General features: G+C 39.2%; 58 protein-coding genes and 1 other RNA gene (2 of these 59 cut by a window edge). 39 read left to right on the top strand and 20 right to left on the bottom strand.

The window, feature by feature from the left end; translation table 11 throughout:
- On the top strand, positions 1-1,131 hold the 3' portion of the coding sequence (gene hemN, locus GR160_RS01810) for an oxygen-independent coproporphyrinogen III oxidase (RefSeq protein ID WP_160748122.1). 234 nt of this gene lie to the left of the window's left edge; only the last 1,131 of its 1,365 coding nucleotides appear in the window; its start codon lies beyond the left edge, outside the window; its stop codon occupies positions 1,129-1,131.
- A 100-nt stretch (positions 1,132-1,231) separates the two neighbouring features.
- On the opposite strand, the gene GR160_RS01805 is transcribed toward hemN, so the two are convergent.
- A complete protein-coding gene (locus GR160_RS01805) occupies positions 1,232-1,672 on the bottom strand; it encodes a nuclear transport factor 2 family protein (protein ID WP_202390688.1) in 441 nt (146 codons plus the stop codon).
- A 129-nt stretch (positions 1,673-1,801) separates the two neighbouring features.
- Between GR160_RS01805 and panB the strand changes: the two genes are divergently transcribed.
- The 4 genes from panB (at position 1,802) to GR160_RS01785 (ending at position 6,085) form a co-directional block, all read left to right on the top strand.
- Entirely contained in the window at positions 1,802-2,620 is an 819-nt protein-coding gene (gene panB, locus GR160_RS01800) for a 3-methyl-2-oxobutanoate hydroxymethyltransferase (protein WP_160748120.1), read from the top strand.
- A gap of 159 nt (positions 2,621-2,779) precedes the next feature.
- Positions 2,780-3,469, top strand: a complete 690-nt coding sequence (locus GR160_RS01795) for an RluA family pseudouridine synthase (protein WP_160748119.1) — start codon at positions 2,780-2,782, stop codon at positions 3,467-3,469.
- A gap of 266 nt (positions 3,470-3,735) precedes the next feature.
- Positions 3,736-5,082: a hypothetical protein gene (locus GR160_RS01790; protein WP_160748118.1), complete on the top strand. Its 1,347-nt coding sequence runs from the start codon at positions 3,736-3,738 to the stop codon at positions 5,080-5,082.
- Between the two features lie 142 nt (positions 5,083-5,224).
- Entirely contained in the window at positions 5,225-6,085 is an 861-nt protein-coding gene (locus GR160_RS01785; RefSeq protein WP_160748117.1) for a neutral zinc metallopeptidase, read from the top strand.
- A gap of 142 nt (positions 6,086-6,227) precedes the next feature.
- On the opposite strand, the gene GR160_RS01780 is transcribed toward GR160_RS01785, so the two are convergent.
- Both GR160_RS01780 and GR160_RS01775 read right to left on the bottom strand, forming a co-directional pair.
- Complete coding sequence (locus GR160_RS01780; RefSeq protein WP_160748116.1) at positions 6,228-7,268, bottom strand: PLP-dependent cysteine synthase family protein; 1,041 nt, start codon at positions 7,266-7,268, stop codon at positions 6,228-6,230.
- Positions 7,269-7,347: 79 nt separating this feature from the next.
- Positions 7,348-9,480 carry a S9 family peptidase gene (locus tag GR160_RS01775; protein ID WP_160748115.1) on the bottom strand — a complete coding sequence of 711 codons (2,133 nt, stop codon included), beginning with the start codon at positions 9,478-9,480 and terminating at the stop codon, positions 7,348-7,350.
- A gap of 73 nt (positions 9,481-9,553) precedes the next feature.
- On the opposite strand from GR160_RS01775, the gene GR160_RS01770 reads away from it, so the two are divergent.
- The 15 genes from GR160_RS01770 to GR160_RS01700 all read left to right on the top strand — a co-directional run bounded on the left by GR160_RS01770 (position 9,554) and on the right by GR160_RS01700 (position 25,004).
- Complete coding sequence (locus tag GR160_RS01770) at positions 9,554-9,877, top strand: YbaB/EbfC family nucleoid-associated protein (protein ID WP_160748114.1); 324 nt, start codon at positions 9,554-9,556, stop codon at positions 9,875-9,877.
- Positions 9,878-10,042: 165 nt separating this feature from the next.
- Complete coding sequence (locus GR160_RS01765; protein ID WP_237421154.1) at positions 10,043-10,561, top strand: AraC family transcriptional regulator; 519 nt, start codon at positions 10,043-10,045, stop codon at positions 10,559-10,561.
- 147 nt (positions 10,562-10,708) lie between these two features.
- The gene (locus tag GR160_RS01760) at positions 10,709-11,461 is read left to right on the top strand and encodes a heavy-metal-associated domain-containing protein (protein WP_160748112.1); all 753 of its coding nucleotides are present in this window, start codon (positions 10,709-10,711) and stop codon (positions 11,459-11,461) included.
- A gap of 135 nt (positions 11,462-11,596) precedes the next feature.
- Complete coding sequence (locus tag GR160_RS01755) at positions 11,597-12,193, top strand: TetR/AcrR family transcriptional regulator (RefSeq protein ID WP_160748111.1); 597 nt, start codon at positions 11,597-11,599, stop codon at positions 12,191-12,193.
- Positions 12,194-12,274: 81 nt separating this feature from the next.
- Positions 12,275-13,513, top strand: a complete 1,239-nt coding sequence (locus tag GR160_RS01750) for an MFS transporter (protein WP_160748110.1) — start codon at positions 12,275-12,277, stop codon at positions 13,511-13,513.
- A 145-nt stretch (positions 13,514-13,658) separates the two neighbouring features.
- A complete protein-coding gene (tpx, locus tag GR160_RS01745; RefSeq protein WP_160748109.1) occupies positions 13,659-14,156 on the top strand; it encodes a thiol peroxidase in 498 nt (165 codons plus the stop codon).
- A gap of 7 nt (positions 14,157-14,163) precedes the next feature.
- Positions 14,164-14,538, top strand: a complete 375-nt coding sequence (locus GR160_RS01740) for a diacylglycerol kinase family protein (protein ID WP_160748108.1) — start codon at positions 14,164-14,166, stop codon at positions 14,536-14,538.
- 37 nt (positions 14,539-14,575) lie between these two features.
- Positions 14,576-17,176, top strand: a complete 2,601-nt coding sequence (locus GR160_RS01735) for a DNA translocase FtsK (protein ID WP_160748107.1) — start codon at positions 14,576-14,578, stop codon at positions 17,174-17,176.
- A 3-nt stretch (positions 17,177-17,179) separates the two neighbouring features.
- On the top strand, positions 17,180-17,830 hold the full coding sequence (locus tag GR160_RS01730; protein ID WP_160748106.1) for an outer membrane lipoprotein carrier protein LolA: 651 nt from the start codon (positions 17,180-17,182) through the stop codon (positions 17,828-17,830).
- 7 nt (positions 17,831-17,837) lie between these two features.
- A complete protein-coding gene (locus GR160_RS01725) occupies positions 17,838-19,316 on the top strand; it encodes an LptF/LptG family permease (protein ID WP_160748105.1) in 1,479 nt (492 codons plus the stop codon).
- On the top strand, positions 19,313-20,455 hold the full coding sequence (ribB, locus tag GR160_RS01720; RefSeq protein ID WP_160748104.1) for a 3,4-dihydroxy-2-butanone-4-phosphate synthase: 1,143 nt from the start codon (positions 19,313-19,315) through the stop codon (positions 20,453-20,455). The genes GR160_RS01725 and ribB overlap by 4 nt, the downstream gene beginning before the upstream one ends.
- Before the next feature lie 375 nt (positions 20,456-20,830).
- Positions 20,831-21,355, top strand: coding sequence for a porin family protein (locus tag GR160_RS01715; RefSeq protein ID WP_160748103.1), 525 nt, complete (start codon positions 20,831-20,833; stop codon positions 21,353-21,355).
- A gap of 33 nt (positions 21,356-21,388) precedes the next feature.
- Positions 21,389-21,952, top strand: coding sequence for a porin family protein (locus tag GR160_RS01710; RefSeq protein WP_160748102.1), 564 nt, complete (start codon positions 21,389-21,391; stop codon positions 21,950-21,952).
- Positions 21,953-22,096: 144 nt separating this feature from the next.
- Positions 22,097-22,519 (top strand): type II 3-dehydroquinate dehydratase, encoded by a 423-nt coding sequence (aroQ, locus tag GR160_RS01705; RefSeq protein WP_160748101.1) that lies wholly within the window; start codon positions 22,097-22,099, stop codon positions 22,517-22,519.
- Positions 22,520-22,523: 4 nt separating this feature from the next.
- Positions 22,524-25,004 carry a DUF5686 and carboxypeptidase regulatory-like domain-containing protein gene (locus GR160_RS01700; protein ID WP_160748100.1) on the top strand — a complete coding sequence of 827 codons (2,481 nt, stop codon included), beginning with the start codon at positions 22,524-22,526 and terminating at the stop codon, positions 25,002-25,004.
- A gap of 36 nt (positions 25,005-25,040) precedes the next feature.
- Here GR160_RS01700 and GR160_RS01695 read toward each other — a convergent pair whose 3' ends face one another.
- Complete coding sequence (locus tag GR160_RS01695) at positions 25,041-25,442, bottom strand: excinuclease ABC subunit B (protein ID WP_160748099.1); 402 nt, start codon at positions 25,440-25,442, stop codon at positions 25,041-25,043.
- Positions 25,443-25,534: 92 nt separating this feature from the next.
- Positions 25,535-25,867 (bottom strand): hypothetical protein, encoded by a 333-nt coding sequence (locus GR160_RS01690; RefSeq protein WP_160748098.1) that lies wholly within the window; start codon positions 25,865-25,867, stop codon positions 25,535-25,537.
- 398 nt (positions 25,868-26,265) lie between these two features.
- Here GR160_RS01690 and GR160_RS01685 point away from each other — a divergent pair, with 398 nt between their 5' ends.
- Positions 26,266-28,491, top strand: a complete 2,226-nt coding sequence (locus GR160_RS01685) for an NADP-dependent isocitrate dehydrogenase (protein ID WP_160748097.1) — start codon at positions 26,266-26,268, stop codon at positions 28,489-28,491.
- Between the two features lie 48 nt (positions 28,492-28,539).
- Here the strand turns inward: GR160_RS01685 and GR160_RS01680 are convergent, their stop codons facing one another.
- Positions 28,540-28,944 (bottom strand): hypothetical protein, encoded by a 405-nt coding sequence (locus tag GR160_RS01680; RefSeq protein WP_160748096.1) that lies wholly within the window; start codon positions 28,942-28,944, stop codon positions 28,540-28,542.
- 12 nt (positions 28,945-28,956) lie between these two features.
- Positions 28,957-29,946 (bottom strand): nucleotidyltransferase domain-containing protein, encoded by a 990-nt coding sequence (locus GR160_RS01675; protein WP_160748095.1) that lies wholly within the window; start codon positions 29,944-29,946, stop codon positions 28,957-28,959.
- 241 nt (positions 29,947-30,187) lie between these two features.
- On the opposite strand from GR160_RS01675, the gene GR160_RS01670 reads away from it, so the two are divergent.
- Together GR160_RS01670 and GR160_RS01665 are read left to right on the top strand one after the other, a co-directional pair.
- Positions 30,188-30,460 (top strand): hypothetical protein, encoded by a 273-nt coding sequence (locus GR160_RS01670; RefSeq protein ID WP_160748094.1) that lies wholly within the window; start codon positions 30,188-30,190, stop codon positions 30,458-30,460.
- Positions 30,461-30,475: 15 nt separating this feature from the next.
- A complete protein-coding gene (locus tag GR160_RS01665) occupies positions 30,476-30,970 on the top strand; it encodes a hypothetical protein (RefSeq protein ID WP_160748093.1) in 495 nt (164 codons plus the stop codon).
- Positions 30,971-31,028: 58 nt separating this feature from the next.
- Here the strand turns inward: GR160_RS01665 and murA are convergent, their stop codons facing one another.
- From murA to GR160_RS01645, 4 genes are all read right to left on the bottom strand, one after another.
- Entirely contained in the window at positions 31,029-32,339 is a 1,311-nt protein-coding gene (gene murA, locus GR160_RS01660) for a UDP-N-acetylglucosamine 1-carboxyvinyltransferase (protein WP_160748092.1), read from the bottom strand.
- A gap of 13 nt (positions 32,340-32,352) precedes the next feature.
- Positions 32,353-33,054: a DUF4290 domain-containing protein gene (locus tag GR160_RS01655; RefSeq protein WP_160748091.1), complete on the bottom strand. Its 702-nt coding sequence runs from the start codon at positions 33,052-33,054 to the stop codon at positions 32,353-32,355.
- A 21-nt stretch (positions 33,055-33,075) separates the two neighbouring features.
- Positions 33,076-33,360, bottom strand: a complete 285-nt coding sequence (locus tag GR160_RS01650) for a DUF493 family protein (RefSeq protein WP_202390687.1) — start codon at positions 33,358-33,360, stop codon at positions 33,076-33,078.
- Positions 33,361-33,493: 133 nt separating this feature from the next.
- Positions 33,494-33,799, bottom strand: a complete 306-nt coding sequence (locus GR160_RS01645; protein WP_160748089.1) for a hypothetical protein — start codon at positions 33,797-33,799, stop codon at positions 33,494-33,496.
- Positions 33,800-34,133: 334 nt separating this feature from the next.
- On the opposite strand from GR160_RS01645, the gene GR160_RS01640 reads away from it, so the two are divergent.
- Both GR160_RS01640 and GR160_RS01635 read left to right on the top strand, forming a co-directional pair.
- On the top strand, positions 34,134-34,433 hold the full coding sequence (locus GR160_RS01640; protein WP_160748088.1) for a hypothetical protein: 300 nt from the start codon (positions 34,134-34,136) through the stop codon (positions 34,431-34,433).
- 99 nt (positions 34,434-34,532) lie between these two features.
- Positions 34,533-35,465 carry a 1-phosphofructokinase family hexose kinase gene (locus tag GR160_RS01635; RefSeq protein ID WP_160748087.1) on the top strand — a complete coding sequence of 311 codons (933 nt, stop codon included), beginning with the start codon at positions 34,533-34,535 and terminating at the stop codon, positions 35,463-35,465.
- A gap of 86 nt (positions 35,466-35,551) precedes the next feature.
- Here the strand turns inward: GR160_RS01635 and GR160_RS01630 are convergent, their stop codons facing one another.
- On the bottom strand, positions 35,552-36,499 hold the full coding sequence (locus GR160_RS01630) for a PhoH family protein (protein WP_160748086.1): 948 nt from the start codon (positions 36,497-36,499) through the stop codon (positions 35,552-35,554).
- Between the two features lie 108 nt (positions 36,500-36,607).
- Here GR160_RS01630 and GR160_RS01625 point away from each other — a divergent pair, with 108 nt between their 5' ends.
- The 6 genes from GR160_RS01625 to GR160_RS01600 all read left to right on the top strand — a co-directional run bounded on the left by GR160_RS01625 (position 36,608) and on the right by GR160_RS01600 (position 42,360).
- Positions 36,608-37,435, top strand: a complete 828-nt coding sequence (locus GR160_RS01625) for an S-adenosyl-l-methionine hydroxide adenosyltransferase family protein (protein WP_160748085.1) — start codon at positions 36,608-36,610, stop codon at positions 37,433-37,435.
- Between the two features lie 157 nt (positions 37,436-37,592).
- Entirely contained in the window at positions 37,593-38,318 is a 726-nt protein-coding gene (gene gldF, locus GR160_RS01620) for a gliding motility-associated ABC transporter permease subunit GldF (RefSeq protein WP_160748084.1), read from the top strand.
- Position 38,319: 1 nt separating this feature from the next.
- Complete coding sequence (gldG, locus tag GR160_RS01615; RefSeq protein WP_160748083.1) at positions 38,320-39,990, top strand: gliding motility-associated ABC transporter substrate-binding protein GldG; 1,671 nt, start codon at positions 38,320-38,322, stop codon at positions 39,988-39,990.
- Between the two features lie 148 nt (positions 39,991-40,138).
- Complete coding sequence (gene rimK / locus GR160_RS01610; protein ID WP_160748082.1) at positions 40,139-41,515, top strand: 30S ribosomal protein S6--L-glutamate ligase; 1,377 nt, start codon at positions 40,139-40,141, stop codon at positions 41,513-41,515.
- A 3-nt stretch (positions 41,516-41,518) separates the two neighbouring features.
- Positions 41,519-41,881, top strand: a complete 363-nt coding sequence (locus GR160_RS01605; protein ID WP_160748081.1) for a DUF1304 domain-containing protein — start codon at positions 41,519-41,521, stop codon at positions 41,879-41,881.
- An 80-nt stretch (positions 41,882-41,961) separates the two neighbouring features.
- Entirely contained in the window at positions 41,962-42,360 is a 399-nt protein-coding gene (locus tag GR160_RS01600) for a hypothetical protein (RefSeq protein WP_160748080.1), read from the top strand.
- Between the two features lie 75 nt (positions 42,361-42,435).
- On the opposite strand, the gene GR160_RS01595 is transcribed toward GR160_RS01600, so the two are convergent.
- From GR160_RS01595 to yaaA, 3 genes are all read right to left on the bottom strand, one after another.
- Positions 42,436-43,326, bottom strand: a complete 891-nt coding sequence (locus GR160_RS01595; RefSeq protein WP_160748079.1) for an alpha/beta fold hydrolase — start codon at positions 43,324-43,326, stop codon at positions 42,436-42,438.
- A 156-nt stretch (positions 43,327-43,482) separates the two neighbouring features.
- Entirely contained in the window at positions 43,483-43,833 is a 351-nt protein-coding gene (locus GR160_RS01590) for a hypothetical protein (protein ID WP_160748078.1), read from the bottom strand.
- A gap of 24 nt (positions 43,834-43,857) precedes the next feature.
- The gene (gene yaaA, locus GR160_RS01585) at positions 43,858-44,616 is read right to left on the bottom strand and encodes a peroxide stress protein YaaA (protein WP_160748077.1); all 759 of its coding nucleotides are present in this window, start codon (positions 44,614-44,616) and stop codon (positions 43,858-43,860) included.
- 129 nt (positions 44,617-44,745) lie between these two features.
- On the opposite strand from yaaA, the gene GR160_RS01580 reads away from it, so the two are divergent.
- The 5 genes from GR160_RS01580 to rsmD all read left to right on the top strand — a co-directional run bounded on the left by GR160_RS01580 (position 44,746) and on the right by rsmD (position 48,630).
- Entirely contained in the window at positions 44,746-45,333 is a 588-nt protein-coding gene (locus GR160_RS01580) for a Crp/Fnr family transcriptional regulator (protein ID WP_160748076.1), read from the top strand.
- A gap of 313 nt (positions 45,334-45,646) precedes the next feature.
- Positions 45,647-46,366: a pirin family protein gene (locus tag GR160_RS01575; RefSeq protein WP_160748966.1), complete on the top strand. Its 720-nt coding sequence runs from the start codon at positions 45,647-45,649 to the stop codon at positions 46,364-46,366.
- 119 nt (positions 46,367-46,485) lie between these two features.
- Positions 46,486-47,016, top strand: coding sequence for a YceI family protein (locus GR160_RS01570; protein ID WP_160748075.1), 531 nt, complete (start codon positions 46,486-46,488; stop codon positions 47,014-47,016).
- Between the two features lie 232 nt (positions 47,017-47,248).
- Complete coding sequence (locus GR160_RS01565) at positions 47,249-48,052, top strand: DUF3822 family protein (RefSeq protein ID WP_160748074.1); 804 nt, start codon at positions 47,249-47,251, stop codon at positions 48,050-48,052.
- Positions 48,049-48,630 (top strand): 16S rRNA (guanine(966)-N(2))-methyltransferase RsmD, encoded by a 582-nt coding sequence (rsmD, locus tag GR160_RS01560; RefSeq protein ID WP_160748073.1) that lies wholly within the window; start codon positions 48,049-48,051, stop codon positions 48,628-48,630. The genes GR160_RS01565 and rsmD overlap by 4 nt, the downstream gene beginning before the upstream one ends.
- Before the next feature lie 104 nt (positions 48,631-48,734).
- Here rsmD and rnpB read toward each other — a convergent pair.
- Positions 48,735-49,050: RNase P RNA component class A (gene rnpB, locus GR160_RS01555), an RNA gene on the bottom strand.
- A gap of 233 nt (positions 49,051-49,283) precedes the next feature.
- Between rnpB and GR160_RS01550 the strand changes: the two genes are divergently transcribed.
- Both GR160_RS01550 and GR160_RS01545 read left to right on the top strand, forming a co-directional pair.
- On the top strand, positions 49,284-49,589 hold the full coding sequence (locus tag GR160_RS01550; RefSeq protein ID WP_160748072.1) for a hypothetical protein: 306 nt from the start codon (positions 49,284-49,286) through the stop codon (positions 49,587-49,589).
- The gene (locus GR160_RS01545; protein WP_160748071.1) at positions 49,590-50,666 is read left to right on the top strand and encodes a DNA topoisomerase IB; all 1,077 of its coding nucleotides are present in this window, start codon (positions 49,590-49,592) and stop codon (positions 50,664-50,666) included.
- Between the two features lies 1 nt (position 50,667).
- Here GR160_RS01545 and GR160_RS01540 read toward each other — a convergent pair whose 3' ends face one another.
- Positions 50,668-51,849: a Pycsar system effector family protein gene (locus GR160_RS01540; RefSeq protein ID WP_160748070.1), complete on the bottom strand. Its 1,182-nt coding sequence runs from the start codon at positions 51,847-51,849 to the stop codon at positions 50,668-50,670.
- Between the two features lie 27 nt (positions 51,850-51,876).
- On the opposite strand from GR160_RS01540, the gene GR160_RS01535 reads away from it, so the two are divergent.
- Positions 51,877-55,608: a metallophosphoesterase gene (locus GR160_RS01535; protein WP_160748069.1), complete on the top strand. Its 3,732-nt coding sequence runs from the start codon at positions 51,877-51,879 to the stop codon at positions 55,606-55,608.
- Here GR160_RS01535 and GR160_RS01530 read toward each other — a convergent pair.
- From GR160_RS01530 to GR160_RS01520, 3 genes are all read right to left on the bottom strand, one after another.
- On the bottom strand, positions 55,594-56,439 hold the full coding sequence (locus GR160_RS01530; RefSeq protein WP_160748068.1) for a hypothetical protein: 846 nt from the start codon (positions 56,437-56,439) through the stop codon (positions 55,594-55,596). The two genes, GR160_RS01535 and GR160_RS01530, sit on opposite strands and share 15 nt — an antisense overlap.
- Positions 56,440-56,533: 94 nt before the next feature.
- On the bottom strand, positions 56,534-56,740 hold the full coding sequence (locus GR160_RS01525) for a helix-turn-helix transcriptional regulator (protein WP_160748067.1): 207 nt from the start codon (positions 56,738-56,740) through the stop codon (positions 56,534-56,536).
- Between the two features lie 3 nt (positions 56,741-56,743).
- Positions 56,744-57,068 carry the 3' portion of a DUF2975 domain-containing protein gene (locus GR160_RS01520; protein ID WP_160748066.1) on the bottom strand. Its footprint extends 224 nt past the window's final position, so 325 of the gene's 549 nt are visible here — the last part of the coding sequence; its start codon lies off the right edge, out of view; it ends in the stop codon at positions 56,744-56,746.

Genomic DNA, 57,068 nt, shown 5'->3' with positions numbered 1-57,068 from the left:
GAAGTAGAAACCGCCTATATTACAGCCGTTTTAAATGAATGGGCAATGTATTGCGATATGCTGCCACAAAAACCTTTAATTAAAGAACTGCATCTTGGCGGGGGTACTCCTACCTTTTTTAGCCCTGAAAATCTTGAGATACTTATAAACGGTATATTTGACCGTGCAGATAAAATGCCTGGCTATGAGTTTAGTTTTGAAGGTCATCCAAACAATACAACAAAATCGCATTTGCAAACCCTGTACAACTTAGGATTCAGGAGAGTAAGTTTTGGGGTTCAGGACTATAATGAAGCAGTACAAAAAGCCATAAACAGGCTTCAATCCTTTCATAACGTAGCGAAGGTTACTTTGTGGTCACGCGAAATTGGCTATACATCGGTTAGTCACGATCTGGTTTTTGGGCTGCCCTTTCAAACAACCGGAAGCATTATAGATACAATTGAAAAAACCAAGGCACTAAACCCCGACAGGATTGCGTTTTACAGTTATGCCCATGTGCCCTGGATTAAAGGCAACGGACAACGCGGTTTTAATGAAAACGATCTGCCACAGGATGCCCAAAAAAGGGAATTGTATGAGGTTGGCAAACAAATACTGTCTCAAAAAGGGTTTCATGAAATTGGCATGGATCATTTTGCGTTAGAGACCGACAGTCTTTATACATCCTATACACATGGCACACTGCATCGCAATTTTATGGGATACAGTTCGGGCAAAACACAACTTATGATAGGTTTGGGAGTATCATCTATAAGCGATAGCTGGTACAGTTTTGCACAAAACGAAAAATCGCTGGAAGATTATTATAAAAGAATTGAGATGAATGAACTGCCGGTTTTCAGAGGACATTTACTTACTGATGAAGACCTGTTGATAAGGCGACACATACTCAACCTTATGTGCCGTTTTAAAACACAATGGAATGCTATTGAGGGACATTTTGAAGAACTGCCACAGGTACTGGAAAGCCTCGGGGAAATGCAAAATGACGGCCTGCTTGAAATTAGGGAGAAAAGTATTATAATAACCCAAAAGGGCAAACCGTTTGTACGCAACATTTGTATGGCCTTCGATTTAAGGCTTAAACGAAAAACTCCGCAAACGCAATTGTTCTCTATGGTAGTTTAAGTTTTATTCAGTCCCAGTTTTCAGTCGCAGTCTCAGTAGACAGACAGCCAACCGTTAACTGAGACTGCGACTGAAAACTGGGACTGAAAACTGAAACTCACTACTTCCCTCCCGCCCTTCGGGTGTCTATAATGTAAATTATTTTCCAGATACCATCATCAAAAAACAGTACGAACGAATTTACCCCACTGTGGCTCAGTTTACCATTGGCGTAAAATTCATAGGGTGTCCAAACATGTGCCAACGTTCCGTCTACCTGAATTTTATAGCTTAGCAGGCGTTCTTCTATCTTAACATCAGACGGTATGCCTGCCACCTGTTTATAATACCTGTCGGCTGTTTCAAAATCAAGTTTTCCCTGCCCTCTGTGTTCTGTAATAGATTCTAATATAAGATTTTGATAACAAACAGATTGCATGACAACAGTATCGCGTGCATGCAGGCCGTCAAAAAACGTTTGTATAGACCTTTTTATACCATCCTCCTGTCCAAACATGCCTTGCACGCAGACTAACATAAATACAACAAAAAACTTTTTCATATTCTTTTTTAGCATTTTGTAAGGCATTTTAAAATAGCCTGTTAATTATTCAATCTTCAATAAAACCATATTTATTGAGGTTAATATTAATGCAATTTACTACATTTACCCCCTAAAATTTTTATAAAAATGTCTGTTGCCAAAAAAGATTATAAAAGAATAACCACTAAGTCGTTAATTGAAATGAAAGCCAATGGCGAAAAAATTTCGATGCTAACGGCTTATGACTTTACAATGGCTAAAATTGTAGATGCAGCCGGAGTAGATGTTATATTAGTGGGGGACTCTGCCTCTAACGTTATGGCAGGCCATGAAACCACATTGCCTATAACGCTGGATCAAATGATATATCACGCCTCATCGGTTGTTCGTGGTACTACCCGTGCTCTTGTTGTTGTAGACCTGCCTTTTGGCACTTATCAAAGTGACCCTAAAGAAGCCTTAAGATCGTCTATACGTATCATGAAAGAGAGCGGTGCGCATGCCCTTAAACTTGAAGGCGGCAGCGAGATCAAAGAGTCTATAAAAAAAATACTGCATGCAGGCATCCCCGTAATGGGACATTTGGGATTAACGCCACAGTCTATATATAAATTTGGAAGCTACACGGTTCGTGCCAAAGAAGATGCAGAAGCTGAAAAACTGATCGAAGATGCTAAAATGCTGGAGCGTATTGGTTGTTTTGCCGTTGTGCTCGAAAAAATTCCGGCTGCCCTGGCACAAAAAGTCGCCGAGAGTATTTCAATCCCTGTAATAGGCATTGGGGCCGGGGGTGGTGTAGACGGCCAGGTATTGGTAATACACGACATGCTGGGCATGAACAACGAGTTCAGTCCGCGTTTCCTGCGTCGATACATGAACCTTTATGAAGACATGACAAAAGCTATAGGCCATTATGCTGATGATGTAAAATCGAACGATTTCCCTAACGAAAAGGAACAATATTAATTGAGATTGTTGGATGTAAGATTTTAGATTTCTTAATTCCGAAGATTTAAATATGCTATGCTGTAAAGTACAAATTATCTTATAACCAAGATGATTGTCCGTTTTCGTGCAACACTATCCTAATCCTACATCCAAAAATCTTACATCTAATAATCCGGTTTGAAAATAACTTCTAACAAAAATAATCTTGAGGTATTGCACGAAGACAACCATATAATTGTGGTCAATAAGCGCGTAGGCGATATTGTGCAGGGCGACAAGACCGGTGATAAGCCCCTGAGCGAAGTTGTTAAGGAGTATATTAAGGAAAAATATAATAAACCGGGAGAGGTTTTTTTGGGCGTAGTACACCGCTTAGACCGCCCCACAACAGGCATAGTGGTTTTTGCCCGTACCAGTAAGGCTTTAACACGACTTAATGAACTGTTTAAAAACCGTGAGACCCAAAAGACATATTGGGCCATTGTAAAAAAACGTCCTGAAAAAGACCAAGCTAATTTAGTACATTACCTTAAGCGCGACGAAAAAAGAAACACCTCTAAAGCTTACAATAAAGAGGTACCGGACAGCAAAATGGCAAGCCTTGATTATTCTTTAATTAAGCAGCTTGACAATTACTGTGTGCTCGAAATTAACCTGCACACAGGCCGTCATCATCAAATAAGGGCGCAGCTTTCGGCAATTGGTTCTCCAATAAAAGGAGACTTAAAATATGGTGCCGACCGCAGCAACCCCGACGGCGGTATAAGTCTGCACGCACGCAAGCTGCATTTTATACACCCCGTTACAAAATTGCCTTTAACCATAACTGCCCCAGTGCCACAGGACGCAGTTTGGCAAAGCATATAAACTTTCACACATATATAACACATACTGATTTTCAGATAGTTATTTTATTACTTAAATTAGTAATCCAAATAAAGATAATATGAAAACCAGGCCGCTGTTATATAAATTCCTGTGTTAATTATACCTGAAAAATACCTAAATGTAGGTATTTTTATATTGGATGGGTTTACCGAAATTTGTATTATTCAATATTAAAACGATTTTTCTTAAATTTATATCGTTTTCGGCAATACAAAATTAGTAACCCAATAAAATATCACCACTATATGAGAATAACTTTACTATGTGTTTCAGTATTAATGTGCACAGGAGTCTTTGCCCAGGAACATTTCTCTGGCATTAACACTTCCCGAAGAGTTGGACTTTTAAATGCCAGTCTAAATCCGGCAGAGCTTGTAAACCTTAGCAAAACCTGCGAGGTAAATATCTTAAATTTCAGTGCTAATGTTTCTAATAATAAAATAACGTTTGGCGATCTCGTGAGCGGAAGTGACGATTTCGAGTCTAAACTTTTTTCAGGTAATGAGCCTGTAAATCTTAGAGCAGACATTGACATTATGGGGCCAGCCTTCGGAATTAAAATAAACAAGTGGGCTTTTGCTATAACATCTGCCGCAAAAGTTAAGGCTAACATTGTAGATGTAGATGTCAATTTGGGCAACGCAGTAACCTCAAGCAATGTTAATCCATTGATAGGTACAAGCATTATAAACACCAACTACAACCAAAGGGCTGCGGCTACCACATGGGGCGAAATTAGCCTTTCGGCAGCACGCGAACTTTATAACGATAATGTAAATAAACTGTCAGCCGGGGTAACGTTTAACCTCCTGTTTCCCGGATCATTTGCTAACATGAGTGCCGATAGGTTTCGTGGCAATATAGTTACTGTTAACGGAGATTCAAGCCTTACCGATACACAGGCTAATCTTAACTTTGCCTATTCAGGATCATTAGCCAACGATTTTACCGATACAGGAAACTACAGTGAGTTCTTTGCCGGAGGACTTAACGGATTTTCAACCGATATTGGGGTTAATTACCAGTGGTTAGACCCTACCGACAGTAAGCAGTATAAAATTAACGCAGGCCTATCGGTTAAAAACCTGGGCAGCATGACATTTAAAGACAATAACAATAGTTCGAACAACTACAGGCTAAACATTCCTGAAGGCGAATATCTTGATCTTGACCAGTTTCAAAATGTAACCAATATTGAGGAAATTGAAGACATCTTGGTAAACAGTGGCTTTTTAACCACACTGAGCAGCAATAGAGACTTTAAAGTACAAATGCCTGCGTTGCTTGCCGCCTATGCCGATGTAAGACTATACAGAAGATGGTATGTTACAGGATACCTACAGCAGGAACTTAAAAAAGACGATGCAAACGACCAAATAGCACAGCAAAACCTTTATACCATAACCCCTCGTTATTCAGCCAGCTTTTTTGAGGCTTATGTACCACTTTCTGTAAGCGATATTGCAGGATTTACGGCAGGTTTAGGCTTTAGGCTTGGCGGTTTCTTTATAGGTTCAGGCTCTATTCTTTCTGCCGGAGTAAGCGATACACAGCAGGCCGATTTTTATATGGGTTTCCGTTTTGGAATTTAAGTCTTAAATTATAACAATATACACTTTATCAGCCACAGCAACCCTGTGGCTGATACTGTTTTTGGCAATTGCTAAATTGATGATAAAACAGCATGCCAGGCAAATAATTATACCTAAATTCAGGTAACTAAAATCAAATACCATGAAATGGGGAGGCCGAAGACAAAGCGATAATATGGAAGACCGCCGTGGTGTATCTGGTGGGCAGGTAGCCGTTGGCGGCGGTATTATTGGGGTTATTATATTACTTATCAATCTGTTTACAGGTGGTGATATAGCCGTAATTAACGATATAAATAATCAATTGCAGCAAAATACTCACCAAACCAGCCAACCCAAAGAGTTAAGCTCGCGCGATAAAGAGATGGGTGAAATGGTTAACGCTATTTTGGTAGACACTGAGGATGTCTGGACAAAAATATTTGCTGAGAACGGCAAAACTTATGAATATCCAAAGCTGGTACTTTTTAGAGATGGTGTGCAAACAGCCTGTGGAAATGCATCTGCTGCAATGGGACCTTTCTATTGTCCCTCCGACCAAAAAGTCTATATGGATCTTTCATTTTTCGACGAACTTCAAACACGTTACGGAGCCAAGGGTGGCGACTTTGCCATTGCCTATGTTATTGCCCACGAAATAGGCCATCATGTACAAACCTTATTGGGTACATCAGCTAAAGTTAGGCAATTACAGCAACAGGGCAATGAGGTAGAGGCTAACAGACTATCGGTAGCCTTAGAGCTTCAGGCAGATTTTTATGCAGGTGTATGGACACATTATGATGAAAAAATGAACCGTATTCTTGAAGAAGGTGATATTGAAGAAGCCCTGAGTGCCGCCAATGCCGTGGGCGACGATGCCCTACAAAAACGCACACAGGGAACCGTTGTACCCGACTCTTTTACGCATGGTACTTCCGCACAAAGAATGTATTGGTTTAAAAAGGGATTTGAAACCGGAGATATAAAACAAGGCGATACATTTGCAGAACTAGGGCTGTAAATTTTAAATTACAGCATATAAAGCACACACCAACTACTGAAAATAGATAAAGATATTTTTGACTACATAGCCTAAAATAATCTAAAAAAAATCCGGCAGCTAAAAATTAGCTGCCGGATTTTTTATGATAGGAAAGTAAGAACTACTTTATAAATTCAATTTTTTGCGCTTCTTCAATGTTAACGCTGTCAAAAAAGCCCTGCTCGTTCATCCATTCGTCGCTGTAAACTTTGCTCATATAGCGCGAACCATGGTCAGGGAAAATGAGTACCACATTGCTGTTCTCGTCAAACTCGCCTGCCTCGTCATACTGCCTTGCAGCCTGTAGTGTGGCGCCGCTGGTATATCCTACAAAAAGACCTTCAGTCTTGGCAATGTATCGTGCTGCGTGGGCACTGTCTTCGTCAGAGACTTTCATGAACTTGTCAATAACATCAAAATCGGTAGCAGTAGGAATAAGGTTTTTACCAAGACCTTCTATACGGTAAGGGTAAATTTCCTCGCTGTCAAACTCTTTGGTTTCGTGATATTTTTTAAGTACAGATCCATAAGCATCTACACCTAAAACTTTAATGTTGGGGTTTTGTTCTTTCAAGTAACGTGCAGCTCCAGAAATTGTACCTCCGGTACCACTGCATGCAATAAGGTGAGTAATTTGCCCTTTAGTTTGCTCCCATATTTCAGGGCCGGTAGTTTTGTAGTGGGCGTCTATATTAAGGTCGTTAAAATATTGGTTTATGTAAACCGATCCTTTCATTTCTTCATGAAGCCTGCGGGCAACACTGTAGTAAGAACGTGGATCATCTGCCGATACATTTGCAGGACAAACATATACTTTGGCTCCCATGGCGCGAAGCATGTCTATTTTATCGCGGGATGATTTAGAACTTACTGCAAGCACACACTCATACCCTTTTATAATGCTAACCATAGCCACGCTAAACCCGGTGTTTCCTGAAGTAGTTTCAATAATCGTATCGCCCGGTTTTAGTATGCCTTTTCTTTCGGCTTCCTCTATAATATACAGTGCTATCCTGTCTTTAGTCGAATGACCCGGGTTAAAAGCTTCTACCTTGGCATAGAAATTCCCTTTTAATCCTTCAGTAACTTTATTGATCTTAACCAATGGTGTATTACCTATCAGTTCCAGCACATTATTATAGGCTTTTATTTCTTCTTTCATAAAAAAATAAGTTAGCAAGGTACTCTGTGGTTTAGTTTAGTAACCTCAAAACCCTGCAAATCTAACAAAAAAAAATCAATTACTTTTTAATTCCTTCTAAATCTAACAAAAAACTGTATTCCTTGGCAACTTCTTTTATAGCTTCAAAACGCCCGGAAGCTCCTCCGTGCCCCGCATCCATGTTGGTATCCAGGAACAAAAGGTTGTTATTTGTTTTAAACACCCTCAATTTTGCCACCCACTTGGCAGGTTCCCAGTATTGTACCTGAGAGTCGTGCAGCCCTGTTGTTACAAGCATATTAGGATAAGCCTGTGCTGTAACATTGTCGTAGGGTGAATATTCTTTCATGTACTTGTAATACTTTTTGTTATTTGGATTACCCCACTCGTCATACTCGCCTGTTGTAAGCGGAATGCTGTCGTCGAGCATGGTGGTAACCACGTCTACAAAAGGTACCTGGGCAATAATGCCGTGGTAAAGCTGTGGTGCCATGTTTACAATTGCCCCCATTAATAAACCTCCGGCCGATCCACCCTCGGCATACAAATGCTCAGGCGAGGTATACTTTTGGTCTATTACAAACTTAGAGCAATCAATAAAATCAGTAAATGTATTTTTCTTTTTTAGCAATTTTCCGTTGTCATACCATTCGCGACCAAGATCTTCGCCCCCCCTAATGTGGGCAATGGCAAAAATAAAGCCACGGTCGAGCAGGCTAAGCCTTATAGACGAAAAGTAAGCATCCATAGAAGCCCCATAAGAACCATAAGCATACAACAGGAACGGATTACTCCCATCCTGCTTAGTGCCCTTGCGATACACCATAGATATTGGCACCAGGGTACCATCCTGTGCTGTAGCCCATATTCTTTGCTCTGTATAATTGTTTTTATCAAACGAGCCCCCCAGTACTTCCTGTTCTTTAAGAACTGTTTTTTGGCGGGTTTTCATATCAAAATCTATAACCGATGACGGCGTTGCAAGGCTTTGATAGCTGTAACGCAATATTTGTGTATCAAAATCGGGGTTTATAGAAGTTTCAGCCGTGTAGGTTTCACTGTCAAAAGGCAGGTAGTACTCTTCAGCCCCATCCCATGGACGAATGCGTATTTTGTTAAGCCCGTTGCTGCGCTCAGAAATTACAAGATAGTCTTTAAAAATATCAATATCTTCAAGCAAAACATCTGCGCGGTGGGCAATAAGGTCAGTCCAGTTTTCTTTAGCCGTGGCACTTTCGGGAGTGGTCATCAGCTTAAAGTTGGTAGCCTTGTCTTTGTTGGTAACTATATAGAATTTATCACCATAGTGCGATATACTGTATTCGAGCCCGCGTGTTCTTTTCTGGAAAATTTTAAACCTGCCATCGGGCTTTTTAGCATCAAGTATTCTATACTCTGATGTCAGTGTGCTCGACGAACCAATAATAAGGAACTTCTTAGATTTGCTTTTGTAAATATAGGTATCAAAAGTGTCGTCTTTTTCATGATATACCAGCGCATCAGTACTTACATCTTCTCCTAATTTATGTTTATAAATTTTGTCAGATCTGAGTGTTACCTCATCCTTACGGGTATAAAATAATGTTTTATTGTCGCCTGCCCATGTAGATCCGCCTGTGGTATTTTCAATTTTAAACGGAAGTATCTCTCCTGTTTCAAGGTTTTTAACCTGAATAACATATTGCCTGCGTGACACCAGGTCTACCCCAAAGGCAGCCCATTTATTGTCTTCGCTAATATTCAAACCATTAAGGCTAAAATAAGAATGCCCTTTTGCCATTTCGTTACAGTCAAACAAGATCTCTTCCTGGGCATCAAGGCTTCCTTTTTTACGGGCATATATTGGGTAGTCTTTCCCTTTTTCAAAACGGGTAATGTAATAATAGCCGTTGTATAAATAAGGAACCGAAGAATCATCTTCTTTAATACGGGCTTTCATCTCTAAAAACAGTTCGTCCTGAAACTGCTTTGTATGAGCCGTCATTTCTTTATAATATGCATTCTCTTTGTTAAGGTAGTCTATAACTTCGGGGTTTTCCCTTTCGTTAAGCCAGTAGTAGTTGTCTGTACGTGTGTCGCCGTGCATTATAAGCTCTTTAGGCTTTACAGGTGCAACCGGCGCAGTAATGGTTTTGGTCATTATAGTTTTGCTTGTTTGAGCATTTGCTGCAAAAGTAACACAAACACAACACATAAGTAAGTGTTTTTTCATTCTTTTAAGAATTGGTAAATACCACTGCAATTTATACATTTGCAGGAATATTTAATCTATAAATTCAGAAAAAATGTTTGGAGATTTAATGGGAATGATGGGAAAACTTAAAGAAACCCAGCAAAAGATTGAAGAAACTAAAAAAAGGCTCGACAACGTTTTAGTAGACGAGCAAAGCAGCGACGGCCTGCTTAAAGTTACTCTTACGGCCAACCGCACTGTAAAGAGCATTGCAATAGACGACTCATTATTAGAAGATAAAGAACAGCTTGAAGATTATTTGGTACTGGTACTTAACAAAGCTATTGCAAAAGCAACCGCAGTTAACGAAGCAGAACTTGGTGCTGTAGCACAACAGGGCATGCCCAATATTCCGGGTATGGATATGTTTAAATAATTTTGTTTAAAGTTTCAGGTTTAAAGTTTTTTGAAAGTTCATTGTGGCTTTGGCTTCAAATTCCGGACTTTTTGGGCTGGGTGAGCAACTTGAAACCTTAAACTTGAAATCTGAAACAAAAAATTGATTCTCTACATCAAAAATATGGTTTGTAACCGCTGCATCATGGCTGTGCGCAACGAGCTTGCGGCATTAGGCCATGTTGTGGGAAGGGTATCGTTAGGCGAAGCTGAAATTGACGGTGAGCTATCTGCAAACCAGACCGAAGTTATTGCCTCTAACCTTAACAAACTGGGGTTTGAACTTATTGAAGACCGAAAAGGCCGTATTATTGAGCAGGTAAAGAACGAGATCATTACACTGGTACATCATACCGAAGAAGTTTTAAACATAAATTTATCGGCACACCTGGCAGATAAATTACAGTATGACTACACCTATCTTAGCAACCTTTTCTCGGATGTAGAAGATACTACAATAGAAAAATACTACATTGCCCAGCGCATAGAAAAGGTTAAGGAATTGCTGGTTTATGATGAACTTTCGCTCGCGCAGATAGCCGACAGACTGGGTTACAGCAGTGCAGCATACTTATCGGGCCAGTTTAAAAAAGTAACAGGCCTTACCCCCACCCACTACAAAGCCATTAAAGACAACAAACGCCGAAGCATAGACCAACTGTAAATATTACAGCTATTGCCCAAAATAACGTAAGACACATTCTTTATATATTACCGAACTTTGTAGAGACGTTGCAATGCAACGAATTAGAACAATAGCGTAATATTAATTTTAAACGTTGCATTGCAACGTCTCTACATACAAAAAATCATGAAACATACCTATAACATATCAGGAATGACGTGCGACGGATGCGTTGCTAAAGTAAGCTACCTTTTAAAACAATTACCTGAGGTAACAGATGTTGCCATAAACCTTGAAAATGGCACAGCCGATGTTAGTATGAGCAGCCACGTAGCCACACTTAAACTGCAACAGGCTCTAAAAGACTATCCAAAATATCAGCTTACAGAAACCATGGAAAACAGCCACCACAGCGATGCCATGAATGTTTTTGCCAGCCAGCCCGAGCCCGTAAAAAGTTGGGCAGAGACTTACAAACCTATATTGTTGATATTTGGCTACATAACTATAATCTCAGGCATTGCTGCGCTATATCGAAACAACTTTAACGGCATGGTTTTTATGCGCGTTTTTATGGCAGGCTTTTTCCTTACATTCTCGTTCTTTAAAATGCTCGACGTTAAGGGCTTCGCCGAAAGCTATGCCATGTATGATATTGTGGCTAAAAAAATACCAGCCTGGGGCTATATCTATGCGTTTTTAGAACTGGCACTGGGTCTTGCCTTTGCTACTGATTTTATGCCCGTGTTCACAAACGCCTTTACGGCAGTACTCATGTCGGTAAGTCTGTTGGGGGTATTGCAAAGTGTTTTCAACAAAAAGCAAATTCGTTGTGCCTGCCTTGGTGCGGTTTTTAACCTGCCAATGAGTACTGTAACCATTATAGAAGACGGCCTTATGATCGCTATGAGCATAGCCATGTTGTTTATGTACTTATAATTTATTTTAAAGCACCTAATAAATCCGGAATATCCAAGCAATAGCTTTACGTAATTGCTCTTTTGATTGAAAAATATTTTATAAATAAACGAACATTCATTTATTATTTTTACCTTTGCACAAAATAATGAATGGATGCGCACACGGGATACAGATAAAGAGCAGTTAGTAAAATCTAAAGCCATAGAGCAAATAGTAAAAGACGGCTTTCAGGGTTTTAGTATGAACAAGCTTGCCAAAGCCTGTAACATATCGGTAGCTACACTGTATATTTATTACAAAGATAAAGACGACCTTATAAAAAAGCTGGGTGAAGAAATTGGCTATGTCTTTTACACCTCATCTATGAAAGATTTTTCGCCTGCCCTACCCTTTGCCGAAGGCTTATGGAAACAGTGGCAAAACCGCGCCGCTTTTGCCATGGAAAACCCAATGGAAGTTGCCTGCTTTGAAATTATAAAGCATTCACCACATGCCGAAGAAATCTTTAAGGCTTCTGCCTACATGCAGGAATTCAGGCAATGCATGAAAGAGTTTGTGCACAATGCCCTTGCCAACAAAGAACTGGTTCATTTGCAAATGGAAACCTTTTGGAGCATTGCTTATGGCCCTTTGTATATTTTACTCAACTTTCATAGAGAAGGCAAAAGCATGGGCGGCAAACCCTTTACCCTTACTAACGACATGCTTAAAGAAGCCTTCTCGGCAGTAATAAAATCGCTTACACCTTAAGAAAAAAGGTAAAAGGAAAGAGGCATAAGTACTGCACCAACACCTAATACCCAACACTTAATACCCATCATCCAACACCAAATGGAAAAAACAATAAAACTACCTTTTACCGCACATCAAAAATTTATAATCGCCCTATTGGCTTTGACACAGTTTACCGTGATACTCGATTTTATTATCATGTCGCCATTAGGCGATATTTTAATGAAAAACCTTAATATGAATACCACCAACTTTGGTTTTGCGGTATCAGCATATGCTTTTAGCGCAGGTACATCGGGACTGTTGGCAGCAGGTTTTGCAGATAAGTTCGATCGCAAAAAACTACTCGTGTTTTTTTATACCGGGTTTATAATAGGCACAGTGTTTTGTGCATTTGCCACAAGCTACTACACATTGCTTGCCGCACGAATATTTACAGGCATATTTGGCGGGGTTATAGGCTCTGTATCGCTTGCTATTGTAACCGATTTATTTGTAATACAGCAGCGTGGCCGCGTTATGGGCTTTATACAAATGGCCTTTGCCACCAGCCAGATACTGGGCATACCGTTGGGACTCTATTTTGCCAATCTTTGGGGCTGGCATTCAGCATTTTTAATGATAGCCGCATTAGGCGTGCTCATACTTATTGCTATCTTAATAAAATTACAGCCTGTAAATGAGCACTTAAAACTACAGCAGGACAAAAATCCGTTTTTGCACCTATGGCACACACTCAGCAATAAGCAGTATCAGGTAGGGTTTACAGCAATTGCATTCCTGTCAGTGGGCGGTTTCATGCTGCAGCCTTTTGGCAGTGCTTTCCTAATCAACAACATACACATTAGCCAGTTAGACCTGCCAAAAGTATATTTCTTTACAGGGCTTTCGGTACTGTTTATAATGCCTTTAGTGGGCAAGCTGAGCGATAGGGTAAGCAAGTTCAGGCTTTTTACAGCAGGATCGTTTATTGCTATAGTGACCATTGTTTTTTATACCAACCTTGGTTCTACCCCACTTTGGGAAATTATACTTATAAACATGATAATGTTTATGGGAGTAATGAGCCGCATGATACCTGCCACTACACTAAACACAGGCGTGCCTGACATGCAGGATCGCGGGGCCTATATGTCTATTACGTCATCTTTACAACAAATTGCAGGAGGTTTGGCAGCGGTAAGCGCAGGCTATATTGTGCACCAGGAAACCAAAACAAGCCCTATAGAACATTACAATATATTAGGTTATGTTATAAGTATAGTAATAATTATATCAATATTGCTCATAAAACGTGTAGATGCAATGGTTGTACAAAAAAATGCAGCTAAAGATTAGCAATCAGGCTTAGCATTAATAATTCCTAAAACCGGGGTTCAAACAACTTGTGTTGTTTGAACCCCGGTTTTATAAAATTAAACTGCCATCTGTGCCATACCATATATTTTGTTACTTTTGCGTTTGTAAAACAAAACACAATAAAATGGCAAACATAACACTTGGCGGAAATCCCGTACACACTATAGGCGAACTGCCTGCAACAGGCACAAAAGCTCCCGATTTTACTCTTGTAAAAACTGATCTTTCTACTGTATCTTTAGCCGACTTTAAAGGAACTAAACTGGTTCTTAACATCTTCCCTAGTGTAGATACAGGAACATGTGCTGCATCGGTTAGAAAGTTTAATGAAAAGGCAAGTTCTTTAGAAAACACTAAAGTGCTTTGCATTTCGCGCGACTTGCCGTTTGCACAAACACGTTTTTGCGGTGCTGAAGGTTTAGAGAACGTAATATCTTTATCTGATTTTAAAGATGCTGGCTTTGGAAATGCTTATGGTCTTACTGTTACCGATGGCCCTCTTGCCGGATTACTTTCACGCGTTGTGGTTGTGGTAGACGAGGAAGGTACCGTAAAATATACTGAGCAGGTTGCCGATATTAAGGACGAACCTAACTACGACAATGCCCTTGCGGCCCTGTAACACATAAATGAAAGATAACAGGTTTGTTAGAGGCAGGCTTAAAAGCGTAGAATATTCGATAAAAGGAGCCTGGAAGCTGGTAACGTCCGAGCATAGCATTATGGTGCAGTTTAGCCTGGGCATTGCCGTTACGTTTGCAGGCTTTTATTTTGATATTAGCGCTACAGAGTGGATGCTGCAAACATTTGCCATAGGGCTTGTGCTTGCCATAGAAGGCGCAAATACTGCCGTAGAAAAAATATGCGACTTTGTAAATCCTGATTTTAACCCTAAAATAGGATTTATTAAAGACGTAGCATCCGGGGCTGTATTTTTTGCAGCCATAGCTGCTGTTATTGTGGGAACTATAATTTATTATCCCAAAGTGGCGGCACTGTTTTAAATTTTGATATTTTTACAAAAAAAGGGATATAGATTGCATGGCAAAGGCTAAAAAAGAAACTACTGCTAAAGAAAAAACCGTTACCGAAAAAAGACCCTGGAAACTGTCTCGCAGAAACAAAGTGCTTGCGGGCATCCTTCTGTTTCTATTTTCGGTGGCATTGCTGCTGTCGTTCATTTCATACTTTATGTACTGGCAGTATGACCAAAGCGTACTTACTTCTTTTGCAAACCGCAGCCAGAACGTACAAAACTGGCTGGGCAAATTTGGAGCATGGCTTGCCGATATTTTCCTGTATCAGGGTTTTGGTATAGCTTCGTTTATACTTATACGTTTCTTTTTTTTAATGGGATCCTATCTGGTACTCGACCTGCCTGTATCTAAACTAAAGAAAACCCTTTTTTGGGATCTTTATCTTGTAATAATATTGTCTGTACTGTGTGGCTTTTTTAATGCCTATATACCCGAACTTGGTGGTGTTATAGGTTACGAGATCAACCTGTTCATGCAGGATTTTATTGGCAAGACCGGAACACTTTTAGTGCTTTTATTCGGGCTGTCAGTATTCTTATTCGTAAGGATAAAAATATCGCCTGATGCTATTAAAACCTTCTTTGAACGCAAAATAAGCGAGACCGAAGAGACTGATGAAGAAACAGAAACGGTTGCTGAGAATATAAGAGTACAGTCTGTACAAAAACCTGTAGCCGCAACTGATAATTTTGAAGAACCTGAAACAGAAGCAATAGAAAAGCGTCCTAACTATGAAGATATGGATGCCGATGAGTATGACGAAGAGCTCGACCATATTGAGCTTAAAACCATACCCAATCCTATTTTTCAGGTAACACAACCAACGCCTGAAGTACCACTTGGCCAGACAACGATACCATCTTCTACCCCGGCCGCACCATCGCAATTTGAAGTAAACAAAGAGGCTTTAAAACCTACAATTACTCATACGTCTCAAATAAATCTTGATGTTGCCCCTAAAGCAAAACCGGCAGAGCCAGCCGCACAGGTACACGAGATTATTGAAACTGATGACAAAAACTTTGTAATCGAAAAAATTGCAGATGAGGACATTGTAGAAGAAAATCTTGCCTCCAAACTTGTAAAAGACTTTGGTGAGTTTGATCCTACCCTTGATCTTTCTAACTTTCAGTTTCCTCCTATAGACATGCTTAAAGATTATGGCGGAGGTATCACTATAAATCAGGAAGAGCTTGAGGAAAACAAAAACCGTATTGTAGAAACACTACGCAATTACAAGATAGACATTGCCCAGATAAAGGCCACCGTTGGACCATCGGTTACATTATACGAAATTATTCCTGAGGCCGGTATACGTATCTCCAAGATCAAGAGCCTTGAAGATGATATTGCTCTCTCTCTTGCTGCACTGGGAATCCGTATTATTGCCCCAATGCCCGGTAAAGGTACCATTGGTATAGAGGTACCTAACAAGGTGCCAAGCATGGTATCGATGAAAAGCGTTATTGGCGCACCTAAGTTTCAGGCTGCCGAAATGGAACTGCCTATTGCGCTGGGTAAAACCATCAGCAATGAAACCTTTGTGGTAGACCTTGCCAAGATGCCCCACCTTCTAATGGCGGGTGCAACAGGTCAGGGTAAATCGGTTGGATTAAATGCCGTGCTTACATCGCTTTTGTATAAAAAACACCCTGCCGAGGTTAAGTTCGTACTGGTAGACCCTAAAAAGGTAGAGCTTACGCTTTTCAATAAAATTGAGAGGCATTATCTTGCCAAATTGCCTGATGACGGCGATGCAATTATTACAGATAACACAAAGGTTATCAATACCCTAAACTCGCTTTGTATTGAAATGGACAACCGCTACAACCTGCTTAAGGATGCAACGGTAAGGAACATTAAAGAATATAACGAAAAATTCCGCCAGCGTAGGCTGAACCCTGAAAATGGTCATCGTTTTTTACCTTACATCGTACTGGTAGTAGACGAGTTTGCCGACCTTATTATGACGGCCGGTAAAGAGGTAGAAACCCCTATTGCGCGTTTAGCCCAGCTTGCACGTGCCATTGGGATTCACCTTATTATTGCCACACAAAGGCCATCGGTAAACGTAATTACAGGTATAATCAAGGCCAACTTCCCGGCAAGGATAGCCTTTAGGGTTACTTCTAAAATAGATTCGCGCACCATCTTAGACAGCCAGGGCGCTGATCAGCTTATAGGACGTGGAGACTTACTATACACTCAGGGCAATGACCTTGTGCGTGTACAGTGTGCCTTTATAGACACTCCTGAAGTAGAAAAAATTACCGAATTCATAGGAAATCAGAAAGCATATCCTGAGGCATACCAACTTCCTGAATATTTTGGAGAAGAAAGTGGCACTAATCTTGATATAGATATTAGCGAAAGAGATTCGATGTTCAGGGAAGCAGCCGAAGTGATCGTTACGGCACAACAGGGGTCGGCATCATTACTGCAGCGCAAACTAAAATTAGGCTACAATCGTGCAGGCAGGCTTATAGACCAGCTTGAAGCCGCAGGAATTGTAGGCCCGTTTGAAGGCAGTAAGGCCCGAAACGTACTTATAAACGACCTTGCCTCCCTTGAGCAGTTTTTTAGAAATGAAGAAAATGACTTTTAAAAAATGCAAAGTATTATCAGGGTTTTATCGCTTTTTATTCTAACAGTAGGACTGACTGCACATGCACAGGACTCTCAAAAGGCAAAAAAAATGCTCGACGAGGTTAGTGCCAAGATAAGGAGTTATAAAAACATTGTTATCGACTTTAAGTACAGTGCCAGCAACCCTAAAAAAAACCTGAATCAGGAAAGCAAAGGCAATGTAACCCAACAGGGAGATAAATATGTGCTTAATTTTATGGGCATAACCCGCATTTTTGACGGTAAAAAAGTGTATAATATTGTACCTGAAGATGAAGAGATAACCATCTCTACCTTTGACGACAAAAAGGATGATGGCCTGACACCATCTAAATTGCTTACGTTTTTTAATACCGGCTATAAGTATGCTATGGATATTCCACAAAACATAAAAGGCCGTAAAATACAATATATCAAGCTTACACCTCTTGATGCTAAAGACGAGATTAAAGAAGTGTTTATTGGCATTGATTCACAAACAAAGCATATATATACACTTATACAAACTGCTAAAGACGGTACCAAAATTACTTTTACCATAAATTCTTTTAAAACAAATCAACCTTTGTCGAAAAATCACTTTACCTTTACCGAAAGTAAATATCCTAATTATTACATTAACAGATTAGACTAATTTACGGGTGAAAATTTTAGACCGCTACATCCTTACATCGTTTATACAAACCTTTTTGTCTGTATTTACTATCCTGTTCCTTATTTTTACTTTACAGGCTATATGGCTTTTTATATCAGAGCTTGCCGGAAAAGACCTTGATGCCTGGCTGGTAGCAAAATTCCTTTTGTTCTACTCGCCTAAAATGATACCAATGGTATTGCCGCTTTCCATACTCCTTGCGTCTATAATGACGTTTGGCAGCTTTGCTGAGAATTATGAGTTTGCAGCCATGAAATCGTCGGGTATATCATTAAACAGGGCTATGCGTTCGCTTATTATATTTATATTCGGGCTTAGCATTGTAGCTTTCTTTTTTGCCAACAATGTTATCCCAAAAGCCGAATACAAGTTTTTAAACCTACGCAAGAACATCATTCAGCGAAAGCCTGCAATGGCCATTGTTGAAGGACAGTTTAACGCTGTGGGTAGCTTTAATATCAAGGTAGAAAAAAAATCGGGCGAAAACGGAGAAAAGCTTACCGGAGTAACCATACACAAACGCAAACCCGGAGCAGCAAATGCCACTATCATTCGTTCTAAGACAGGGCTTTTAAGCAGCAACGAAAAAAGCAACCTGTTGCAACTTGAGCTTTTTGACGGTTATTATTATGAGGAAGTAAACTCTAACAATCCTGCCGAGCGCGAAAAAATGCCTTTTGCAAAGAGCAGCTTTTCTAAGCAGATAATGAACATAGATCTTACTGCCCTTAACAGCAATGACGAGGACAGTGAGCAAATTGCGCATACCAACAATATGCTTAATGTATCTGAATTGCGATACACGCTCGATTCACTCGAAACAAATTATACTAAAGATGCCAACAGCATAGCGTCTAACATTGCCATGCGCCCTGTAAGTGTTATAGGTTATGAACCTAAAAGCTTTAAGAAGAAGGCTTCTGAAACACCAAAAGCCCAGAGTGCTAAAAAAGATACTATTCCGCAGGACTTATTGGCTATCGTAAAAAAAGAAGATAGACTACGAATATTAGATTTTGCTGCAAACAACGTTAGCAGTACAGATTATGTAGTAACATCGGGTAAAAATGAGCTTTTTGAAAAAATAAAGAACATCAACAACCACCTGTTGGCTTTATATGACAAGTATGTTATTGCCTTTGCCTGTATTTTAATGTTCTTTATTGGCGCACCACTGGGTGCCATTATTCGCAAAGGAGGCTTAGGCTTACCTATTGTTTTTGCCGTTCTGATATTTATTATATTCCACTTTATAAACACTTTTGGCCGCAAAATGGCTCAGGAAAACGGCATACCTCCCTTTTTAGGTTCCTGGATGTCGTCTTTTATATTAAGCCCGCTGGCTGTATTGCTTACCTACAGAGCCACTAACGATATTGGCCTGATAAGTTTTGACAACTTTATAATGCCGTTACAAAAGGCATTCAACAAAATTTTAAAAATTAAACCCAAACAAGAAGCATGATAGTTCCTGCTGAAAACAAAATAACCTTAAACACTATTGAAGAAGCTATTGAAGATATCCGTCAGGGTAAAGTAATAATAGTGGTTGATGACGAAGACAGGGAAAACGAAGGCGATTTTATTGCTGCCGCCGAGAAAGTTACCCCCGAAATGATAAACTTTATGGCTACTCATGGACGAGGCCTTATTTGTGCCCCGTTAACCGAAGAGCGCTGTAAAGAACTTGACCTTAACCTTATGGTTGCCAATAATACCGTTTTGCATGAAACTCAGTTTACAGTATCTATAGACCTTTTGGGTCATGGCTGTACTACAGGAATATCGGTTCATGACAGAGCTAAAACCATTAAGGCGCTGGTAGATGAGGATACCAAACCTTACGATTTAGGAAGACCCGGGCATATTTTCCCCTTAAGGGCAAAACAGGGTGGCGTGTTGCGCCGCACAGGACATACAGAAGCATCTATAGACCTTGCCCGCCTTGCCGGACTTAAACCGGCAGGCATACTTGTAGAGATACTTAACGAAGACGGCTCTATGGCACGCCTTCCTCAACTGGTAGAGGTTGCAAAAAAATTCGACCTTAAAATTATATCTATAGAGAACCTTGTTGCATACCGCATGCAGCACGACAGCCTTATTGTTAAAAAAGAAGATTTTGAGGTAGAAACCCGTTTTGGCTCTTTCAGACTAAGGGCTTATGAGCAAACCACGAACAGGCAAATACACGTAGCGCTTACAAAAGGAAGCTGGAACATTGGCGAACCTGTACTGACGCGCATAAACTCTACACAAATAAACAACGATATTTTAGGAACGCTTACCAACAATCCGGATACCAAGCTGGACAGTATGTTTAAACGCATAAACGATGAAGGCAAAGGCGCAATATTATTTATAAACCAGGAAGTACAGCCCGTTGCCCTGCTAAACAGAATAACAGAGCTTAAAAATCTTCAGGCAAACGGAACACATAAAGCACCACCGTTAAAAATGGACGTAAAAGATTTTGGCATTGGTGCTCAAATTCTGCACGATATAGATGTTTGTAAAATAAAAATGCTGACCAATTCTGAACAATCTAAGCGTGTTGGCATGACAGGCTATGGCCTTGAAATTACTGAATATGTAACTTTCTAAGAGTTATACTCTATAAAGCATTATAAGCCCCTGCAACAGCATGGGTTATTTTTTGTTAAAAAGAAGGGATTACGTTTGGCAATATTTTATAAAATATTTGGCAACACATAAACCTGTATAGTAGTATTTTTACCACAAATAAAAAACAACATAATGTGTTGTGCTATAATCTGCTGTTATGCAAGCGGGTTTGGCTCGAAATACGTTCTTAAAATAGCCTTTTTTAAACATCCGGTAGTTTACTAACACTTTCATTGCGCTTTTAAGAAGCTAATTACCAATTGATAGCGGTTAAGTTATGTAAAGTATAGCATAAATGGAATAATTAGTATTAGTTTCTTTATTTTTGTGGCCTAAAACTTAATAAAACAAAACATGAAGAAAATTGTACTTATCGTGCTGTTGGCTTTTACAGGAATTACAATGCAGGCACAGGCTTTTGGCGTAAAGGGAGGTTTTAACTTTAGCAACCTTAAAGGCAGCGGTACTGAAGATTTTAATGTGCATACCAGTTTTCATGTGGGTGTGCTTTATGAAATAGAAGTATTCGATTTTTTTAAAGTTCAGCCAGAGATACTATACTCACAACAGGGAGCTAAGACAAGGACCGATGATATTAAACTAAACTACTTTACTGTTCCGGTGTTGGCTAAATTATATATTACTGATGGATTTAACGTTCAGGCCGGCCCGCAGTTTAGCATGCTGCTTAATGAGTCTGACAATTTTGAGGCTTATAAAAGCGAAACATTTGATTTTGGCTTTACCGGAGGTCTTGAGTTTTTTATAAACAAAGGCTTATTTGTACAGGCAAGATATTACTGGGGTACTACAGAGGTATCTGGTGTACGTGATATAAAGAACAGAGTTGTACAGGCATCTCTTGGTTATGTATTTTAGAAAATAATATAAACTAACCTAACTAATAAAAAAATGAAAAAGATCCTTTTAATTGCAGCAATGTTTGCAGGCAGTTTTGCCATGCAGGCACAGGGAATAGACTTTGGTATTAAAGCCGGAGCTAACTTCTCTAACTTTAACGGAGATATAGATTCTGACGGAATTACTAATTTTCATGCAGGGGCAGCTTTAGAGCTTAACCTTATTCCTACGTTCTCTATACAGGCCGAAGGTTTATTTTCTACCCAAGGTGGTAAAGCCGTATATGAAGTTGATGGTGCGGGCGGTGTAGCACAAGATTTTAAATTAGATTACATTTCTGTACCTGTAATGGCTAAATTTTACCTATTACCAGACAGGTTCAGCCTAATGGCAGGACCTCAGTTCTCGTTCCTTGTTAACGAAGCTGAAGAACAGTTCAAAGCAAAAACATTCGACCTTGCAGCTGCAGGTGGTGTAGAGCTAAAAATATTTGCAGGCTTGTTTGCACAAGCTCGCTATACTATTGGGCTTACAGATGTATATGGCGATTCAGAAAATGTAAACCTAGATGCGAAGAACGCTGTGTTCCAGCTATCGGTAGGATATTATTTCTAAAAAAAATATAAAATATTTAAAAACCGGTTTGCCCATAAAGCAAAACCGGTTTTTTTATGGCTTTATATGTTAAAATTATTATTAAACCACATACAGCCTTTACAGGTATTACTTACATTTACTAATACAAATTAAAACACACAAATGAATATTGCCATTATAAACGGCCCTAACCTTAACCTGCTGGGCAAACGCGAACCCGAAATTTACGGAGGCCGCACTTTTGAAGACTACTTTACCGAATTACAAGCTAAATTTCCTGGGGTAAAGCTATCATACTTTCAGAGCAATATAGAAGGAGAGATCATTACTAAAATACAGGAAACAGGCTTTACTTTTGATGGCATAATACTCAATGCCGGGGCATACACACACACATCTGTAGGTATTGGCGATGCTATCAAAGCTGTCACTACACCCGTGGTAGAAGTACATATCTCGAACACATTTTCGCGCGAAACGTTCAGGCACCAGTCGTTTATATCTCCTGTATCGGCAGGGATAATAATTGGCTTTGGCTTAAAAAGCTATGAGCTGGCCATACAATCGTTTATAACTGTAACATAAAAAAATGAAAAAGGCCTTTGCAATACTATTCCTTATCGTGGGGTTACCGCTATTTGCCCAAATAAAGGGCAAGATTACAAATGCCAATGGCGAGGCTGTGCCTTATGCTTCTGTAATTGTATCCGGCACTTATAACACCACATCTACCAACCGCGACGGAGAATATACATTGCAGGTAAAAGACAAAGGCAACTACACAATAATAGTACAGAGTATTGGCTATAAGACCAGCGAAATTCCTGTTCAGGTAAACCAGCTTCCGTATGAGGTTAATGCCTCTTTAGAAACAGAGAATTATGATCTTAAAGAAGTAGTAATTTCCAATACCGATAATCCGGCAAATGCCATTATAAAGAATGCAATAGCCAACAGGGAAGCTAATGGCGCAAAGACCAAAGAATTTACTGCCAATTTTTACTCTAAAGGGCTTTTCAGGATAAAAGAAGTTCCCGAAAAATTTTTATGGATAAAACTTGGCGGTCTGCAAAACGTGCTCGACCCCTCGGGCAGCGGCGTGGTATATTTGTCAGAAACCGTATCTGAAATTAAATACCAAAAGCCCGATAGGCTGCATGAGCGAATCATTGCATCTAAAGTGAGCGGCAGCGATAATGGCTATAGCTTTAATAACGCTGCATCGGCCGATTTTGATTTTTATAATAACTATATAGAGTTTTCTATAAATGCTGTATCGCCCATTGCCGATAATGCATTTGATTATTATAGTTATAAACTTGAGAGCACTTTTTTTGATGTCAATAAAAACCTGATCAACAAAATAAAAGTGACCCCTAAACGCGAAAGTGACCCTGCTTTTAGCGGTTATGTATATATTGTAGATAATTCCTGGCAACTTTATTCTGTAAATCTTTCTATTAAAGGAAAACAAATAAGGCAGGACTTGCTGAATACGTTAATGATACAGCAAAATTTTGGTTATAATGCCGCTGACAAAATATGGTCTAAAAATGTGCAGACACTCGATTTTGAAGCAGGCGTTTTTGGAGCGGTTCTAACCGGAAGGTTTTCTTATGTGTACAGCAATTACAATTTTAACTCTGGCTTTGACAACAAAACCTTTACTAATGAACTGCTTGCTTTCGAGCCGGATGCTAACAAAAAGGCACCAAGCTACTGGAACGATAACCGTCCTATTCCGCTTACTAATGAAGAACGAACCGACTATGCTAAAAAACAACTTATAGAAGAACGCACAAGCACCAAAGAATATAAAGACTCTTTGGATCATGAAATGAACCGTTTCAGGATATTGTCGCCAATAACAGGCTATAACTACAACAACAGTTATGAAAACTGGACTATTAGCTACACAGGAATTATTCGTAAACTGGGGTTCAATACTGTACAGGCTTACCATTTGGCACCTTCATTTTATTTCACAAAACGAAATCCGGAAAAAGTTACCTATACCACCTTTGGAACCGACCTGAATTATGGTTTTGCCGAAAAACGCTTCAGGGCAATGGGTACGGTTTCGCGCAAGTTTAATAACACCACTAACCGTATTGTTACTCTCAATGGTGGAGCAAATATAGAGCAATTCAACCCGGAAAGGCCTATTAACCGTATTGTAAACAGTATCAGCACGTTGTTCTTCAGGGATAACTATATGAAACTTTACGACAACAGTTTTGTACGTCTTAGTTATCAGGAGGAGCCGATAAATGGTATCTATCTGTTTGGAACTATAGAATATACAAGAAAAAGAACACTGCCTAACAACACTAACTTTTCTACATTAAAAGACCTGTACGATCCGTACACTTCTAACAATCCGTTGCTGCCTTATGACTATGAAACTCCTGCATTTTTAAAACACAGCATGTATAAAGCTACAGTGTCGGCAAGTTTTTTTCCGGGACAAAAGTATGTTACACGCCCCAGCGGTAAATATAATATAGACGAAACGGGCCTGCCAAAGTTTTTCTTTAAATATGAAAAAGGGTTCGAATCGAGCGTAAAAGACTATAACTTCGACCATCTTTCGGCAAGAGTAACCTATGATGTTACCCTTGGAAATAAAGGCAGATTAGGAACAAGCTTTAGAGGTGGTACATTTTTTAACTCGGGAGATATTGCCTTTACTGATTACAGGCACTTTAACGGTAACCAAACCTATGTGGGAAAATCTGAACGTTACCTGAATGTGTTTAACCTACTGCCATACTATACCCACAGTACTAACGACAAATATTTTGAAACCCATATAGAGCATAATTTTAATGGATATATCACCAATAAAATTCCGCTATTAAACCAGCTTGATTATCATTTGGTTGCAGGATATCATTTATTGAATATACCTGAGCGCAATCCATATATGGAGTTTACCGTTGGTTTTGATAACGTTGGTTGGGGCAAGTTCAGGTTTTTGAGAATAGATTATGTTCGTTCTTACGAAAGCGGATTCAGGGCACATGGTGTAGTAGTTGGCCTTACTTTCTTAGATATACTGGAGTTTTAGAAAAATTCGTAATTCGTAATTCGTAATTCTTTAATATTAATTCTGCTGGGCCCTAAAGAGCGCCAGTAATACTTCAGGGTCTATCATGCCCGTAGGAGAATTTTGCATTTCTACTAAAACACTTTTCATAGCAAAAGGACTCAGCCCCATATTAATTCCCATTTCCCTGATGGCTATCTGTTCGTTATCATGCAAAACACCATCGGCCTGCATTAGCAATGCAAGCCTGTAAAACTGTAATATGCGGTCGTGCTCCGTTTTGAGTACTACTTTTTCGGCAGGCTCTTCAAAAAGGCTCGTAAACACATCCTTTTCTATCTTTAGCTGAGAAGCTACTATCCATAAAAAACGATATTCACGCTCATGAACCTCACCATCGATTTTAGCAAATGCGATCATTTCAGACAGCAGGCTCAATTTTTCTTTATAAGTACTCATAACAAACCAATTTGCTGCTAAAATATCTTTTTTGACTCAAAAAAACAAACTCAGAACCTAAACACAAAAAAAGCCATGCTTAAAAACATGGCCTATACTACAGCGTTTAAAAGGTATTTTTCTATATTTTGCTTCGCACCTACCGGCACATTGTGCGGATGCTGTTCAGTAAAATCCAGCAATTGGGTGTCTATTTCTATACTGTATTTTCCGGGATTTTGGGTTAGTCTCAAAAAACCTTTTTTAATCTTTCTGCCCCGTGCCCCATTTTTTGGCCTAAAGCTAAACCTACTTATAGTTTGGGTGGTTTTATGGTAAACAAACCACAAAATGTTTCGCAGCCCATTACTGCTGCCCTGCTCTACTTCTATTATTGCCAGATCGTGGTTATCCAGATAATAAACTATTTCACATTCTTTTGTCATATATGGTCGATTTTTATTTGTACAGCTATTAGACGACATTATTTCAAATTTGTAACATAGGGCCTAAATTTTATCTTTAACGTTAAAAAAAATACTTTCGTACGGCTAAGGCACTATAATTTTATAAAAAACCTATTTTTAAAAAATTTACCGATTGATTTTTATATAAATACGCTGCCATTTAACTGCGCAAAACATAAAATCTTAAACGTTTTTTTACCGATTTATGACAGGGCTTTTCTTATAGTTTTGTTATATTTGCGTGCCTTGCTGAATTATATTAGGGTTAATACGGGTTAGAGTTAGTCTTAATAAACACTTAGCGGTACAAACAAACATAAATAACGTATTAACAATAAGTTTTTTACTTCCGTAAAAGCTATTTAAAAATCAAAAAAATGTCTGATACATCAAAGATCATTTACACGATAACTGATGAGGCCCCAATGCTGGCCACCCACTCACTTCTTCCAATTGTACAGGCTTTTGCCGCTCCTGCGGGAATTGAAGTAGAAACAAGAGATATCTCTCTTGCCGGAAGGATACTGGCTAACTTTCCTGAAAACCTTACCACTGAACAAAAAATTGGAGATGCCCTTACAGAACTTGGCCAACTGGCAAATACTCCTGAGGCTAACATTATAAAACTGCCAAACATCTCTGCATCAGTTCCTCAGCTAAAAGCTGCTATTAAAGAACTACAGGCTCAGGGTTACAATATTCCTGATTTCCCGGAAGATGCTAAAACCGACGAAGAAAAAGAAATAAAAGCTAAGTATGGCAAAGTATTGGGTTCTGCTGTAAACCCTGTGCTTCGCGAAGGTAACTCAGACCGTCGTGCGCCACGTGCCGTTAAAAACTATGCTAAAGCCCACCCACACTCTATGGGAGCGTGGAGCGCAGACAGCAAAACAGAAGTTGCCAGCATGAGCGAAGGCGATTTTTACGGTAGTGAAACTTCTGCTACGATCAAAGAAGCTACAGATGTTGCTATTGAATTTGTTGCCGAAGATGGTACTGTTACCACACTTAAAGCAAGCACTCCGCTTAAAGCAGGCGAAATAATAGACAGCAGTGCACTTAGCCTTAAAAAGCTAAAAGCATTTGTTGCTAAAGAAATTGCCGATGCTAAAGATAAAGGTGTATTGTTCTCTGTTCACCTTAAAGCTACCATGATGAAGGTTTCTGACCCTATTATCTTTGGTGCTATTGTAGAAGTTTTCTACAAAGATGTATTCGATAAATATGCCGAATTGTTTAAAACACTTGGTGTTGATACACGCAACGGTCTTGGCGATGTATATGCTAAAATTGCCGGAAAACCGGAAGAAGCAGAAGTTAAGGCCGCTATTGAGGCAGTGTATGCTACTGCCCCTGCCCTTGCCTATGTAAATTCTGACAATGGTATTACTAACCTGCATGTGCCAAGCGATGTTATTGTAGATGCATCGATGCCTGCAATGATACGCACAAGCGGCCAGATGTGGAATGTTGAAGGAAAACAACAGGACACTAAAGCTATTATTCCGGACAGGAGCTACAGCGGTATTTATACAGCAACCATAGATTTTTGTAAAAAACATGGTGCTTTTAACCCTGCAACTATGGGCAGCGTTCCAAACGTAGGTCTTATGGCTCAAAAAGCAGAAGAATACGGCAGCCACGATAAAACGTTCCAGGCTACAGCTAATGGTACTATTAAAGTAGTAGACAAAAACAATGGTACGGTTTATTTACAGCAAGCTGTTGAAACTGGTGATATTTTCAGGATGTGCCAAACTAAAGATGCACCAATCCAGGACTGGGTTAAACTTGCCGTTAACCGCGCACGTTTAAGCAGTACCCCTGCTGTTTTCTGGTTAGACGAGAACAGGGCTCACGATGTGCAGCTTATCGAAAAAGTAAACACGTACCTTAAAGATCACGATACTACAGGTCTTGACATCAGGATCCTTAACCCTGTAGCCGCTACTGAGTTCTCTTTAGAGCGCATCATTAAAGGCGAAGACACTATTTCTGTAACAGGTAACGTATTACGTGACTACCTTACAGACTTATTCCCAATACTTGAACTGGGCACATCGGCTAAAATGCTTTCTATCGTTCCATTAATGAACGGTGGTGGTTTGTTTGAAACCGGTGCAGGAGGTTCTGCCCCTAAACACGTACAGCAGTTTACAGAAGAAGGTTACCTGCGTTGGGATTCTCTTGGAGAGTTCCTTGCCCTTGGTGTATCGTTCGAACACCTTGGACAAACACAAAACAACGCTAAAGCACTTGTATTGAGCGAAACACTTGATGCTGCTAACGAAAAATTCCTTGAAAACGATAAATCTCCTGCCCGTAAAGTAGGACAGATAGACAACCGCGGATCTCATTTTTATCTTGCATTATATTGGGCTCAGGCTCTTGCTGCACAGGATAAAGATGCAGAACTTAAAGCTAAATTTACAGACATTGCAAAAGAACTTACAGAAAACGAAGCTAAAATTGCAGGCGAACTTGTAGATGCTCAGGGTAAAGCTCAGGAAATTGGCGGTTACTACCACCCTAATACCGAGCTTACAGATAAAGCTATGAGGCCAAGCGAAACATTTAACGCTATCCTTGCCAAACTGGCATAATAGTGTAAAACTATATTTTTTTAAAAGCTATCCTGAACAGGGTAGCTTTTACTTTTTAGGAGAAACGTATAAATTATCTATACTCGAAAAGGCTACATAACCTAAAAGAATAACTCCAATAAAAAAAAATATCAAACTGAGTGAATAAAACAATCTGTTTCCAGGATCATATATAGTCACATCTTTGTCATTTACATACTTATTACCTAATACTCCAGAAATTTTTAAAATGCTGGACAAGGCAAAAAAAACTGATAATGAAAAGAATATTAAAGTCAACTTGATATAAATTGGAAATTTAAACAATTGCAAAATTTGCTTCTGATTGTTTTCATTGAAAATGATAGATGAAGTAAAGTAACCTATTATAGCTGTAGATAATGTAATTATCAATTTAATAGTATCAAGGACTACATCAAAAGATTTACTTTTTCGTTCGTCAAATGTTGTCATAACTGATTTCTTTTAGCAAAATGGAAAAAAAGGGCATATAATCTGCTTCAAATCATTCCATATATTTTTAATATTTATTTGATTAGTGATTTTTAATATATTGTCCTCCCCCTCTTTAATATGTATATCTGTTAATTCATTTATACTTTTATTCTTCAGTGTATTATTAAAAATCGAACTATATTCTGTCACTTTTTCCATAAAATCGATTCCCTTGCGATTGTTATTAATGGATTTCGCAAAGAAATATGTAAAATAATCTTTGACTCTATTTTTAAAATAACCCTCCCAATCCGATAATAGTATATCAATACTTTTTTGGATTGTAGGTAAATAATATTGCGCAAACTCATATAATATTGTTTTATCAACTCCATAATATGATCCAAATAAATCTTGAGAAAAGTTCAATGAAGAAATATGTTCTGCATCCAAATCCTCCGCATTAGTATTAATGTACCTTAAAGTCTCTTCTTTAGTCGCAGAAGAAAGTTTACTAAATAACTTTACAAAAGTCTTAAACTCATTTTTAATAGCAGATAATAACACCCCTTCATCATCAATAGTAGTTAAATCATATTTTTTCATCCATTCGACAATAAGCTTAAGGGAAATAGAAATATGTTCTAATTTGACTTTATCGCGATATTCTTTATATTCAAAATCGTTAAATATGAAAGCAGGAATTAATATTTGCTCATCCTTATCATATATCAGTAGAGAAGTATTTACTGTGAACTCTTGCATTAGATTCGAAAATGCTTCACGAGTGGTAATAGAAACTTTTGCGCCTAAAGATTTAGAAAGTAAATCCGACATCATGAGCAAGTCAATAATTTTAGGCTTAATTTCTTCATAGTCGATATCAATCATTATATCAATGTCGCTATTACTTCTTGCTTTGCCACTTACACGAGAACCATATAAAAAAGCTTTATTTATATAACTTCTCTCACTAAAAAACAACTGAAGTTCGTTTATTTTTCTATTATTTAATTTCATATTATATTTTTAAAATAAATTTCAAGTTTAAAACACTGAAATACAATACCTATATATAGGTATTTTTTCGGTCACAATAAACTATCAAACATGAACACCTTTTAAAATAATTTTGAGTCAATTAACTTTATGGCTATTTTAAGAATGGCATAAGCAAATAATTAATAATTTGTGGTATGTCTTTTAAAGATCGACAAACTGCATCGATAGTACTTATTATTAATGTAAATTCTTCTTTGCCATGAACCTAAACATAGACACCATAAACAATGCTTTTAAAAAGTGGGGTATCAGCACCGCTACAGCCCAGTACAGCATTACAGAATATTCACTCAACACTGATTTGAGCTTTAAATTTAACGGCCTTAATGAATTTGCATCTTTTTTAGGAATCGATACTGCTACAGATACCGCAAAAACAGAAATGATCAAGGCTAAAATAATTGAGGCTGGCGTAAATCCGGAATCGTTTTTCTATGTGAATTTTTATAAATCAAAAGTAGCCGAACTATAAACTTACCAGTACACTATGAACCTTGAAGACCTTAAAGCAAAGATCGATACAAAAGCCGCTTACGATAAATACAAAACCAAGTATGAGTACAAGCGCAAAGAAATGAAACGAGCCGAGGTAAAAAAAATATTTGATGGTTTTAAAGAATTCTTTAAAGCCGACAGCAATTTTAAATTTAAACAAAACGAGCACAGTATTGCTGCCGAATATAAGGAACATGCAATAAAGCTGGAAATGGATATTTATAACAATATTGACAGCGATGATTTTAGGCTTACCGGCACTATAAAAACTTACGAAAAAGATACTTTTGAATTTATTGCCGAAGGTATTTGCAGTATAGACCCTGCCCTGCCACCATCGGATAGTAGTCCCCTAGACCGCATGGTGCACGACACCCGCTACTATAAGGATTTTTTAGACGGAAATATTGACTATACTTTTACCTATAACATTACAGGCCGCGAAGGCACTTTAGCCACCATGCAGCAACTCATGGAGGCGTTATAAAAAACAAAACGGGCACTTAAAAAGTGCCCGTTTTACTATTATTGTAGACTCTTTAAGATTAGTCTATCCTTGTAATTTTTGCGCCAAGGGCTTTAAGCCTTTCATCTATACGCTCATAACCACGGTCTATCTGATCGCTGTTTTGTATAGTACTAACTCCTTTAGCAGAAAGTGCGGCAATCAATAATGATATACCAGCCCTGATATCAGGAGAAGACATTAATATACCTTTTAGTTTAGATTTAAAATCAAGACCAATAACAGTAGCCCTATGCGGGTCGCAAAGTATGATCTTAGCTCCCATATCTATAAGCCTGTCTACAAAGAAAAGACGACTTTCAAACATTTTTTGATGTATAAGCACTTCTCCCCTTGCCTGTGTAGCCACTGTTAGCACTATACTTAAAAGGTCAGGCGTAAAGCCAGGCCACGGAGCATCAGATACAGTAAGTATAGAACCGTCTATGTAGTTTTGTATCTCATAACCGTCTGTGTGGGCAGGAATATAAATATCGTCTCCCCTGCGCTCTAAAGTAATACCCAGTTTACGAAAAACGTTAGGTATAACCCCAAGGTTATCCCAGCTTACATCTTTAATTGTAATTTCGCTTTGGGTCATGGCAGCAAGACCTATCCAGCTTCCTATTTCGATCATATCCGGCAATATGCGGTGCTCGCATCCGCCAAGAGTTTCTACTCCTTCAATCTCTAAAAGGTTAGATCCAATACCAGTAATTTTTGCCCCCATGCTATTCAACATTTTGCAAAGTTGTTGCAGGTAAGGCTCGCATGCAGCATTGTATATTGTAGTTTTACCTTCTGCCAAAACCGCAGCCATAACAATGTTTGCAGTACCGGTAACCGATGCCTCATCTAAAAGCATGTAGGTTCCCTTTAGCTTCTCAGCCTCTACACCATAAAAGTGGTCTTCTTCGTTATAACGGAATTTAGCCCCAAGGTTAATAAATCCTTCAAAGTGGGTATCGAGCCTGCGGCGGCCAATTTTATCGCCACCCGGTTTAGGTATGTATCCTTTACCAAAACGTGCTAATAACGGCCCAACTATCATTATAGATCCCCTTAACGACGATCCTTCTTTTTTAAAAGCCTCGCTTTCAAGGTAAGCAAGGTTTACCTCATCGGCCTGAAAGGTGTAAGACCCATGTTCCAGCTTTTGTATTTTAACACCAAGATTGCTAAGCAGGGTTATAAGTTTATTAACATCAATAATATCTGGAATATTGCTGATGGTTACTTTCTCGGCAGTCAACAACACAGTGTTAAGCACCTGAAGAGCCTCGTTTTTAGCACCTTGCGGTTTAATTTCGCCTTTAAGTGGGGCACCACCTTCAATTTTAAATGTTCCCATTTAGCTGTAAAAGTTAGGGTTTACGGTTATTATTTTGATTGTTTTGTCTTGAGTTACTGCCCATGCGCTGCATTTTTTGCCTTGGGTTTGTGTTAAACTGCATTTTATTGCTAAGTTTTTTGTTAACCTTCATAAGGTCTATAGAGGTAGAAAGTTCTTCATCTGTAGCAAGCAGGTTTATTTTTCCGCCGGAAAGTTCCAACAGGTGCTCAAAGATCACGTCATCTTTAACGGTGTCTTTGTTCCAGCTCAGGTAGCACTTTTTCATATGATTGGCTATCACAATAATTAGTGCATTTTTCATTTCGCCCTCCTCCCAGCTGTTGGCAACATCTATCATGTATTTTATGTTATTGCCATAAAAACGGTACTTAGGAAAGTTTTGCGGATAAGCCAGTGGCCCCGGCTTTACATTCAGCATTTCGCGCGAGGGTATAGGATATGGAGAATCTACATCCAGTTTAAAATCAGACATAATAAATATCTGATCCCAAAGCTTATGCTGAAAATCGGGCACATCGCGCAAATGAGGATTTAGTGTCCCCATAACACCTATAATATATTTAGCAGCCTTATTACGTTCATCCCTGTCTTCTATAGCTATAGCCTGTTCTATAAGCTTTTGCAGGTGGCGCCCGTATTCGGGTATAATAAGGTGTGGCCTCTCGGCATTATATTCAAGAAAATGTACAGCTTCCTGTGTATTGTATTTCATAAATATACCTGTGTGTTAAATTTATAATGATATAATACCCTCTATGGCAGACAACTGTATGTATTTATCTATAATTTGCTGTGGCCCACCCATGCTAACGTTTATAGACACGCTGGTATATTTGCCTGTTTTAGATTCTTTAGTATCGATTACAGCTCCCATGTTATCAAAAGCACTTTCTATCTGCACTATTTTTTCTTTATCAGAAGGCACTATAAATTTAAATAAATATTCGGCTGGCCAGTCGGCAGACCCTGCAAGCTCTTCTTTTAGCCTTGCATAAAATTCTTCGCTCTTTTTATCCATTCGCATTAAAATAAAAGCAAATATACGTTATCCGTGCGTAATTTTGTTTTAAAAAGTAAACCTGAAGCGTTATTTTATAATACGCATTAAAACAGCAGACTAAACCTTGTATTAAACAACATAATTAATTGTTTTAAACCCTGTTTAGCAGTAAAAATACAGTAGCAACAGCAATAATGGCAACTACTGCATAACTATAAAATATAACTTTAGCTAAAACCGTTCTGTTTCTAAACAATCGGATAACCATATATATAGAAGTTCCCATAACAAAATTAAGCGATACCCACATGAGCAACAAGCGCGAAGCGTTCTCATTGCTATTTGCTAAAATACTGTCAAAAGTTATGTAAAGTAAAATTCCAAAAACTGCAAGCCAAATAAAGTAAAGCCCCACAAGTACATGAAAAGCTAAATGCTTAAGGTCTAAATTCTTCATTCAAAAACCACTAATGTATATTTAATTTTTAAAAGCCCCCTCGTTATATTAGAAAACGCATTAAAAAAGTTATTTAGTATATAAATGGGGTACGAGTGTAAATCTAACTATAAAATCAACATCTTGCCCCCTTTAAATTAAAGCAAGACTCTTTTAAAACAGGCGTTTTACAAGCCACAACCCTGTTTTTCAATTACTTTAACAACTACATTATTAAATAAACATTATATCGTTTGCTAATTATTAACAAAATTTTATATACTTTTATGGCTGGTATTTTAGCCCCCTGAAATTTACCGACACATATTACTAAAATTAAATTACTTAATGCACTATGAAACTGAGAGACCTAAAAGCATGGCTCGAAAATCTTAGCGATGAGGAACTTGATAAAGAGCTTTTATACAACTCTATGGATTACGGCATTTCCGGCACTGTAGGCGAAATCAATCGTTGCGATGAAAACCTATATTATGTAGGAGACGATCCTTTGTTGCTGCATACCCAGGATGAACTAAAAAAACGCGGATTTACCAAAAAACAAATTTCCAAGCTTGATATTGAAGTGCCCGAAGGATGCTATTATATTGAACTAAGCAATGAATACAGTATTTTAGAAAGGTTTGTACAATAACAAAATTTCTTTAGCCTACTTCTCTTAACAAATTATTATAGTCCAACAATGTTTTTAATTGGTATTTTAGTGTAAATACCAATTAAAAACATTGTTGGAATGATAAAGAACATCCTAACCATTACCCTAAATCCCACTGTAGACAAAAGCTCTACAGTAGAGAATATTAAGCCCGAAAAGAAACTGCGTTGCTCTGCACCCAAATATGAACCGGGGGGGGGTGGCATAAATGTTTCACGAGGACTGGAACGTTTAGGAGTAAAATCTGTTGCGCTTTTCTTCTCCGGCGGACGCACAGGAGCACTTTTAGAAGAATTGCTCGACAGGGAAAATGTTGCTGTAAAGCCCATTTCTACAAAAGCCGAAACACGCGAAAACTTTATTGTGGTAGACACTTCTCATAACGACCAATATCGTTTTGGGATGCCCGGAGAATCCATAACCACTGAAGAGGCAGAAGAACTGAACAAAACCATTAATAGTCTCGAACCTTTTCCTGAAATAGTAGTTATTAGCGGCAGCCTGCCCGAAGGTATTGAGCCTTCTTTTTTGCGTAGCCTTATAAAAACCCTTAAAGCTAAAGGTGCAAAAATTATTGCCGATACATCGGGAGATGCGCTTCAGGAAGTAGTAAATGAGGGCGTTTATTTACTGAAACCCAATTTAGGCGAACTTAGTGCACTTACAGGCCGCAAAGAACTTGACAACGAAAGTGCCGACGAAGCCGCAATGGAGCTTATTGGCAAAGGTGCTGCCGAAATTATCGTAGTTTCGCTGGGGCCACAGGGTGCCTATTTGGTCAGTAAAGATAAATGCCTGCATGTACCGGCACCATCGGTAAAAAAGCTGAGCACTGTGGGCGCCGGAGACAGCATGGTAGCCGGAATGGTATCTAAACTTGCTACAAACAGCCCATTGCAGGATGTTGCCCGTATGGGTGTAGCCTGCGGATCGGCAGCTACAATGAGCACCGGAACAGGACTTTTTACCAAAGAAAATGCCGAACGACTCTATAAATGGCTTTCTAAATAGATCTTTGAATGCAAAATGCCGGATTACTAGATTCAATACAATATGTAAAAAATCTAATAATCCGGCATTGCGATAATCCCACAATATCAATCGTGGTTTTCAATGCTTTTATATGCTTCAATAATTTTCTTAACAAGGCGGTGGCGCACAATATCTTTATCATCAAGATAAATAATCCCTACACCCTCAACATTTTTTAGTATTAATACAGCTTCTTTAAGACCCGATATGGTTCTTCGTGGCAAGTCTACCTGACCGGGATCGCCAGTAATCATAAACTTAGCGTTCTTACCCATACGCGTAAGGAACATTTTCATTTGAGAATGGGTAGTGTTCTGTGCCTCATCGAGTATTACAAATGCATTATCGAGTGTACGTCCACGCATAAAAGCCAGCGGTGCTATTTGTATAATACCTTTTGCAATATAATCTTCTAAAGATTGCGGTGGAATCATATCGCGCAGCGCATCATACAGCGGCTGCATGTACGGATCCAGTTTTTCTTTCATGTCACCCGGCAAAAAGCCAAGGTTCTCTCCTGCCTCAACTGCAGGACGGGTAAGTATAATTCGCTTTACCTGTTTTTCTTTAAGCGCTTTTACAGCAAGCGCAACACCTGTATAGGTTTTACCGGTACCGGCAGGGCCAATGGCAAAAACCATATCGTTCTTAGCCATATAGTCTACCAGTTTTTGCTGGTTGGGCGTCATGGCTTTTATAAGCTTGCCTCCCACCCCATGCACTAATATTTTATCGCTGGGGTTCATTTGCTCTACATTGCTGTCGCTCTGTATTACACGCTCAATAACATTATCATCAATATTATTGTAGCGAGAAAAATGCAGCATGAGGCGCTTAAACCGCTTTTCAAACTCATCGAGCAACTCTTTTTCGCCAAAGGCTTTTAAAGTAGTGCCGCGTGCAACAATCTTTAACTTAGGATAGTATTTTTTTATGGTTTCCAAATGAGAATCCTGCGCACCCCAAAAATCTTTAGGAGCAATGTCTGTAAGTTCAATCGTACGTTCGTTCAAAAGCAGATGGTTTTAATTTTTACTAAATCATAGCTATATAATTAGTAGCTTTGCATTCAAATTTAGTGAAATTTTAATCGCACTTTTTTAAAAGTTTTACACAATTTTATGTCAATAATTACCCTAACTACCGACTTTGGGCTCAAGGACCATTTTGTGGGAGCCCTGAAAGGTAAAATACTTTCGTGCTATGAAGGGGCTGTTATTGTTGATATTTCGCACCATGTAGATCTTTTTAATATCTCTGAAGCCAGCTATATAGTTGGTGCTGCATACAATAGCTTTCCACAATCAACAGTGCACCTTATTGGTGTAGATGCCGAACTTACTAAAGAAACGCGCCATATTGCCATGCTGTGGAATGGTCATTATTTTATTTGTGCTGATAATGGGGTATTGAGCCTGTTAACGCAAAGGATACTGCCAGAAAAAATAGTAGAGATAAATATACACGACCGCCTTCCGGAAGGCAGCACAGAAATGGATGCGTTTGTTATGGTGGCCTGCCATCTTGCCAAAGGAGGGCTGCTAAACGTTATTGGCAGGGAAACTAACGAGATCAAACAAATATTTGACCTCCAACCTGTAGTATCGCCGGATAGTAACAGTATTAGGGGATATGTGGTATACATAGACCACTTTGGCAACTGCGTTACCAACATTACCAAAAAACAGGTTAAAGAGTTAGCCAAAGGCCGCGACTACGAAATTACATTTAGCACAAAGAGTATTAAAGGGGTTAAATCAGGATATTCTGACTTTACGGTAAACGAGCGCTTTTCGTTAAAAGACTATGAAGGCGAAAAGCTGGCGATTTTTAATGAAGCCGGTTTTTTAGAAATAGCCATATACCGTAGCAACCCTTCTACAGTGGGCACTGCAAAAACATTACTAGGGCTAAAATTTAGAGACGTAGTTAACGTTATATTTAAATAACTATCGAATCTTTATTACAAAATCTAAGACCCAACCGCTCTTTTTAAAATAACCCAAAAATCAGTATGTTTGTACACCCTGAAAATACATGATAATTCAGGGATAAACGGCAACCGTTAAAGCCTAGTACCCAAAACTATATTTAGTTCAGGAAAAAATGAAAGCATTACTATTAAGAGAAATAAAATCTTTTTTTGGCTCGCCAATTGGATATTTGGTCATTGCCATATTTCTTATACTCAACGGAGTGAGTCTTTGGGTTATTGAAGGAGAATACAATATACTTAACAGTGGTTTTGCCGACCTTGCCCCATTTTTTACACTTGCCCCCTGGATATTGATATTGCTCATTCCGGCGGTAACCATGCGTAGTTTTTCTGACGAAAAAAAACAAGGCACGCTCGAACTGCTTTTTACACGTCCTTTAACCACCTGGGAAATAGTTAACGGGAAGTTTTTTGGTGCACTGGCACTCATTGTTTTGGCTCTGCTGCCAACTCTCATATATGTATATGTGGTTTCCTATCTTGGAAATCCTCCCGACAATATAGATATGGGCAGTACTATAGGCTCTTATTTTGGACTATTGTTTTTAGTTGCAGGGTATACTGCCATAGGTGTATTTGCCTCTACCCTTTCTGACAACCAGATCGTAGCATTTATTATAGCTGTTTTTGTATGCTTTGTATTGTATTTCGGGTTTCAGGAGCTGGCACTTTACAGCGGCGATTTTAGCAATGCTGTAGCATCTGTAGGCATGGATTATCACTTCAGAAGCATAAGCCGTGGCGTTATAGACACCCGCGATATTATTTATTTTACAAGCATTGCCTTTTTCTTTTTATCGTTAACTGTATACAAACTTAAATCGCTGCGAGGATAATATGGAAGCCACTAAACAAAAAAACCTCGTTCGCCTTGGCATAACCGCTGCTGCATTATTGGCTCTAAACTTTGCAGGGAGCTATGTTTTTAAACGTTTTGACCTTACTGCCGATAAACGCTATACACTATCGGAAGCATCTGTAGCAGTAACGCAAAAAGTACAGGAACCTTTATATATAGATATTTTTTTAGGAGGAGACCTGCCGCCGGAATTTAAACGTCTTCAAAACGAAATACGTCAGTTGTTAGAAGAATATCAGGTGTACAACAGCAACATCATCTTTAATTTTATCGACCCGCTGGCCGAGGAAGAAGATGTACAGAACAACATACAGGAATTGTATCAGATGGGCTTAACGCCTACCAATATCGAAATGACCCGTAAGGGCAAGAGATCAGTTATCCAAATCTTTCCGTGGGCCATTGCCAACGTAGGACAGCACTCGGTAAAAGTGCCTTTATTGGTAAACAATTTCATGACCAATAAGGACGAGAACATTAACAAATCAGTACAATTACTGGAGTATAATTTCTCTGATGCCATTACAAAGCTTACCATTACCGACAGAAAAAAAGTTGCCGTATTAAAAGGTAATGGTGAAATTGCTGACAGGTATATGTCTGATTTTTTATTGGGCATGAAAGAATATTATGCCCTTGGCGAATTTAACCTTGATTCGCTGTCAAACGACAGGCAAAAAACGCTGCAAAACCTTCAACGCTTTGACCTTGCTGTTATTGCCAAACCTACCCAGGCTTTTACCGAAGACGAAAAGGCCGTTATAGATCAATATATAATGAACGGTGGCAAAACCCTTTGGATGGTAGACAGGGTTAGCATGGATCTTGACAGCCTTCGCAACAGCAACAATGCAGCGTTAGCCTATCCGGCAGATTTGAACCTCGACGACATGCTGTTTAAATATGGCGTTCGCCTTAATGCCAATTTGGTACAGGACTTGCTAAGCACACCAATAAGCGTGCAGTCGGCTAATGGCGAGGCACCTGTAGACTGGCCATATTCGCCTGTAGTGCGCTCACGCGAAAACCACCCCATAAATAAGAACATAAATATTGTAAAGCTTGAATTTGCCGGGCAAATAGATACGCTTAAAAACAATATTAAAAAAACGGCACTGCTGCAAAGCTCTCCTGAGTCTAAAGTTGTGGGTATGCCTGCACAGGTAAATCTATACCAGTTTTTAAACAATGTCAATCCGTCTCAGTTTAACAACGGAAATCAGGTATTAGGAGTATTATTAGAGGGTAAATTTACATCGGCCTACAAGAACAGGCTAAAACCTGTGAAATTTACCAATCCTAAAGACGACGGGGCCGACAATAAAATGATAGTTATTGCCGATGGCGATATTGTAAATTATAAATATGCCAACAAAAAGCCTTTGGGCGACGGCATAGACCCATGGCTACAGCAAACGTACAGCAACCGTGATTTTTTGCTTAACTGTGTAAACTACCTGCTGGACGACAACGGACTAATAAAAATAAGGAGCAAAAATATAAATCTACACTTTCTTGATGCAAAGAAAGTAGAAGAAAATTATGCTTGGGCACAGCTTATAACCATTGGCCTGCCACTTGCGGTTCTGGCTATTTTTGGTGTGCTGTTTACTTATTTACGTAAGAGGGCATATACAAAAAGGCTGTAAAACAATACAATATTCAGCTTTACGTTTTATTAAGCTTTTCTGTAAAAGGATACAAGCAGATGCAGTATTATTTTTTTGCTAAATATTTCATTGCTTCTTTACACAACTAAAAAAAGTAGTACTTTAGATAAAGTAATTCTATCTAAAAATGCTCGATAAAGTAATAGTAGGAAGCGAAGAATGGTGCGCTTTTCCTGACCTTGGTATCCCAACAATAAAAGCACGTGTAGACTCGGGCGCAAAAACTTCGGCATTGCATGCCATTAACATTACCCCGTTTGAAAAAGACGGCAATAACTGGGTAAAGTTTGACATTAATCCTATACAAAACAATTCTAAAACTGTTATACATTGCCAAGCTCCGCTGGTAGACAAACGTGTGGTAAAAAGCAGCAGTGGCTTTCGTGAGCAACGCTATGTTATAAAAACACAAATTCGTGTTGGCGAAACAAACTGGGAAGCAGAGTTTACGCTAACTAACCGCGACTCTATGGGTTTTCGTATGCTTTTAGGTCGCGAAGCCATGAGCGGTCGTTTATTGGTAGATCCGGAACAAAAATTTCTGTTAGGCCAGCCAACCCGCGAAAAACTTCTGGAATATTATGAAAAGGGTGAAGAGCCCAAACGCGGCCTGCGCATAGGACTGCTTGCCAGCAATCCAGAACTTTACAGCAACAGGCGCATTATGGAAGCCGGAGAAGCACGCGGGCACGAAATGCATTTTTTAAACCTTAAGTACTGTTACATGAAACTGGATGCCGACACTCCCGAGATACACTACAGGGGTGGCAGGGTGCTTAATGATTTTGATGCTGTTATACCGCGCATTCGCCCAAGCATGACCTTTTACGGGTGTGCCCTTACCCGCCATTTTGAGGCTCTTAAAGTTTTCTGCCTTAACTCATCTACAGCTATAAGCCAAAGCCGCGACAAGCTGTATTCCTTACAACTGTTACTAAACAGCGGTATTGATATTCCTACCACCGGTTTTGCCAACTCGCCCCTTGACACTAACGACCTGATAAAAATGGTAGGCGGTTCTCCTCTAATCGTAAAGCTTTTAGAAGGAACTCAGGGCAAAGGTGTTGTGCTTGCAGAAACTAAAAAAGCGGCAGAGAGCGTAATCAATGCATTTAAAAGCCTAAATGCTAACATACTGGTTCAGGAGTTTATTAAAGAGGCCAATGGTAAAGACATTCGTTGTTTTGTTATAGACGGCAAAGTGGTAGCTGCCATACAGCGTGAGGCACTTCCGGGAGAGTTCCGTGCCAACATACACCTTGGCGGTACGGCATCTATAATAAAGGTAACATCTGAAGAAAAAAAGATAGCTATCAAAGCTGCTAAGGCCATGAACCTTAAAGTAGCAGGTGTAGATATTATACGATCGTCTAAGGGGCCTCTATTGCTTGAGGTTAATTCTTCACCTGGTTTAGAAGGTATTGAGGGGGCAACCCAAAAAGATATTGCCGGAGAAATGATACGTGCCATTGAGCGCAATTTTAAATGGACTAACGTTATATAAACCATGATAATAGCCCGTGTAATAATAGCTTTTATTTGCCTGTTGCATTTATATATAATGTGGCTGGAAATGTTTGCGTGGACTACGCGGGCCAAAAAAGTTTTCAGGAAATTTCCTGAAGACCTGTTTGAAAAAACAAAACCGCTTGCTGCAAACCAAGGGCTTTATAATGGATTTTTGGCAGCCGGACTTCTTTGGTCTTTTTTTATTAAGGATGAGGTTTGGAGCGCTAATGTTGCTGCTTTCTTTTTGTTATGTGTTTTGACAGCTGGTTTGTATGGAGCAATTACTGCCCAAAGATCTATACTTTACATACAGGCATTGCCTGCACTGTTGGGTTTATTAGCCCTATATTTTGAAGTTTAATGTAGGATAAATCAGATTTTTGAGGTATTTTTATACAACATTGATGCTGAACTGATGTCAGTTTTAATATTACCCCGCTTATGATACAAAAAATTACTTTTTTTATACTGTTGTTTTTACCTGTAATTGCCTTAAGCCAAAGTAAATGCGCGCAGTTTAGGGAAGGTACTTTTAAAATTACCGACCCAAAAACAAAAAAGGTTTCAATAATTACGCGCAAGGGTAATGTACAAACCGAAAAAATGGAAGATGCAGAAGAAGTTTATGACTTTGATATTGCCTGGCTTGACGATTGCACCTACACCGTTACCCCTACTCCTGCTACAGCAGCCCGTGTAAAAGATATTAGCAAAGTGGGCACTATGACAGTCGAGATCTTAAAAGCAAAGGACAGCTCTTACACACAGCGTGTAAAAGTAGCCAGTAACCCAAATTTAAAAAGGACAGATACCGTTTTTATGCTTGCCGATAAAGAGTAAGCATAAGTATAATTTAAAAGAAAAGCCAACCGCATTTACATTATAACGGTTGGCTTTTTATATGATTAAGCAATTTTATTTTACCAGCAAAAAATTCTGAATGTAAGCCGCAACAGGCCCTGCGTGCTGATGCTGCGGTGCATGACCGGTTTTAGAGAACACAATTAGTTGTGCGTTTTGTAATTTACCATTCAGCGGATACCAGTTCTCTACGGCAAAACTTGTATCGTGATCTCCACAAATTATAAGAATAGGCAATGTAGTTTCGATAAGTTTTTGCCTTAAGCCTACCTTATCTTCAGTTGCCAGCGCTGCTCCTTTGCCATAAAGCTGAAATACCTCTGGTGTTGATGGAATCTTTGAAACATCTGCACGTTTATATATCCTATCGTGTGACGCTTTTGCAGCAGCAACCGAAGCATTAGATTCAGGCTCGAAAAACAATATAATCTCATCTTCTAGAGTGTTTACTGGCTTAAAAGCCACGTTTAAAAACGATTGGTCTAGCTCTACCTCTCTTTTACCTACAGGCCCGGTGCCAAGTAAAATAAGGTGCGTTACAAGCTCCGGATACTGCAAAGCAGCGGTTTGTGCTACCAGCCCGCCATAAGACCAGCCTCCAAGAATTATTTTTTTAAGTCCAAGATGTGTAGCAAGATCTTTAACATCTTTAGCTACAAGAGCAATATCTGTGGGTAATGTTCCGGTAGAATATCCTATACCTGTATAATCAAAAGTAATAACCCTGTTGGTTTTGGCAAGGTTGTCTAAGAACAAAGGATCCCAGGTATCTAAAGTTCCTCTAAACCTATTGGTCAAAACTATAGGAGTTCCTGAACCTATAGACCTGTAGGCCAACTGCCTGCCATTGATGTTTGCATATTGTGTTTTACTGTTACCTGCGTTAACCTGACTAAAGGCAACTGTTGCAAAAAGAAAAATGATTGAAGTGAGTAATGCTTTCATAATACATAATTTAAATGTTGTTATAAAAGCTTTGCAAAACAAACACCAATAATCAAAGTATTGATAATCAAAGAAATAAACAAAGGCAATACATCTTCATTTCGCTAAACTGCTGGTAAACCTTTATATATCGCTAAAAACCTATTTATCAAAATACTACTCCAATATAAAATCAATATCCGATACTCCGTTGGCACCGTCAGATCCAAAGCGCAGGTTTACCTCAGCATTTTTCATAAAAGGGGCATCTAACAATAATGGTTTTATAGTCTTAAAAAGTTCTTCAGCACTGTCTCCATAAAAATACAAAAAGCCATCGGCAAGGTCTAATGCCATTTGATGCCCGTCAAACTCACCCGTTTTGCTGTTATATAACTCAATGCGAAGTTTATTTTCCAGTTCATGCAGTGGTTCAAGGTTGCTATGGCTGTAATTAAAATAAATAATTACACCCTGCTTATATTTATTGTGGTCGCTGTCGCTATTGAGCAGTTCATTAAAATTCATTGCGCTACTAATCAAAATTATAAATTACCTTGTAAAAACAAGTGTAGTACTATCACTCAACTTAGGGTCAAACCTGTAACCCTCATAATCAAAACCTTTCAAACCTTTTAAGGTTTTTACATTCTTATCAATAATATAGCGCACCATCATACCCCTCGCCTTTTTTGCAAAAAAGCTCACCATTCGCAGGTTGCCGTCTTTATAGTCTTTAAACTCGGGCGTAATTACAGGCACTTTAAGTGACTTGGCATCTACAGCATCAAAATATTCTTTACTGGCGAGGTTTAAAAAAAGTTCATCATCTTTAAGCTCATTATTTAAAGCCTCAGTAAGTGTAGCTTTCCAGTACTCATACAAATTTTTATTATCGCCTACGGGCAAATGAGTACCCATTTCAAGGCGGTAAGGCTGTATAAGGTCCAGTGGTTTCAGTAATCCATAAAGGCCGGAAAGTATGCGCAGGCTATCCTGCAATTTGTTGAGTTTGGCTACAGGCAACGTATAGGCATCAAAACCGGTATAAACATCGCCGTTAAAGGCATATATGGCCGGACGTGCATTTTTGGTGGTAAACGGTGTTTTCCATTCCTGGTTGCGTTCCCAATTTAGCTGTGCAAGTTTATCGCTTATATGCATCAGTTCCATTAATTCTGCCGGAGCTTTTTCTTTTATGGCGGTGTGTACTACTTCTGCGTTAACCAGGAATTCGGGCTGAGTATATTTTTTGGTAGGAAGTTTTGTTTCAAAGTCCAGCGATTTTGCCGGCGATATAACAATTTTCATTTGCATGGTTTTATACACTCAAAAGTACGGCTCTAAAAGCATTTGTACAATTAAATAAATATTTTACTCTAATTCTGCATTTCAGCTGCTTTAAAAAATAGCCTATATTTGTAGTAAAACCTTACAACCGTGGATAATTTTGAGAGCATAAATAAAAACATAAGCAGGTATGTAGATTTTACTCCGCAAGACCTGGAAATTTTCAATTCGCTTATAGAATATAAAAAAGTACCTAAAAAAACCATCATGCTGCATGAGGGCGAAATGTGCAATTTTGAAGCTTTTGTAATTAAAGGCTGTGTTCGTAAATATTATATCGACGCCAATGGCTTTGAGGTTATATTGCAATTTGCCATAGAAGACGCATGGGTTAGCGATATATCATTCAGCATCTATGAAGATAAGCCCAGCAAAGTTTTTATAGAAACCCTCGAAGACTGTGAATTCTATACATTTACGCCCGAGGCTAAAGAAGAATTGTTTAAAAAAGCCCCCTGCTTTGAAAGGGCTTTCAGGATATTGCTGCAACGCAATCTGTCGGTTACGCAAAACAGGCTTTTCAACACCATATCGATGACGGCTTTAGACAAATATGTTGAGTTCTTAGAGCAGTACCCTACATTGCCGCAACGTGTGGCGCAGCATTATATAGCCTCCTATTTAGGAATTTCGGCTGAGTTTTTGAGCAAGACAAGGGCAAAGCTGGCGAAGCATTGATTTAAGATTTATGACTGTAGATTCTAAAATTACCGGGAAGCTTTATTTCTTCAAATATTAAATCTACAGTCATAAATATTTTCTTGTCCCAGTTCAATGCGCAGCTTTACGGTAAAGCGCAACTTTGCAATGTAATAATCAATAAACAACCTTAGTTATGGACAGGAAAGATTTTATACGCAAAGGCCTTATGGGAACAGGAATGTTCATTACATCGGCCGCTGTAGGCAAAGCCCTTCAAAACGATATAGACGAAATTACCCCTTTAGAACCCATAGGCTATAATCACCTGCCTAACGAAGATTCTAAAATTATGGAAAACACTGTACTGCACAAAGCCGCTACACGCGGGCATGCCAACCATGGCTGGCTGGACTCTCATCACACCTTTAGCTTTGCTAATTATCATAACCCCGACAGGATGCACTTCGGAGTGCTGCGCGTGCTTAACGACGACCGTGTAGATGCCGGTATGGGCTTTGGTACACACCCTCACGATAATATGGAGATTATTTCTATTCCACTTGAAGGCGACCTGGAGCATAAAGACAGCATGGGCAATACCACCATAATTAAAAAAGGCGATATACAGGTTATGAGTGCCGGAACCGGCATACAACACAGCGAGTACAATAAAAACAAAGACAGGCTTACCAAGTTTCTTCAAATATGGCTGTATCCAAACAAGCGTAATGTTACACCAAGGTATGACCAAATAACTCTTGATGTTGCAAAAAGACACAATAAACTGCAACAGATACTTTCGCCTAACGCTAATGACGAAGGCGTATGGATACATCAGGACGCATGGTTTCACATGGGGCAGTTTGATAAAGGATTCTCTGTAAACTATAACGTAAAGAAAAAAGGTAACGGTGTTTATGCTTTTGTACTTAAAGGCGATATAACCATAGGAAATATAAAACTGAACGAGCGCGATGGCCTTGGTATTTGGAATATTGATTCGTTAGCCATTACCGCCAACTCTCAAAATGCCGAGGTACTGCTAATGGATGTGCCAATGGCTTTGTAAAAAAAACAATTTCTTGTCCCAGTTCAATGCCGGGCAATAATTAAAGCCGGAAATTTGTACTGTTCATTTAAACAACACAACATATTTTAAACGATCAATAAACCATAAAAAATTAAATCATGGCAACAACAAAATGGGTATTAGACCCAACACACTCAGAAGCAACTTTTAAAGTAAAACACTTAATGTTCACTAACGTATCGGGTAACTTCACAAAATTTGAAGGTGCAGTAACATCTGACGATGAGAACTTTGAGAACGCTTCTTTTGAATTTAGCGCAGACGCAGATTCTATAAACACAAACAACTCAGACCGCGACGGACACCTTAAAAGTGCAGACTTTTTTGATGTGGAACAGTTTCCTAAACTAACATTTACCTCTACTTCTTTTACTAAAAAAGGTGGTGATGATTATGTACTTACAGGCGACTTTACATTGCACGGTGTTACAAAACAGGTTACCCTTGATGTAGAGTTTGGCGGCATACAAAAAGACCCTTGGGGCAATATAAAAGCCGGCTTTAGCGCTACAGGAAAAATAAACCGTAAAGACTTTGGCCTTACTTATAACGCAGCTCTTGAAACCGGAGGCGTTATGCTGGGCGAAGAAGTAAAACTGGCTTTAGAGCTACAGTATGTAAAACAGTAATTAAGCGTAAGCTTTTTTTATACACTAACTCAATTTTTGGTAAGCCTGCAATGCGAAAGTATTGCGGGCTTATTTTTTATGAGTATTAACTTCTACATTATCCAAAGCAAACAATACTGTAATCTGCTGCTTTACGAATCTTTGTCTTTCTCTGGGCATCTTTGTGGCATAGCTGTATAGGCAAACCCAAAAAAGAATGTAAATTTGTAAACCAACAATCAGAGTGTTTTTAATGAACGACGCCATTACTACAAAAAACTACCGCAAACTGTCGCTGCAAATTGGCCCGGGCGGTATGTCGTTCTGTATATTCGATACGCTTAATTGGGAAATTGTAAGCCTTAAACACAATAGTTTTAGCAAACACTTGCCCCTGGAAGACGAACTGTGGAGGGTTTTTGTAGAGCATCCGGAGCTAAAGAATGATTATGATGAAGTAATGGTGCTGCACGATAACAGCTTTAATGCTTTTGTACCTAATGTGTTGTTCGACGAAAACTACCCCGGCAGCTACCTGCAATATAACACCCGTGTTTTTGAGGCCGATTTTTTTGCATGGGACATACTGCCTGTATATGCCATGACAAATGTTTATGTGCCTCTCATAAACGTAAACAACTTTTTATTAGAACGCCTGGGGTCTTTTGAATATAAAAATACCAACAGTATACTGGTAGAAAAACTATTGGATGCATCAGTAAATATAGACGAGAAGCTGGTGTATGCCCACATACAGGCATCGCATTTTGAAATTGTGGTTACCCACAACCAAAAGCTGCTGCTTTTTAACTCGTTTGAATACAGTACTCCCGAAGACTTTTTGTATTACCTGCTCTTTACTATGGAGCAGCTTAACCTGAACCCCGAAACAGCAAAAATTTTATTGCTGGGTGCTATTACCGAAACCGACCCGAGGTTTAAAATTGCCTATAATTATATTCGCAATATATCGATATACGAACCCGAGGGTCCGGTGCTAAAATGGAATGCCGACAGGCAGGAGGCTTTGCACAACTTTATTTTATTTAACTCATGAGAATAATTTCCGGAAAATATAAAGGCCGCAGGATAAGCCCCCCAAAAAACCTGCCCGTTCGCCCAACTACCGATATGAGCAAGGAATCGTTGTTTAATATACTCAACAACCGCATAGACTTTAACGGACTTAAAGTGCTCGACCTGTTTAGCGGCACGGGTAACCTTAGTTATGAGTTTGGGTCGCGTGGGGCATCGGCAATAACATCTGTAGATGCTGATTTTGGTTGTATAAAGTTTATAAAACAAACTGCTGCGGAATTCGATTTTAATATATCTGCCGTAAAGAGTGATGTTATTAAGTTTTTAAAAGGGCACAAAACAGGCTATGACATTATAGTGGCCGACCCACCTTATGACATGGATCAAAAACTGTTTGAAGAAATAGTGACCCTCGTTTTTGAGAATGAACTGTTAAACGAAGACGGTATTATGATCATTGAACACTCTAAATACACCAAGTTGGAACACATGATGAACTACTCATTCAATAAAAAATACGGAGGATCTGTGTTTACCTTTTTTGAGTTCGACAACGGAGAAGTTGACGATGTTATTGAAGTGAACGAGGAGGATTAGATTGTAACTATGTATAAGTACAAAAAATCAATCAACCCTGCCATGAATTAGAATCTGGTGAGAAAAGATTTATCTCAAATACACTTAGTAGAATATTCCAAAAAATAAAAAGCAGGCCTGTAAGCCGGATTCTGTATTCCTTTAAAGAACCCTTATCATTTATCTAAACACGGCATTACTGCCGGTGCTCAATCTGCCTACCCCCCGGCATCGGGCGGGCAGCCCTACATATAGCCGGTATACATGGCATTTCACCGCATAGAGTTTACCTGGTTTCACTACAGCATCACCTGTACATACTTTCTGTTGCACTTGTCCTCCTGCGGTTTTACCCACAGTGACGGGCGTTACCCGCTATGCTGCCCTCTGGTGTCCGGACTTTCCTCCCTTTTTGCAAAGAGCGATAAGGCGGCCTGCGGCGCGAAGGTAAGCATTCCTGTATAGAAGTCACAGTTTTCAGTCACAGTTTTCAGTTTATTGTATAATATCTTTAACTATAACTATCGTAACTTATTTTATACTAGACCTATATCAACTGAAAACCTGGACTGTGGCTGAAAACTATTTAAGATTAACATTTCCTTGGCTGGCTTCAAAACCTGAAAGTTTTAATTTTAAAGTAATAGAACAAAGCACTTTAAAAAATTACTATCATGGACAGACAAATGTATCATTATGCAACTGTAAGCAAGGCTTTGCAGGAGCTGGCAGCAAAGGGTTATACAACCGATTTTAACCTTGAAGAAGACCGTATTAAAGCCAACTTTAAAGACTTTGAAATTATGGAAATTTACCGCTATGAAGGCGAAAGCGACCCCGGCGATGAAGCTACCGTATATGGCATTAAAAGCAAAGATGGGCAAAAAGGTGTTTTTGTGGCCGGATATGGCGCATTTAGCGAAAATAGCGCTGCAAAATTATTAGAAACTATGAGCATACAGGGCAGGGAGGACGAATAGATGAACCGCCTGCAAAAAAAACTCGAAAAAATAGGGAGCGATCCTAAAGTAACGGCAAAGGCCGTTGGCTTACGCTATAGTTTGTCGTCTGATAAAGGCTACTACCGCAAGCGCAAAGCCAACGGCTTTTCTTATAAAGATGAAACCGGAACAACCGTAAAAGACAAAGAGGTATTGGAACGCATAAAACATTTGGTAATCCCACCCGCATGGGAAAATGTATGGATAAGCCCCTACTCTAACGGTCATCTTCAGGTTACAGGAATCGATACTAAAGGACGTAAACAATACCGCTATCATCCGGAGTGGAACAAAATTAGAAACCAGTCTAAATTTTACCGCCTCCGCAGGTTTGGTGTTGCCTTGCCACACATTCGCGAGCAGGTTGAAAAAGACTTAAAACGCAGTGGTCTGCCCTATTTAAAAGTAGTGGCACTGGTTGTAAAACTGATAGAATTAACCAATATCCGCATTGGTAATGACGCCTATAAAAAGTTGTACGGATCGTTTGGTTTAACCACACTGCGCGACAGGCACGTAAAATTTGACGGGTCTACTGTGTTGTTCGATTTTGTGGGCAAAAAAGGTGTTAAACACAAAATAAAACTGCAAAGCCGCCGCATGGCTAACCTCGTGAAAAAATGCCAGGACATACCCGGTCAGGAGCTTTTTCAATATCTTGACGATGAAGGTAAAAGACATACAATTGGATCGGGAGATATAAACACCTATCTTAAAGAAATAAGCGGAGAAGATTTTACGGCCAAAGACTTCCGGGCATGGGCGGGCAGCCTTAATGCACTGTGTGCATTTCGGGAGCTTGGTGAGTTTGAAAGTGCGGCCGACTTTAAACGAAAAGTGGTTAGCGTGCTCGATAGTGTAGCAGGAAAACTGGGCAATACGCGCACGGTTTGCAAAAAATATTATGTGCACCCTACAGTCGTTGCTGCCTATGAGAAAGGCACCATATGGAATTATAATGTTACAGAGGTTAACAACCACAGCGATTTGAACCCTAATGAAACAGCCTTGTTAAATCTTCTGTCTACCGAAGAAATTGCCCAGGTGGCAGGATAAATTACAGTGTTTGGAAAGCTACCACAAACGCTACTACCGAAAGTATAATGCCTACCATAAAGATATTGTAAGTAATGCGTAGCAGGTTATACTTGCGGTTAAGTACCTTTCCAAGAAAGTAAAGGTCTTTTATCATGGCATTATAAAGATAGTCGCGCTCTTTCATAAGGTCGTTTACAGCCCACTCATATTCATCTAAAGGCATTTTATAAAAGTTGCCAAAAAACAGCAGGTTAACCTTTCTGTCTTCTACATCTTTGCGCGTAAAGGTACCTGTTGTTACCTTAGGGCGTGTAGAAAGTATAGCAAAAACTATACTGACCGTACTGAACAGCATCATTATAAAAGTCGGCCCTATAAGGTGGGCATTGCCCGGAGCATCAAGTTTGGGTATAAGTGTACTTAAAGCTATAGATATAATAATTGCATTTACAGACAGCAAAATGTTTGCCTTGCTATCGGCAATTTCGCTCAGGCGGGTGTGGTTGTTAAGCGTAACCCTAAACATAGTATCTATGCCGCGTTCCGGTCTTTCAGGTTTTTCCTGTTTCTTTTTACCGGCCTTATCTTTTGTTTTTTTCTTACCATACTCCAAATCGTTTATACAAACCTGCAAAGCAGCTATGTTAGCTTCTTTTTGCGGCTGTAAGTTTGTCTTGGCATATTCTGTAAAAAAACGGTGGTAATGCAGCAACACCTTGCGGTTACTTATAGCCCACTCCAAATCGGTGTATTCTTTTTTTTGTGTAATTTTCCATTCTTCGCGCAGCAATTCAGCAAGCTGCACATAGTTAGGCTCGGCAAAATGAGAACAGTCGGCATCTTTAATAATTTTTTCCAAATGGTTTTGTGGTTCCACTCCCAATTGAGTAGCGCGTATAAGGGTCGCTACTGCTTCGGCCTTATTTGCATCATACCCACTTTCTGTCAAAAAATCCTTTGCCATAACACTACTGCGAAGTTCGTGCCCATCAGGCCCTTCTATATAAGCAAGGTCATGAAACCATGCGGCAAGAGTAATAATTTCTATGTCATCTGTACTTACTCCCTCTTCTTTGGCAATAAGCTTAGCATTGTTTACTACACGTAAAGTATGGTTAAAATTATGGTAAATATAATCGGGAGATAGCTTATCTTTGAATGAATGAAAGACGTAACTCTCGGCTTTTTCAACAATATCCATAGGTAGGAAAATTAATAGCACCAAATTATGAAATTCTTTTGGCTTAAATGTAATTTGTTAAGAAATATTAAACGCTTAGCCTGCCTTATTATTGTGGCTGCTTTTATATCATCATGCGCTACAAATAGGGTTCAATATGGTAAACAGGCAACCGCCACGCGCACAGATGCTTTGCAAACCGACAGTCTTTTGCATCGTTTTTATTTGGTAGGCGATGCAGGATATGCAACACAGCCACGTTCGCAACAATTGCTGGGTATAATAAAGCAAAAGTTAGCTACAGAAGATAAGAACACCTCACTTCTATATTTGGGAGATAATATCTATCCTTTAGGAATGCCACCAAAAGAACACGAAGACCGGGAAGCAGCAGAAGCATCGTTAAACAGCCAGCTTGCACTTGCGGACGGCTTTAAGGGCAAAGTGCATTTTATTCCCGGAAACCACGACTGGTATCATGGCATAAAAGGTTTGGAGGAACAGGAAAAACAGGTTGTTAAAGCCCTAAACGGTAAAAAAGCGTTCCTGCCGGGAAAAAGTTGCCCTATTAACGATATAAAAATTAACGACAGCCTTACTCTTATTGCTATAGACAGCGAATGGTTTATTGAAGACTGGGACAACTACCCTACCATAAACGATGACTGCGATATAAAAACCCGCGAAGGCTTGTTTACAGAACTTGAAAGCCTGCTAAATAAAAATCAGGAAAAGACTGTTATTATAGCCATACACCATCCATTATTTTCCAACGGATCGCATGGAGGGCAACAGTCTTTTTACAAACAAATATTTCCTCTAAAATATAAATTCCCACTACCAATAGTAGGCTCTTTTATAAATTTGGTGCGCAATACCGGAGGGATATCTATGCAGGATTTGCAAAGCAAAGTTTACAGTACGTTATCTAAACGCATACGTGCACTCATACAAAACAAAAACAATGTTATTGTAGTTTCGGGTCACGACCATAACCTGCAATATATTTACAAAGACAACATCCATCAAATAATCAGCGGGTCGGCTTCTAAAACCGGAGCCGTAAAAATTAAGTACCCTCAGGATTTTGCTTATGGCGGCACTGGCTATGCTAGCCTCGATGTTTATAAAAACGGCCTTGCCAAAGTAGCCTACTTTAAACTTAGCGATACCGGCGACAGCGAAGAAAAAATATTTGAAAAGGTAATACTTGAAAAGACTGAGCCAACACTAAAACAATATCCTAACAGTTTTCCGGATACTGTAGAGGCATCGGTCTATACGCCTGAAATGACGAAAAAAAGTAAATTTTACAGGTTCCTATTCGGGTATCATTACAGTAAATATTACAGTACTCCTATAAAAGTAAAAACTGTAGTTCTGGATACCCTGCATGGCGGACTTACTGTAGGTCGTGCCGGAGGCGGGCACCAAAGCAACTCAGTTCGTATTATTGATAAAGACGGAAAAGAGTATGTAATGCGTGGGGTTAAAAAAAGTGCCACACGCTTTTTGCAGGCTGTAGCGTTTAAAGACCGCTATGTGGGCGATGATTATGCAAATACGGCAACAGAGCGTTTTCTTTTGGATTTTTATACCACGGCACACCCTTACACACCGTTCATTATAGACGACCTTACTGAAGCAGCAGGAATATATCATACAAACCCTGAGCTGTATTACATACCCAAACAAAATGCCCTGAAGCATTATAACGAAGAATATGGCGATGCACTTTACATGGTTGAAGAACGCCCTACGGATGAGTTTAAGAACCTGGAAAGCTTTGGAAAACCTGACGGAATTGACGGCACAGACGATGTATATAAAAACCTGCATAAGGATAAAAAATATACAATAGACGAAAAGGCCTATATAAAAGCACGGCTGTTCGATATTCTATTGGGCGACTGGGACAGGCATGCCGACCAATGGCGCTGGTCTCGTTTTGAAGAAAAAGACAGTGTTTATTATCGTCCTATTCCACGCGACAGGGATCAGGCTTTTCCTAAATACGGAGGGGCACTGCTAACAATACTCATGCAGGCTCCGCCACTGCGTTACATGAAGCCATATAAAGATGATATTGGCAGTGTAAAATGGCTTTGCCGTGCCGGCTATGCACAGGATTTGGCATTAATTACAAAAGCCGGGGAAAGTGTATGGCTTGAAGAAGCTAAAGCACTGCAACATGACCTTACTGACGAAGTTATAGACAAAGCTTTTAGCGAATTGCCTGCCGAAGTGCAGGATGAAACCATGCAAGAAATAAAAGCTAACCTAAAAAGCAGACGCGAAAAACTGGCCAAGTATGCATTAGAATACAGGGAAGTTTTATTGCGTACTGTTTTAATAACAGGTACAGATAAAAAAGAAAAATTTGTAATTACACGCCTGCCGGACGGTGTTACCGAAGTTAAAACCTACAGCCTGAAAAAGGAGAAAGAAACCCTGATTTTTTCTCAAACCTATAACCGCAAACAAACTAAAGAAATTTGGATCTATGGACTTGACGACGATGATACTTTTGAAGTAAAAGGTAAGCCTGAAAAGCCTATAACCCTACGCTTGCTTGGAGGACAAAACCACGATACTTACACTATAGAAAACGGCAGAAGGGTTAAAGTGTATGACTTTAAAAGCAAGGAGAACACCTATAATAATGATGGCAATGCCAGATTGCTTCTTACAGATGATTATGAGACCAACAGCTATGATCCTCAAAAACCAACCTATAATGTTTTTGCAGGATATCCGTCGGTAGGGTTTAACCCCGATGATGGTATTAAGCTGGGGGCATCATTAAATTATACAGTTAATAATTTTAACCGTCGTCCTTACTCGCGCAAGCATGTATTTACAGGCAATTACTTTTTTGCAACACAAGGCTTTGAACTTATATATCGCGGTACATTTATGAATGTAGCCAGCAAATGGAACGTAGGACTGGATGCCCGCTTTACAAGCCCCAATTTTAGTATAAACTATTTTGGTTATGGTAACGACACAAAAAATTATGACGATGCCCTTGGCATGGATTATAACCGTGTAAAGTTACAGGTATTTCAGGTAGCACCCTCGTTCTTTAAGCATGGGCGAAACGGAAGCTTTATGGAACTTAAATTACCTTTTGAAACTATAGAAGTAGATGGTACTACAGGACGTTTTGTCAATCAACCGGGTGCTATTGCCAAAAGACTTTATGAGCACAGGCAGTTTGGAGGCGTGCAGGCCACATATAGCTTTACGAATTATGACAATGGTTCGTTGCCGGCAAAAGGTATGTCTTTTTACTTATCGGGCGGATGGAAAACCAGCTTTGATGAAATAGAACGTAACTTTCCGCATCTTGAGAGCGCCCTTTCTTTTGTTCATAAAATTACACCCGATGACAAACTGGTGGTAGCTACCACAGTAAAAACGAAATTACTTTTTAACGACAGTTTTGAATTTTATCAGGCTGCTACGCTTGGAGGAGATAACGATTTGCGCGGTTACCGCCGTGAACGTTTTACAGGAAAGGAGAGCCTTTACCACAGTACAGATCTTAGATATACTCTGGGCAAATGGAAAAGCAGCTTTGTACCAGTTGTATATGGCGTTATGGGAGGATACGATTATGGCCGTGTATGGATAGAACATGATACCTCTGACAGATGGCACCAAAGCGCAGGCGGTGGCCTATGGCTAAACGGAGCCGGAGTGGTTACTGCAAAAGTGACCTACTTTCAGGGTTCAGACGGTGGGCGTGTGGCAGTTGGCTTTTTATTTGGCCTTTAGGTCAGACAGCTTTATTTCATAAAGTTTTCCGCCTTCTTTCTTATCTTTTTCGTCGGCAATAAGCAGGGTGTTGTTATCTTTAAAACAAATACCCTCTTTTTGCGATGTATGCCCAAGGTCAAACTCCTGTAATTTTCCTTTAGCAAAATTGCCATTGCCAAAATTAGTAATCAGCCACACTTTTGCACCCGAAAGTAAAACAGCCTTAGTTCCGTCAGGACTAAGGTCGGCGCCTGTAATAGCACATTTCCTGAAATTATCGCAGGTAGACAATGTTCCAAGCAATTCAGCGGTATGATTACCTGCTTTGTTTGGCACTCTGTATATTTTTACTTCTCCGTTAAAACCTTTGCTCCGGTTTTTAGTAAACAGGTAAAAATTTCCGTTTTGTTCTAAAAATGCCTCAACATCAAAAACAAGGTTCGACTTTTTTGGCGGAAACTCTTTCTGATCAGGATAATGAAACGATATTACAGATGATACCCTGCTAAGATCATCAGCATTGAGCCTATAAATAGCAAGGTCTTTGCGGTCGTTTTTGTTATTACCAAAATCGCCAATATAAATATTTCCCTGTTTATCTGAAGCAAGATCTTCCCAGTCGGTATTTTTAGCGTTAACTATTTTTATTTCTTCCTGTGTTGTGCCGTCTAAACCAATTTTATAAATACTGCTTTTATTACCGCTGTCTTCCTGCCCATACAACTGCCCTTTTATATATATAAGGCCTGAAACTTCTTTCAACGAAAGTTTGCCAATTTGCTTTAAGGGAGAGTTAACAGTGGTGCAGGATGCAATAAATAACAGCGACGCAATGCTTATGCTTTTCATTATACTAAATGCTTTTGTGTAAATGTAACGTGCATTTACAAATAAACATTGCGTTTTAAAAAAATATTTTAATTCCGTAACCAGCAAACAGCATCTAATCTTTTTTATATTCTAAAATATCGGCAGGCTGACAGTCGAGTGCTTTGCAAATAGAATCGAGCGTATTAAAACGTATTGCTTTGGCCTTTCCTGTTTTCAATATAGATAGATTAGACAATGTGAGGCCTACTTTTTCTGACAGTTCGTTTAGCGACATTTTGCGTTTTGCCATCATTACATCGAGATTTACAATAATTGCCATGCGCTATACAGTTAGTTCGTTCTCTTCCTGAAGTTCTATACCTCTTTTAAATATCTGAGCTATAATTAAAAGCACAACCCCCATAAACAGCCATACATCTGCACCTCCCAAGCCCAAAAACTGTGCATCGGGCATAGCAATATCTTTGCTAACGAACCATTGCGCATACTCAGCACCCCAGTGAGAAAAACCTCCTATAAACAACGACAGGTATGAAACATTAAAAATAAAGCTTCCAACCTCTTTATTAAAAGGATTTTCCATGTTCAATTTCTTGTCGTGCAATAGCTTTATTATTAAATAGAACAATAAAGCCTTCATTAAACCT

Origin of the sequence: Flavobacterium sp. Sd200 (genome assembly GCF_009826935.1) — a bacterium.
Classification (GTDB): domain Bacteria; phylum Bacteroidota; class Bacteroidia; order Flavobacteriales; family Flavobacteriaceae; genus Flavobacterium.
Note: the sequence above shows the minus strand (reverse complement) of the source record. Positions and strands in the feature narration are given on the sequence as shown.

What these genes read in the sequence shown, in the direction of transcription:
- GR160_RS01805 (WP_202390688.1), bottom strand. Translation starts at nt 1,672, where the DNA reads ATGAAAAAGTTTTTTGTTGTATTTATGTTAGTCTGCGTGCAAGGCATG.
- panB (WP_160748120.1), top strand. Translation starts at nt 1,802, where the DNA reads ATGTCTGTTGCCAAAAAAGATTATAAAAGAATAACCACTAAGTCGTTA.
- GR160_RS01790 (WP_160748118.1), top strand. Translation starts at nt 3,736, where the DNA reads ATGAGAATAACTTTACTATGTGTTTCAGTATTAATGTGCACAGGAGTC.
- GR160_RS01785 (WP_160748117.1), top strand. Translation starts at nt 5,225, where the DNA reads ATGAAATGGGGAGGCCGAAGACAAAGCGATAATATGGAAGACCGCCGT.
- GR160_RS01780 (WP_160748116.1), bottom strand. Translation starts at nt 7,268, where the DNA reads ATGAAAGAAGAAATAAAAGCCTATAATAATGTGCTGGAACTGATAGGT.
- GR160_RS01775 (WP_160748115.1), bottom strand. Translation starts at nt 9,480, where the DNA reads ATGAAAAAACACTTACTTATGTGTTGTGTTTGTGTTACTTTTGCAGCA.
- GR160_RS01770 (WP_160748114.1), top strand. Translation starts at nt 9,554, where the DNA reads ATGTTTGGAGATTTAATGGGAATGATGGGAAAACTTAAAGAAACCCAG.
- GR160_RS01765 (WP_237421154.1), top strand. Translation starts at nt 10,043, where the DNA reads ATGGCTGTGCGCAACGAGCTTGCGGCATTAGGCCATGTTGTGGGAAGG.
- GR160_RS01760 (WP_160748112.1), top strand. Translation starts at nt 10,709, where the DNA reads ATGAAACATACCTATAACATATCAGGAATGACGTGCGACGGATGCGTT.
- GR160_RS01755 (WP_160748111.1), top strand. Translation starts at nt 11,597, where the DNA reads ATGCGCACACGGGATACAGATAAAGAGCAGTTAGTAAAATCTAAAGCC.
- GR160_RS01750 (WP_160748110.1), top strand. Translation starts at nt 12,275, where the DNA reads ATGGAAAAAACAATAAAACTACCTTTTACCGCACATCAAAAATTTATA.
- tpx (WP_160748109.1), top strand. Translation starts at nt 13,659, where the DNA reads ATGGCAAACATAACACTTGGCGGAAATCCCGTACACACTATAGGCGAA.
- GR160_RS01740 (WP_160748108.1), top strand. Translation starts at nt 14,164, where the DNA reads ATGAAAGATAACAGGTTTGTTAGAGGCAGGCTTAAAAGCGTAGAATAT.
- GR160_RS01735 (WP_160748107.1), top strand. Translation starts at nt 14,576, where the DNA reads ATGGCAAAGGCTAAAAAAGAAACTACTGCTAAAGAAAAAACCGTTACC.
- GR160_RS01730 (WP_160748106.1), top strand. Translation starts at nt 17,180, where the DNA reads ATGCAAAGTATTATCAGGGTTTTATCGCTTTTTATTCTAACAGTAGGA.
- ribB (WP_160748104.1), top strand. Translation starts at nt 19,313, where the DNA reads ATGATAGTTCCTGCTGAAAACAAAATAACCTTAAACACTATTGAAGAA.
- GR160_RS01715 (WP_160748103.1), top strand. Translation starts at nt 20,831, where the DNA reads ATGAAGAAAATTGTACTTATCGTGCTGTTGGCTTTTACAGGAATTACA.
- GR160_RS01710 (WP_160748102.1), top strand. Translation starts at nt 21,389, where the DNA reads ATGAAAAAGATCCTTTTAATTGCAGCAATGTTTGCAGGCAGTTTTGCC.
- aroQ (WP_160748101.1), top strand. Translation starts at nt 22,097, where the DNA reads ATGAATATTGCCATTATAAACGGCCCTAACCTTAACCTGCTGGGCAAA.
- GR160_RS01700 (WP_160748100.1), top strand. Translation starts at nt 22,524, where the DNA reads ATGAAAAAGGCCTTTGCAATACTATTCCTTATCGTGGGGTTACCGCTA.
- GR160_RS01695 (WP_160748099.1), bottom strand. Translation starts at nt 25,442, where the DNA reads ATGAGTACTTATAAAGAAAAATTGAGCCTGCTGTCTGAAATGATCGCA.
- GR160_RS01690 (WP_160748098.1), bottom strand. Translation starts at nt 25,867, where the DNA reads ATGACAAAAGAATGTGAAATAGTTTATTATCTGGATAACCACGATCTG.
- GR160_RS01685 (WP_160748097.1), top strand. Translation starts at nt 26,266, where the DNA reads ATGTCTGATACATCAAAGATCATTTACACGATAACTGATGAGGCCCCA.
- GR160_RS01680 (WP_160748096.1), bottom strand. Translation starts at nt 28,944, where the DNA reads ATGACAACATTTGACGAACGAAAAAGTAAATCTTTTGATGTAGTCCTT.
- GR160_RS01675 (WP_160748095.1), bottom strand. Translation starts at nt 29,946, where the DNA reads ATGAAATTAAATAATAGAAAAATAAACGAACTTCAGTTGTTTTTTAGT.
- GR160_RS01670 (WP_160748094.1), top strand. Translation starts at nt 30,188, where the DNA reads ATGAACCTAAACATAGACACCATAAACAATGCTTTTAAAAAGTGGGGT.
- GR160_RS01665 (WP_160748093.1), top strand. Translation starts at nt 30,476, where the DNA reads ATGAACCTTGAAGACCTTAAAGCAAAGATCGATACAAAAGCCGCTTAC.
- murA (WP_160748092.1), bottom strand. Translation starts at nt 32,339, where the DNA reads ATGGGAACATTTAAAATTGAAGGTGGTGCCCCACTTAAAGGCGAAATT.
- GR160_RS01655 (WP_160748091.1), bottom strand. Translation starts at nt 33,054, where the DNA reads ATGAAATACAATACACAGGAAGCTGTACATTTTCTTGAATATAATGCC.
- GR160_RS01650 (WP_202390687.1), bottom strand. Translation starts at nt 33,360, where the DNA reads ATGGATAAAAAGAGCGAAGAATTTTATGCAAGGCTAAAAGAAGAGCTT.
- GR160_RS01645 (WP_160748089.1), bottom strand. Translation starts at nt 33,799, where the DNA reads ATGAAGAATTTAGACCTTAAGCATTTAGCTTTTCATGTACTTGTGGGG.
- GR160_RS01640 (WP_160748088.1), top strand. Translation starts at nt 34,134, where the DNA reads ATGAAACTGAGAGACCTAAAAGCATGGCTCGAAAATCTTAGCGATGAG.
- GR160_RS01635 (WP_160748087.1), top strand. Translation starts at nt 34,533, where the DNA reads ATGATAAAGAACATCCTAACCATTACCCTAAATCCCACTGTAGACAAA.
- GR160_RS01625 (WP_160748085.1), top strand. Translation starts at nt 36,608, where the DNA reads ATGTCAATAATTACCCTAACTACCGACTTTGGGCTCAAGGACCATTTT.
- gldF (WP_160748084.1), top strand. Translation starts at nt 37,593, where the DNA reads ATGAAAGCATTACTATTAAGAGAAATAAAATCTTTTTTTGGCTCGCCA.
- gldG (WP_160748083.1), top strand. Translation starts at nt 38,320, where the DNA reads ATGGAAGCCACTAAACAAAAAAACCTCGTTCGCCTTGGCATAACCGCT.
- rimK (WP_160748082.1), top strand. Translation starts at nt 40,139, where the DNA reads ATGCTCGATAAAGTAATAGTAGGAAGCGAAGAATGGTGCGCTTTTCCT.
- GR160_RS01605 (WP_160748081.1), top strand. Translation starts at nt 41,519, where the DNA reads ATGATAATAGCCCGTGTAATAATAGCTTTTATTTGCCTGTTGCATTTA.
- GR160_RS01600 (WP_160748080.1), top strand. Translation starts at nt 41,962, where the DNA reads ATGATACAAAAAATTACTTTTTTTATACTGTTGTTTTTACCTGTAATT.
- GR160_RS01595 (WP_160748079.1), bottom strand. Translation starts at nt 43,326, where the DNA reads ATGAAAGCATTACTCACTTCAATCATTTTTCTTTTTGCAACAGTTGCC.
- GR160_RS01590 (WP_160748078.1), bottom strand. Translation starts at nt 43,833, where the DNA reads ATGAATTTTAATGAACTGCTCAATAGCGACAGCGACCACAATAAATAT.
- yaaA (WP_160748077.1), bottom strand. Translation starts at nt 44,616, where the DNA reads ATGAAAATTGTTATATCGCCGGCAAAATCGCTGGACTTTGAAACAAAA.
- GR160_RS01575 (WP_160748966.1), top strand. Translation starts at nt 45,647, where the DNA reads ATGGAAAACACTGTACTGCACAAAGCCGCTACACGCGGGCATGCCAAC.
- GR160_RS01570 (WP_160748075.1), top strand. Translation starts at nt 46,486, where the DNA reads ATGGCAACAACAAAATGGGTATTAGACCCAACACACTCAGAAGCAACT.
- GR160_RS01565 (WP_160748074.1), top strand. Translation starts at nt 47,249, where the DNA reads ATGAACGACGCCATTACTACAAAAAACTACCGCAAACTGTCGCTGCAA.
- rsmD (WP_160748073.1), top strand. Translation starts at nt 48,049, where the DNA reads ATGAGAATAATTTCCGGAAAATATAAAGGCCGCAGGATAAGCCCCCCA.
- GR160_RS01550 (WP_160748072.1), top strand. Translation starts at nt 49,284, where the DNA reads ATGGACAGACAAATGTATCATTATGCAACTGTAAGCAAGGCTTTGCAG.
- GR160_RS01545 (WP_160748071.1), top strand. Translation starts at nt 49,590, where the DNA reads ATGAACCGCCTGCAAAAAAAACTCGAAAAAATAGGGAGCGATCCTAAA.
- GR160_RS01540 (WP_160748070.1), bottom strand. Translation starts at nt 51,849, where the DNA reads ATGGATATTGTTGAAAAAGCCGAGAGTTACGTCTTTCATTCATTCAAA.
- GR160_RS01535 (WP_160748069.1), top strand. Translation starts at nt 51,877, where the DNA reads ATGAAATTCTTTTGGCTTAAATGTAATTTGTTAAGAAATATTAAACGC.
- GR160_RS01530 (WP_160748068.1), bottom strand. Translation starts at nt 56,439, where the DNA reads ATGAAAAGCATAAGCATTGCGTCGCTGTTATTTATTGCATCCTGCACC.
- GR160_RS01525 (WP_160748067.1), bottom strand. Translation starts at nt 56,740, where the DNA reads ATGGCAATTATTGTAAATCTCGATGTAATGATGGCAAAACGCAAAATG.